This is a genomic window from Mycobacterium sp. 4D054 (assembly GCF_052245755.1).
Taxonomy (GTDB): Bacteria; Actinomycetota; Actinomycetes; order Mycobacteriales; family Mycobacteriaceae; genus Mycobacterium.
The window spans coordinates 1-52,490 of the sequence record NZ_JBQQCF010000038.1; the positions used below are offsets into that span (position 1 = coordinate 1).

At 66.6% G+C, this 52,490-nt stretch carries 43 protein-coding genes and 1 tRNA gene; 31 read left to right on the top strand and 13 right to left on the bottom strand.

From position 1 onward, the window contains the following. Positions 1-146: 146 nt before the first annotated feature. Positions 147-848 (bottom strand): SDR family NAD(P)-dependent oxidoreductase, encoded by a 702-nt coding sequence (locus ACTWP6_RS22630; protein ID WP_443188833.1) that lies wholly within the window; start codon positions 846-848, stop codon positions 147-149. A 282-nt stretch (positions 849-1,130) separates the two neighbouring features. Here ACTWP6_RS22630 and ACTWP6_RS22635 point away from each other — a divergent pair, with 282 nt between their 5' ends. From ACTWP6_RS22635 to ACTWP6_RS22690, 12 genes are read left to right on the top strand one after another with little or no spacing between them, the layout of a single operon-like run. Then, positions 1,131-2,633 (top strand): aldehyde dehydrogenase family protein, encoded by a 1,503-nt coding sequence (locus tag ACTWP6_RS22635; RefSeq protein ID WP_443188834.1) that lies wholly within the window; start codon positions 1,131-1,133, stop codon positions 2,631-2,633. A gap of 28 nt (positions 2,634-2,661) precedes the next feature. Continuing rightward, positions 2,662-3,870 carry a CaiB/BaiF CoA transferase family protein gene (locus ACTWP6_RS22640; protein ID WP_443188835.1) on the top strand — a complete coding sequence of 403 codons (1,209 nt, stop codon included), beginning with the start codon at positions 2,662-2,664 and terminating at the stop codon, positions 3,868-3,870. 33 nt (positions 3,871-3,903) lie between these two features. Then, complete coding sequence (locus ACTWP6_RS22645) at positions 3,904-5,097, top strand: OB-fold domain-containing protein (protein WP_443188836.1); 1,194 nt, start codon at positions 3,904-3,906, stop codon at positions 5,095-5,097. Continuing rightward, positions 5,094-6,257: a thiolase C-terminal domain-containing protein gene (locus ACTWP6_RS22650; RefSeq protein ID WP_443188837.1), complete on the top strand. Its 1,164-nt coding sequence runs from the start codon at positions 5,094-5,096 to the stop codon at positions 6,255-6,257. The genes ACTWP6_RS22645 and ACTWP6_RS22650 overlap by 4 nt, the downstream gene beginning before the upstream one ends. Then, positions 6,247-7,056 (top strand): MlaE family ABC transporter permease, encoded by an 810-nt coding sequence (locus tag ACTWP6_RS22655; RefSeq protein WP_443188838.1) that lies wholly within the window; start codon positions 6,247-6,249, stop codon positions 7,054-7,056. The genes ACTWP6_RS22650 and ACTWP6_RS22655 overlap by 11 nt, the downstream gene beginning before the upstream one ends. Before the next feature lie 5 nt (positions 7,057-7,061). Beyond that, positions 7,062-7,919 carry an MlaE family ABC transporter permease gene (locus tag ACTWP6_RS22660; RefSeq protein WP_443188839.1) on the top strand — a complete coding sequence of 286 codons (858 nt, stop codon included), beginning with the start codon at positions 7,062-7,064 and terminating at the stop codon, positions 7,917-7,919. Positions 7,920-7,928: 9 nt separating this feature from the next. Beyond that, the gene (locus ACTWP6_RS22665) at positions 7,929-9,122 is read left to right on the top strand and encodes an MCE family protein (RefSeq protein WP_443188840.1); all 1,194 of its coding nucleotides are present in this window, start codon (positions 7,929-7,931) and stop codon (positions 9,120-9,122) included. Further along, complete coding sequence (locus ACTWP6_RS22670; RefSeq protein ID WP_443188841.1) at positions 9,119-10,144, top strand: MCE family protein; 1,026 nt, start codon at positions 9,119-9,121, stop codon at positions 10,142-10,144. Before ACTWP6_RS22665 ends, ACTWP6_RS22670 begins: the two co-directional genes overlap by 4 nt. Next, on the top strand, positions 10,144-11,247 hold the full coding sequence (locus ACTWP6_RS22675; protein ID WP_443188857.1) for an MCE family protein: 1,104 nt from the start codon (positions 10,144-10,146) through the stop codon (positions 11,245-11,247). Before ACTWP6_RS22670 ends, ACTWP6_RS22675 begins: the two co-directional genes overlap by 1 nt. Continuing rightward, a complete protein-coding gene (locus ACTWP6_RS22680) occupies positions 11,231-12,718 on the top strand; it encodes an MCE family protein (protein WP_443188842.1) in 1,488 nt (495 codons plus the stop codon). Before ACTWP6_RS22675 ends, ACTWP6_RS22680 begins: the two co-directional genes overlap by 17 nt. Further along, entirely contained in the window at positions 12,715-14,055 is a 1,341-nt protein-coding gene (locus ACTWP6_RS22685) for an MCE family protein (RefSeq protein ID WP_443188843.1), read from the top strand. The genes ACTWP6_RS22680 and ACTWP6_RS22685 overlap by 4 nt, the downstream gene beginning before the upstream one ends. After that, on the top strand, positions 14,055-15,725 hold the full coding sequence (locus ACTWP6_RS22690) for an MCE family protein (RefSeq protein WP_443188844.1): 1,671 nt from the start codon (positions 14,055-14,057) through the stop codon (positions 15,723-15,725). Before ACTWP6_RS22685 ends, ACTWP6_RS22690 begins: the two co-directional genes overlap by 1 nt. A gap of 24 nt (positions 15,726-15,749) precedes the next feature. Here the strand turns inward: ACTWP6_RS22690 and ACTWP6_RS22695 are convergent, their stop codons facing one another. Next, on the bottom strand, positions 15,750-16,274 hold the full coding sequence (locus ACTWP6_RS22695; RefSeq protein WP_443188845.1) for a hypothetical protein: 525 nt from the start codon (positions 16,272-16,274) through the stop codon (positions 15,750-15,752). A 78-nt stretch (positions 16,275-16,352) separates the two neighbouring features. Here ACTWP6_RS22695 and ACTWP6_RS22700 point away from each other — a divergent pair, with 78 nt between their 5' ends. Continuing rightward, a complete protein-coding gene (locus ACTWP6_RS22700) occupies positions 16,353-16,781 on the top strand; it encodes a hypothetical protein (protein ID WP_260754434.1) in 429 nt (142 codons plus the stop codon). A gap of 14 nt (positions 16,782-16,795) precedes the next feature. Here ACTWP6_RS22700 and ACTWP6_RS22705 read toward each other — a convergent pair whose 3' ends face one another. After that, positions 16,796-17,236 (bottom strand): hypothetical protein, encoded by a 441-nt coding sequence (locus ACTWP6_RS22705; protein ID WP_260754433.1) that lies wholly within the window; start codon positions 17,234-17,236, stop codon positions 16,796-16,798. A gap of 52 nt (positions 17,237-17,288) precedes the next feature. Next, positions 17,289-18,569, bottom strand: coding sequence for a cytochrome P450 (locus ACTWP6_RS22710; RefSeq protein ID WP_260754432.1), 1,281 nt, complete (start codon positions 18,567-18,569; stop codon positions 17,289-17,291). A 184-nt stretch (positions 18,570-18,753) separates the two neighbouring features. Between ACTWP6_RS22710 and ACTWP6_RS22715 the strand changes: the two genes are divergently transcribed. Then, on the top strand, positions 18,754-19,380 hold the full coding sequence (locus tag ACTWP6_RS22715; RefSeq protein WP_260754431.1) for a TetR/AcrR family transcriptional regulator: 627 nt from the start codon (positions 18,754-18,756) through the stop codon (positions 19,378-19,380). 70 nt (positions 19,381-19,450) lie between these two features. On the opposite strand, the gene ACTWP6_RS22720 is transcribed toward ACTWP6_RS22715, so the two are convergent. The 3 genes from ACTWP6_RS22720 to ACTWP6_RS22730 form a co-directional block, all read right to left on the bottom strand. Beyond that, positions 19,451-20,614, bottom strand: a complete 1,164-nt coding sequence (locus ACTWP6_RS22720; protein WP_260754430.1) for a thiolase family protein — start codon at positions 20,612-20,614, stop codon at positions 19,451-19,453. Between the two features lie 13 nt (positions 20,615-20,627). Next, positions 20,628-21,101, bottom strand: a complete 474-nt coding sequence (locus ACTWP6_RS22725; RefSeq protein ID WP_260754428.1) for a Zn-ribbon domain-containing OB-fold protein — start codon at positions 21,099-21,101, stop codon at positions 20,628-20,630. Between the two features lie 61 nt (positions 21,102-21,162). Next, a complete protein-coding gene (locus ACTWP6_RS22730) occupies positions 21,163-21,879 on the bottom strand; it encodes an enoyl-CoA hydratase/isomerase family protein (RefSeq protein ID WP_260754425.1) in 717 nt (238 codons plus the stop codon). 92 nt (positions 21,880-21,971) lie between these two features. Between ACTWP6_RS22730 and ACTWP6_RS22735 the strand changes: the two genes are divergently transcribed. From ACTWP6_RS22735 to ACTWP6_RS22760, 6 genes are all read left to right on the top strand, one after another. Beyond that, on the top strand, positions 21,972-23,570 hold the full coding sequence (locus ACTWP6_RS22735) for an AMP-binding protein (protein ID WP_260754424.1): 1,599 nt from the start codon (positions 21,972-21,974) through the stop codon (positions 23,568-23,570). A 35-nt stretch (positions 23,571-23,605) separates the two neighbouring features. Beyond that, positions 23,606-24,796, top strand: coding sequence for an amidohydrolase family protein (locus tag ACTWP6_RS22740; protein WP_260754422.1), 1,191 nt, complete (start codon positions 23,606-23,608; stop codon positions 24,794-24,796). Positions 24,797-24,828: 32 nt separating this feature from the next. Then, on the top strand, positions 24,829-26,268 hold the full coding sequence (locus tag ACTWP6_RS22745) for a FadD3 family acyl-CoA ligase (protein WP_443188858.1): 1,440 nt from the start codon (positions 24,829-24,831) through the stop codon (positions 26,266-26,268). 152 nt (positions 26,269-26,420) lie between these two features. Beyond that, the gene (locus ACTWP6_RS22750) at positions 26,421-27,296 is read left to right on the top strand and encodes a hypothetical protein (RefSeq protein ID WP_443188846.1); all 876 of its coding nucleotides are present in this window, start codon (positions 26,421-26,423) and stop codon (positions 27,294-27,296) included. Then, entirely contained in the window at positions 27,293-27,976 is a 684-nt protein-coding gene (locus ACTWP6_RS22755) for a hypothetical protein (RefSeq protein WP_443188847.1), read from the top strand. The genes ACTWP6_RS22750 and ACTWP6_RS22755 overlap by 4 nt, the downstream gene beginning before the upstream one ends. A gap of 20 nt (positions 27,977-27,996) precedes the next feature. Beyond that, positions 27,997-28,662, top strand: coding sequence for an IspD/TarI family cytidylyltransferase (locus ACTWP6_RS22760; protein ID WP_260754415.1), 666 nt, complete (start codon positions 27,997-27,999; stop codon positions 28,660-28,662). Here the strand turns inward: ACTWP6_RS22760 and ACTWP6_RS22765 are convergent. Then, on the bottom strand, positions 28,631-29,347 hold the full coding sequence (locus ACTWP6_RS22765; protein ID WP_260754414.1) for an IspD/TarI family cytidylyltransferase: 717 nt from the start codon (positions 29,345-29,347) through the stop codon (positions 28,631-28,633). The two genes, ACTWP6_RS22760 and ACTWP6_RS22765, sit on opposite strands and share 32 nt — an antisense overlap. A gap of 121 nt (positions 29,348-29,468) precedes the next feature. Between ACTWP6_RS22765 and ACTWP6_RS22770 the strand changes: the two genes are divergently transcribed. Next, positions 29,469-30,665, top strand: coding sequence for a low temperature requirement protein A (locus ACTWP6_RS22770; protein WP_443188859.1), 1,197 nt, complete (start codon positions 29,469-29,471; stop codon positions 30,663-30,665). Here the strand turns inward: ACTWP6_RS22770 and ACTWP6_RS22775 are convergent. Then, positions 30,662-31,918: an MFS transporter gene (locus tag ACTWP6_RS22775; protein WP_443188848.1), complete on the bottom strand. Its 1,257-nt coding sequence runs from the start codon at positions 31,916-31,918 to the stop codon at positions 30,662-30,664. The genes ACTWP6_RS22770 and ACTWP6_RS22775 overlap by 4 nt on opposite strands. A 329-nt stretch (positions 31,919-32,247) precedes the next feature. Between ACTWP6_RS22775 and ACTWP6_RS22780 the strand changes: the two genes are divergently transcribed. The 5 genes from ACTWP6_RS22780 to ACTWP6_RS22800 all read left to right on the top strand — a co-directional run bounded on the left by ACTWP6_RS22780 (position 32,248) and on the right by ACTWP6_RS22800 (position 45,554). After that, positions 32,248-32,988, top strand: a complete 741-nt coding sequence (locus ACTWP6_RS22780) for a MerR family transcriptional regulator (protein WP_260754409.1) — start codon at positions 32,248-32,250, stop codon at positions 32,986-32,988. A gap of 651 nt (positions 32,989-33,639) precedes the next feature. Next, positions 33,640-42,852 (top strand): fatty acid synthase subunit beta domain-containing protein, encoded by a 9,213-nt coding sequence (locus ACTWP6_RS22785; protein WP_443188860.1) that lies wholly within the window; start codon positions 33,640-33,642, stop codon positions 42,850-42,852. 22 nt (positions 42,853-42,874) lie between these two features. After that, positions 42,875-43,267 (top strand): holo-ACP synthase AcpS, encoded by a 393-nt coding sequence (acpS, locus tag ACTWP6_RS22790; protein ID WP_260754407.1) that lies wholly within the window; start codon positions 42,875-42,877, stop codon positions 43,265-43,267. A gap of 104 nt (positions 43,268-43,371) precedes the next feature. After that, positions 43,372-44,190: a formate/nitrite transporter family protein gene (locus ACTWP6_RS22795; RefSeq protein WP_260754404.1), complete on the top strand. Its 819-nt coding sequence runs from the start codon at positions 43,372-43,374 to the stop codon at positions 44,188-44,190. A gap of 26 nt (positions 44,191-44,216) precedes the next feature. After that, positions 44,217-45,554 carry a dipeptidase gene (locus tag ACTWP6_RS22800; RefSeq protein ID WP_443188849.1) on the top strand — a complete coding sequence of 446 codons (1,338 nt, stop codon included), beginning with the start codon at positions 44,217-44,219 and terminating at the stop codon, positions 45,552-45,554. Positions 45,555-45,657: 103 nt separating this feature from the next. Here the strand turns inward: ACTWP6_RS22800 and bcp are convergent, their stop codons facing one another. Then, on the bottom strand, positions 45,658-46,131 hold the full coding sequence (gene bcp, locus ACTWP6_RS22805) for a thioredoxin-dependent thiol peroxidase (protein ID WP_443188850.1): 474 nt from the start codon (positions 46,129-46,131) through the stop codon (positions 45,658-45,660). Between the two features lie 145 nt (positions 46,132-46,276). On the opposite strand from bcp, the gene ACTWP6_RS22810 reads away from it, so the two are divergent. Next, a complete protein-coding gene (locus ACTWP6_RS22810; RefSeq protein WP_443188861.1) occupies positions 46,277-46,498 on the top strand; it encodes a DUF3618 domain-containing protein in 222 nt (73 codons plus the stop codon). Between the two features lie 529 nt (positions 46,499-47,027). Next, entirely contained in the window at positions 47,028-47,399 is a 372-nt protein-coding gene (locus ACTWP6_RS22815) for a hypothetical protein (RefSeq protein WP_443188851.1), read from the top strand. 117 nt (positions 47,400-47,516) lie between these two features. Here ACTWP6_RS22815 and ACTWP6_RS22820 read toward each other — a convergent pair. Further along, a tRNA-Lys gene (locus ACTWP6_RS22820) sits at positions 47,517-47,592 on the bottom strand. Positions 47,593-47,752: 160 nt separating this feature from the next. Between ACTWP6_RS22820 and ACTWP6_RS22825 the strand changes: the two genes are divergently transcribed. The 3 genes from ACTWP6_RS22825 to ACTWP6_RS22835 all read left to right on the top strand — a co-directional run bounded on the left by ACTWP6_RS22825 (position 47,753) and on the right by ACTWP6_RS22835 (position 51,038). Continuing rightward, positions 47,753-48,973 carry a L,D-transpeptidase gene (locus tag ACTWP6_RS22825; RefSeq protein ID WP_443188852.1) on the top strand — a complete coding sequence of 407 codons (1,221 nt, stop codon included), beginning with the start codon at positions 47,753-47,755 and terminating at the stop codon, positions 48,971-48,973. 362 nt (positions 48,974-49,335) lie between these two features. Beyond that, the gene (locus ACTWP6_RS22830) at positions 49,336-50,412 is read left to right on the top strand and encodes a site-specific integrase (protein ID WP_443188853.1); all 1,077 of its coding nucleotides are present in this window, start codon (positions 49,336-49,338) and stop codon (positions 50,410-50,412) included. A 143-nt stretch (positions 50,413-50,555) separates the two neighbouring features. Continuing rightward, positions 50,556-51,038: a WhiB family transcriptional regulator gene (locus tag ACTWP6_RS22835; RefSeq protein ID WP_443188854.1), complete on the top strand. Its 483-nt coding sequence runs from the start codon at positions 50,556-50,558 to the stop codon at positions 51,036-51,038. Positions 51,039-51,425: 387 nt separating this feature from the next. Here ACTWP6_RS22835 and ACTWP6_RS22840 read toward each other — a convergent pair whose 3' ends face one another. Both ACTWP6_RS22840 and ACTWP6_RS22845 read right to left on the bottom strand, forming a co-directional pair. Next, positions 51,426-51,779: a hypothetical protein gene (locus tag ACTWP6_RS22840; protein WP_443188855.1), complete on the bottom strand. Its 354-nt coding sequence runs from the start codon at positions 51,777-51,779 to the stop codon at positions 51,426-51,428. A gap of 310 nt (positions 51,780-52,089) precedes the next feature. Continuing rightward, positions 52,090-52,362, bottom strand: a complete 273-nt coding sequence (locus tag ACTWP6_RS22845; protein WP_443188856.1) for a phage major capsid protein — start codon at positions 52,360-52,362, stop codon at positions 52,090-52,092. Between the last annotated feature and the right edge of the window lie 128 nt (positions 52,363-52,490).

Below are 52,490 nucleotides of genomic sequence, written 5' to 3' on the forward strand. Positions count from 1 at the left end.
GCCACCATCTGCCTGGCGCGACGGCGCACCAACGTTCTCTACGCCCTCATCCGTGACAACCGGACCTGGCAACCTGATTCACCCCCGGTCACCGCCGCGGCTTGACTTCTTCATTGAGAGTCCTTTCGCTGAAATGTGCTGGCTTGTCAGGTGTTCCGGCCGCCGTTGACGCCCAGGATCTGACCGGTGATGTAGCCGGCCTCCTCGGAGATGAAGAAGGCGCAGGCGGCGGCGATGTCCTCCGGGCGACCCATCCGGCGCACCGGCGTCTGCTCGATCTGTTTCTGGGTGTCGCCGAGGAAGCCGCGCTGCTCGGCCTTGCGCAGCATCGGGGTGTCGATGAAACCCGGCGGGACCGCGTTGACGGTGATGCCGGCGGGTCCGTACTCCAACGCCAGCGACTTGGTAAGCCCGTTGACCGCCGACTTGGCCGCGACGTACGGCGACATAAACGGCTGGCCGGAATGCGTGCTCGACGACGAGATGTTCACGATGCGGCCCCAGCCGGCCTCGATCATGTCCGGCAGCACCGCCTGAACGCAGTGGAAGACGCCGTTGAGGTTGACGTCGACGACCTTCTGCCATTCGTCGAACGTCAGGTCCAGGAACTTCTTGAACCGGTCCAGCCCCGCAGCGTTCACCAGTACCGTGACCGGCCCCAGTTCCGCGCGGATCTCGGCCAGTGCGGCGTCGACGGCGGCCCGGTCCGTCACGTCGGCGGCGTAGGAGAACTTCTCCTCGCCCGGGTTCAGATCGATCGTGGCCACGCGCATGCCGTCCGCGCGCAGCCGCTCCGCCACGGCGGCGCCGATACCCGATGCGCCTCCGGTCACCACAGCGTTTCTCACGCGCCGGCTCCATCCATCGCTTCAGCCTTCAAGAATCATCCTTCCGATTATGAGAACCGTACTCTCGCACCATGCACGATCGCAAGACAATTGCGGCGGTGTGTTCACACTGGTGAGACGTTCGATGCCGGATTGTCGCACCGCTTATCCCAGGCAGTGGCCGTCCCGCGCATTTCCTTGAGTTCTCATCCAGCGAATGTATGATTCGCCGGTGATGAGAATGCAGTTTCCATCACATAACCCCACATCGCACCTGTGACGTCACAGCTGTTGAGGAGGATGATGCAGGAAACAGCCACGATCGCGGACGGAAACCGGGGGCCGAGCGCAGGGGCCGGGCGCGCCGCGCGACGCCTGTTGATCGGGGGGCAGCTCCTCGAAACCGAGCGGACGTTTCCTTCTGTCAATCCGGCGACCGGCGAGGTGCTGGGGCACGCCCCCAACGCGACGGTCGCCGACGCGGAGGCCGCCGTGGCCGCCGCCCGGCAGGCCTTCGACGCCGGTGACTGGGCCACCGATGTCCAGTTGCGGATCCGGTGCCTGGAGCAGTTCCACGCCGCCCTCGTCGAACACCGCGACGAGCTGGCCGCATTGACGATCGCTGAGGTCGGTGCCACTCCGGCGCTGTGCCAGGGCGCGCAGTTGGATCAGCCGATCGAGATCGTCCGCTACTACACCGAACTGTTGACGAGCTACCCGTTCACCGAGGACCTCGGCGACATCGAGAGCCGGGGTATGCAGCATCACCGCTGGGTCGAGAAAGAAGCTGCCGGCGTCGTCGCGGCGATCATCGCCTACAACTACCCCAACCAGCTGGCCCTGGCGAAACTCGCTCCGGCGCTGGCCGCGGGCTGCACGGTGGTGTTGAAGTCCGCACCGGACACGCCGCTGATCACGCTCGCGCTCGGCGAGCTGATCGCCGAGCACACCGACATCCCGGCCGGGGTCGTGAACGTGCTGTCCGGCGCGGACCCGGCCGTCGGCGCCGCGCTGACCGCCAGCCCCGACGTCGACATGGTCACCTTCACCGGGTCGACCCCCACCGGGCGCGCCATCATGGCCGCCGCGAGCGCCACCCTCAAGAAGGTGTTCCTCGAGCTCGGTGGGAAGTCGGCGGCAATCGTCCTCGACGACGCCGACTTCAACACCGCCGCGCTGTTCTCGGCGTTCAGCATGGTCACCCACGCCGGTCAGGGGTGCGCGCTGACCTCGCGGCTGCTCGTGCCCGAGCAGCACAAGGACGAGATCGTCGAGCTGGTGAAGGCCAACTTCGGGCATGTGCGTTACGGGGATCCGGCCGACCCGTCGACGTACATGGGGCCGCTGATCAGTGAGAAGCAGCGCGACAAGGTCGACGGGATGGTCAAGCGCGCGGTCGAGGCCGGCGCCACCCTGGTCACGGGGGGCGAGAAGGTCGATCCCGGCTACTTCTACACCCCGACCCTGCTGGCCGACGTCGATCCCGACAGCGAGATCGCCCAGGAGGAGGTGTTCGGTCCGGTGCTGGCCGTTATCACCTATACCGACGACGACGACGCGGTGCGCATCGCGAACAATTCGATCTACGGACTGTCCGGTGCCGTCTTCGGCAGCCAGGACCGCGCGCTGGCGGTGGCCCGCCGGATCCGCACGGGCACGTTCTCCATCAACGGCGGTAATTACTTCAGCCCCGACAGCCCGTTCGGCGGGTTCAAGCAGTCGGGCATCGGACGCGAGATGGGCCGGGCCGGCCTCGAGGAGTTCCTGGAATCGAAGACGTTCGCGACGGTGGTGGGTCAGCCGTGAGCGCTCCCATGAGAAGGAGAGGGCACCGATGAGCAAGCCCCTGGACGGGATCCGCGTCCTCGAGGTGGCGATGTACGGCTTCGTCCCGTCGGCGGGCGCCGTGCTCGCGGAGTGGGGCGCCGACGTGATCAAGGTCGAGCACGCCGTCACCGGCGACCCGCAGCGCGGGCTGCGCCAGACCGGCTTGTTGCGGGTGGAGGGAGATCCGAACCCGAACATCGAGCACGCCAACCGGCTCAAGCGCAGCATCGGGCTGGACATGTCGGTCCCGGAAGGCAAGGAGGTGCTGCTGGAGCTGGCCCGCCGCGCGGACGTATTCCTGACCAGCTTCCTGCCGGGCCACCGCCAGAAGTTCGGCATCGACGTCGACGACATCCGCGCGGTCAACCCGAAGATCGTGTACGCCCGCGGCAGCGCGCTGGGTCCCCGCGGTGAGGAGTCGGTCAAGGGTGGTTACGACATGACCGCGTTCTGGTGCCGGGCCGGCACCGCGGCCACCATCACCCCGCCGGGAACCCCCGGCATGGTCGGTCCGCCGGGACCGGCCTACGGGGACACGATCTCGGGCACCAACCTGGCCGGCGGTATCGCCGCGGCGCTGCTGAAGCGGGAGCGCACCGGAGAGCCGTCCGTCGTCGACGTGTCGCTGCTGGGTAGCGGGCTGTGGGCCCTGGGACACACGGTGGCGCTGACCAACCACCTCCACCAGCGGATGGAGGCCTTCCCACCCGGTGTGCACGGTTCGCCGATCAATCCGCTGGTCGGTCTGTACCCGACCGCCGACGATCGCTACATCTCGTTCGTGATGATGCAGCCGACCAAGTTCTGGGCGGACGTGTGCAAGCACATGGAGCTCGGCGAGCTGGCCGACGATCCGCGGTTCGCCACCGCCGAGTCGTTCGCCGAGAACACCGCGGAGGCGGCCGAGATCCTCAAGGAGACGATGAGCAAGCGTCCGCTGGCCGAGTGGAGCGAGCGCTTCGCAACGCTGGCCGGGCCCTGGGCGCCGGTGCAGGACACCCTGCAGGCCGCCGAAGACGCCCAGATCCGTGCCAACGAATACCTGGTCCAGGCAGGTGAACTGGAGCTCGTGGCCAACCCTGTGCAGTTCGACGTGGTCGCGCCGACCTCGGGACCGGCTCCCGGTTTCGCCCAACAGACCGACGACATCCTCGTCGAACTGGGTCTCGATTGGGACCGCATCATCGAGCTCAAGACCGCCGGCGCCGTCACCTGACTCTTCGCCGTCCTTACCCGGAAGTTCCCCCAAATGCCTTACGTCACGTCCGTCGGCACCTACCTGCCGTGCTGGGGTACCCCCCTGCGCCGGGTCGCCGGTGATGACGAGGACGCCGTCACCATGGCCGTGGAGGCCGGGCGGGCGGCGCTGACCGCAGGCGATGCGGTCGAACGGGTGGTGTTCGTCAGCCGCGATCTGCCGCTGCTGGAGAGCAGTAACGCGGCGGTACTGCTGGCCGGGCTCGGACTGGATCCGGAGCTGGAGGTCGACGAACGTCTGGGCGGTGCACCGGCCACCGTCGACGCCGTCAGCTCGGCGCGGCCGCGCACCCTGATCATCGGGGCGGACCTGGCACCCGCCGGGGCCGCGGCCATCGTCACGGGCGAGCACGGTCTGCAGGTGCGCACCGCCGCCCGCGTCGCGCGCAGCCTGCCGGTGCGCACCCGCAAGGCCACCGGGGACGTCCACGACTACGGAGATCCGCGACTTCTTCACGAGCGCGGACTGATCGCGTCATTGGCGGCAGCCTGGCTGGACACTCCCGTCGCGGTGGCCGGGGTCGATCATGATCGGGCAACCGCTCTCTGCCTCGGCGACCCGCCCGCGCTCCCCACGTCGGGCGCGAGCGCGAGCCTGTTCGCGCTTGCCGCGCTCGCCGAATCGGGCCGGACGGGCCCACTGGTCGCCGTGGAGCAGGCGATCCTGTCCGGCATCAGTGTCAGCGGCGGCAGCGCCCAGACCTACCGCAGGGAACCCCAGCCTCGTCCGGTGCCCGATGGCGTCTTCGCCGCCGACGCGGAAATTCCGATCTCGCTGGCCGCCTACGAGCGAGCTTTCGAAGCCAAGGTGCGTTGGGAGGCAGGACAATTCGGGACATCTGGGGAGCTCGACTTTCCTCCGCGCTACCGAGTCGCCGACAACGGAGCGCTGGCCACCGACTACGAGCTGGTTCCGTTGCCCAGGACCGGCAGGGTCTACACGGAGACGACGGTGCACATCCCCGTCCCGGGTCTGCGCACGCCGTACTCGCTGGTCATCGTCGAGCTCGACGGTGTCGGGGTGCGCGCTCTGGTCAAGGTGACCGGAGCTGAGCCCGGCACCGTCGACATCGGCCATCACGGGCGCCTGGTGCTGCGGCGCGTGGCGGTCCGGTCCGGTGTGCCGGACTACGGCTACGCTTTCGAACCCCACCCGGCGCAGTCCGGGGTCAGGGGGGCTGCATGAGGAGGGTGGCGATCGTCGGCGCCGGCATGACGCCGTTCGGGGAGCATTTCGCGCTGGGGATGAAAGACCTGCTGCCCATGGCGTTCTCCGCGTGTGCCCGCACCGTGGACAAGGGCTTGTCGAAGGCGGACCTTCAGGCTGCGTGGTTCGGCGCGATGGGCACCGCCGACGGCTTTCCATCCGGTATCCTCGCCGACACGCTCGGCCTGCCCGACCTACCGGTAACCCGCGTCGAGAATTCCTGCGCGACGGGCCATGACGCGATCCGCAATGCGTTGTTCGCGGTCGCCTCGGGCGCCTTCGACGTGGCACTGGTGATGGGTGCGGACAAGTTGCGCGACACCACGAGTGCCGAGATGTTGTGGGAGTGGGAGGCGATGGCGCGCGACATGGCCTGGGATTACCCGCTCGGTCTGGTGGCTCCGGCAGGATTTGCCTTACACGTTCGTCGATATCTCCACGAATCTCCGGCAACTGAAGAACACTTAGCCATGGTGGCGGTCAAGAACCACCGCCATGGAGTCAACAACCCGAAGGCGCGGTTGCGCTTTGAGATCACGATGGAGCAGGCCCTGAACGCACCAACGGTGGTGACCCCGTTCCGGCTGTACGACTGCGCGCCGCAGAGCGACGGTGCCGCGGCGCTGGTGATCGCCGCGGACGATGTCGTCGACCGGTTCACCGACCGGCCTGTTTGGATCAGCGGCGTCGGAATCGGTCTGGATTCGGTGATGCACCAGCACAAGTTGGACCTGACGACGTTCCCGGCGACGACCAGAGCAGCCAAGCAGGCCTACGCCATGGCAGGCAGGACCCCGACCGATGTCGACGTCGCTGAGGTGTACGACTTCCTGACCGGTATCGAGCTGATGAGTTACGAGGACCTCGGCTTCGCCGAAAGGATGGGTGGCTACAAGCTTCTCGAAGCCGAGGTGACCAGCGTGGGCGGCGCGCTTCCGGTGAATCCCAGCGGTGGGCTCAAGGCCAAGGGGCACCCGCCCGGCGCCACCGGTGTGGCGCAATGTGTCGAGTTGTTCGCCCAGCTGCGAGGCGAGGCGGTCAACCAGGTCGACGGCGCCCGAATCGGGTTGGCGCACACAGTCGGCGGCCCGACGGCCGTAGCGGCGGTCACGATCTTGGAGGGGCCTGATGGCGGTTAAGGGACCGGAGCGCTGGTCGACCGGGATTTCGTTGCCGAATGGTTTGTCGGGTGCGATGCAGGCTGTTGGCGGGTTTTTCTCGATGGCGTTGGATGCGGTGCGTTATGTGTTTGTGCGGCCGTTTCAGTGGCGGGAGTTTTTGGAGCAGTCGTGGTTTGTTGCGCGGGTGTCGATGGCGCCGACGTTGTTGGTGGCGATTCCGTTCACGGTGTTGGTGTCGTTCACGTTGAACATCTTGCTGCGTGAGTTGGGTGCTGCTGATTTGTCTGGGGCGGGTGCGGCGTTCGGTGCGGTGACGCAGGTGGGTCCGCTGGTCACGGTGTTGATTGTGGCCGGGGCGGGGGCCACGGCGATGTGTGCTGATCTGGGGTCGCGCACTATCCGTGAGGAGATCGACGCGATGGAGGTGCTGGGTATCAATCCGGTGCAGCGGCTGGTCACGCCGCGGATGCTGGCTTCGGGTTTGGTGGCGCTGCTGCTCAACAGCCTGGTGGTGATCATCGGGATCCTGGGTGGTTATTTCTTCTCGATTTTCGTCCAGGACGTGAACCCTGGTGCGTTCGCGGCGGGGATCACGCTGCTGACCGGGGTGCCCGAGGTGATCATCTCGTGTGTCAAGGCGGCGTTGTTCGGGTTGATCGCCGGGTTGGTGGCGTGCTATCGCGGGTTGACCATCAGTGGCGGTGGTGCCAAGGCGGTGGGTAATGCGGTCAACGAGACGGTGGTGTATGCGTTCATGGCGTTGTTCGTGATCAATGTGGTGGTCACGGCCATCGGTATCCGGATGACGACGGGATAGCGGCGATGGGTACTTCGACGATTCTGCGGTCGCGGTTTCCGCGGCTGAGCAATTACGCCGGGCGGCCGGTGGATGTGCTTTCGCGTATCGGTGATCACACGCTGTTCTATGGTCGGGCCCTGGCCGGGGTGCCGCATGCGGCGGTGCATTTCCGCAAGGAGATCATCCGGCTGATCGCTGAGATCTCGATGGGTGCGGGGACGTTGGCGATGATCGGTGGCACTGTGGTGATCGTCGGGTTTTTGACGTTGGCCGCCGGCGGGACGCTGGCGATTCAGGGTTATTCGTCGTTGGGCAATATCGGTATCGAGGCGCTCACCGGGTTTTTGGCGGCGTTCATCAACGTGCGTATCGCCGCGCCGGTGGTGGCTGGTATCGGGTTGGCCGCGACGTTCGGTGCCGGGGTGACTGCGCAGCTGGGTGCGATGCGGATCAACGAGGAGATCGACGCGTTGGAGTCGATGGGGATCCGGCCGGTGGAGTATCTCGTCTCGACAAGGATCGTGGCCGGGATGGTGGCGATCGCGCCGTTGTACTCGATCGCGGTGATCTTGTCGTTTTTGGCGTCTCAGTTCACCACCGTGGTGTTGTTCGGCCAGTCCGGTGGGCTCTATGACCACTATTTCGACACCTTCCTCAACCCGATCGACCTGCTCTGGTCGTTCTTGCAGGCGGTGCTGATGGCGATCGCGATCTTGTTGGTGCACACCTACTTCGGCTATTTCGCCTCCGGCGGCCCGTCGGGTGTGGGTGCGGCGGTCGGCAACGCCGTGCGCACCTCCCTGGTCGTGGTGGTCTCGGTGACCCTTCTGGTGTCGCTGTCGATCTACGGTTCCAACGGCAACTTCAACCTGTCGGGCTAGGGAGACGCGTTGAATCGAAATCTTGCCCGGCCCTTGGCCGGCCTCGCTTTGGTTGTCGCACTGCTCGTGGTGCTTGCGGTCTCGATCGGTCTGTTCGCCGGGAAGTTCACCGAAACCGTTCCCGTCACCGTGGTCTCGAACCGTGCCGGTCTCGTGATGAACCCCGACGCCAAGGTCAAGATGCGTGGCGTGCAGGTCGGCAGCGTCCGCTCGATCGACTACCGGCCGGACGGCACCGCCGCGCTGCAGCTGGACATGGACCCCTCCCAGTTACACCTGATCCCGTCCAACGTTCAGGTCGACATCGCGTCGTCGACGGTGTTCGGCGCCAAGTTCGTCCAACTCGAAGCCCCGAAGAACCCGAGCGGTGCGCTGCAGAAGGGACAGGTGCTCACAGGTGACCATGTCACCGTCGAGATCAACACCGTCTTCCAGCGCCTCGTTCAGGTGCTCGACAGCGTCGAGCCCACCAAGCTCAACGAAACCCTCGGGGCGATCTCGCAGGCATTCAGCGGCCGCGGGGAGAAGTTCGGTGAGACGCTTACTGATTTCAACGCGCTGCTGGCCAAGATCGAACCCAGCCTGCCGAACCTTTCCCGCGACATCGAAGCCTCGGTGCCCGCATTGGAGGCCTACGCCGACGCCGGGTCCGATCTGGTCGCGACGGTCGAGAACACCACGACGCTGAGCAACTCCATCGTCGACGAGCAGGACAACCTGGACCAATTCCTGGTCAGCTCAATCGGTTTGGCCGACCTCGGCAACGAGGTCGTCGGGGGTAACCGCGAAGCGCTGACCGACGTGCTCCACAAGCTCGAACCCACCACCGGTCTGCTGAACCTGTACAAGAAGTCGTTGTGGTGCGGCATCGGCGGTCTGGTTCCGTTCGCCAAGTCCCCACCGCAGTTCTCCGGCATCTTCGTCTCCGCCGGTCTGACGCTGGGTGTCGAGCGCTACCGTTACCCGCGCGACCTCCCGAAGGTGGCGGCCAAGAGTGGTGGCCGCGACTACTGCGCGGAACTGGGCCTGCCCGAGATGCCGGCCGAGTTCGTCCCTCCGCTCATTGTCGGCGACGTCGGGTCCAACCCCGCGCAGTACGGCAACGCGGGCATCCTTCTGAACTCAGAGGGGTTGAAGAACTGGCTGTTCGGACCTCTTGACGGGCCACCGCGCAACACCGCACAGATCGGAATGCCCGGATGACGCGCTCCACCGGCACCCTCATCAAGTTCACCATCTTCGGCCTCGTCATGGCCATGTTGACCGCCTTCCTGTTTCTGGTGTTCAGCGACACCAGAACTGGTGCGGCCAACGAATACACCGCGGTCTTCAAGGACGCGTCCCGACTGAAATCCGGAGATACCGTGCGGATCGCCGGTATTCGGGTCGGCACGGTCAAAGGCGTCGAACTGCAGGACGACCGCAGTGTTCTGGTGACCTTCGACGCCGACCGCAACACCGTGCTGACGACTGGAACCAACGCCGCGATCCGCTATCTGAACCTGGTCGGGGACCGCTATCTGGAACTGGTTGACACACCCGACTCCAACCAGATCGTCGCTGCAGGAGGACAGATCCCCGAGGACCGGACCGCTCCGGCCCTCGATCTTGACGTCTTGCTCGGCGGGCTCAAACCGGTGATCCAGGGTCTCAATCCCGAAGACGTCAACGGGCTGACATCGTCGCTGATCCAGATCCTCCAGGGCCAGGGCGGAACATTGGACTCCCTGTTCTCCAGAACATCGTCGTTCAGCAACTCGCTGGCCGACAACAACCAGGTCATCGAGGAGTTGATCGTCGACCTGCGCACAGTCCTCGACACGCTTGCCAAGGACGGCGACGAATTCTCCGGTGCGATAGACAAGCTTGAACAGCTGGTCAGCGGACTGTCGGCCGACCGTGATCCGATCGGGACCGCCATCACGGCTTTGGACAACGGCACCGCATCGATCGCGGACCTGCTCGGCAGGGGCCGGGCACCGCTGGCCAACACCGTCGACGAGCTGAACAGGCTTGCGCCGCTGGTGGACAACGATCTCGATCGACTCGACGCGACGCTTCAGCGTCTGCCCGAGATCTACCGCAAGCTCGCTCGTGTCGGGTCGTACGGTGCGTGGTTCCCGTACTACATCTGCGGTATCACCTTCCGCGCCAGTGATCTGGAGGGACGCACGGTGGTCTTCCCCTGGATCAAGCAAGAAGAGGGAAGGTGCGTGGACGAGTAATGCTCAAATACCGCGGTTCTCAACTCGCCAAGGCAGGCTTCATCGGCGTCGTCTTGATCATCCTGGTCATCGCCGTCGGCCTGCAGCCGGAACGACTGCTGTCCTGGGCGACCGCAGTGCGTTACCAGGCACTGTTCACCGAAGCCGGCGGACTCACCGTCGGCAACGACGTCACCGTGTCCGGCATCAAGGTCGGCTCCGTGTCGTCGATCCAGCTCGAAAACGGCGACGCGCTGGTCGGGTTCACCATCGGCGGCAAGTACGCCCTCGGCTCCGATACCACGGCCCATATCCGCACCGGAACGCTACTGGGTGAGCGTGTCCTCGCGCTCGACTCCCAGGGAAGCGGCACCCTCGATCCGCAGCACGTGATTCCGACGAGTCGGACATCGTCGCCGTACTCTTTGACGGATGCCGTGAGTGAGCTGACCGAAAACACCGCCGACACCGACACCGGTGCGCTGAACCAGTCACTGGACACCCTGTCTGAGACGCTGGACCAGATTGCGCCGCAACTGGGCCCGACCTTCGATGGCCTGTCGCGGCTGTCCCAGTCCCTCAACAGCCGCAACGAAAGCCTCGCCGAACTACTCCGGACCGCCGGAGAGGTGACCGGGATCTTCTCCGAGCGCAGCAGGCAGGTCAACGCGCTGATCCTCAACTCCAACGACCTACTGGCAGTGCTCAATGACCGTCGCTACGCGATCACGAGCCTGCTCGCCAACATCTCGACGGTGTCGCAGCAGTTGTCGGGTTTGGTCGCCGACAACGAAGCAGAACTCGCGCCGGCGCTGGAACGGCTCAACAACGTGACGCGCATGTTGGAGAGGAACCGCGACAACCTCGCCAAGATGCTCCCGGGTGCGGCGAAGTACTACCTCACGCAGGGTGAGATCGTCTCCAACGGTGCGTATTACAACGCGCTGATTCCGAACATCCAACCCGCACAGCTGTTGCAGCCGTTCCTGGAATACGCCTTCGGATTCCGGCGCGGTGTCGAACAGGGGCAGCCGCCGGACAACGCCGGACCGCGAGCTGAACTCCCGTTCCCTGTCAACAGCCTTCCGCAGCCTGGAGATCTCCCCAATGATGGCAACCCGTAAGCGGCTGGTGGCGGGCACGGCGATCGTGCTGGCCATTCTGCTGATCGCCGGCGCGGCCTTCCTCGTCCGGCAGGTGTTCTTCGGCCCGAAGACCATCACGGCCTACTTCCCGACGGCGACCGCGATCTATCCGGGCGACGAGGTTCGGGTGTCGGGCGTCAAGGTCGGCACGATCGACAAGATCGAGCCGGAGGGCACGCTGACGAAGATGACGCTCAAGGTCGACAGGGGAGTGCCCGTCCCCGCCGACGCGAAGGCCGTCATCGTGGCGCAGAACCTGGTGGCCGCTCGCTATGTCCAGCTCACCCCGGCCTACCGGGACGGCGGCGGGCCGACGATGGACGACGGGGGCGTCATCCCCGAGAACCAGACCGCGGTCCCGGTCGAATGGGATGAAGTCAAAACTCAATTGATGCGCCTCTCAGAGGAATTGGGCCCACAGACCGGAGTGAACGGAACATCGATCTCGCGCTTCGTCGACAGCGCCGCCAATGCGATGGAAGGCAACGGCGAGAAACTGCGCGAAACGCTGCGGCAACTCTCCGGTGTGGCGCGGATCTTCGCCGAGGGCAGCGGCAACATCGTCGACATCATCAAGAACCTGCAGATGTTCGTGTCCGCGCTGCGCGACAGCAAGGACCAGATTGTGCTGTTTCAGAACCGTCTGGCCACACTGACCAGCGTTGTCAACGACAGCCGGTCGGACCTCGACGCCGCCCTGACCGACCTGTCCTTCGCCATCGGTGAGGTACAGCGGTTCGTGGTCGGCAGCAGGGACCAGACCACCGAACAGATCCGCAGCCTCGGTCAGGTCATGCAGGTGCTTGCCGACAACAAGTTGGCGCTCGAGAACGTCCTCCACATCACGCCCAACGCGATCGCGAACTTCGAGAACATCTATTATCCGAACGGCGGGTCGGTGACCGGCGCTTTCTCGGTATCCAACTTCTCGAACCCGGTGTGGTTCGTGTGCGGTCTCATCGGTGCTGTCGCCAACACGACCGCGCCCGAGACCGCCAAGCTCTGCTCGCAGTACCTCGGGCCCGCCTTGCGCTCGATACCCATTCACAATCTGCCGTTCCCGATCAACGCGTACTTGCGGCCGGCGGTGAGTCCTGAGCGGATGATCTACACCGATCCCAAGCTCGCGCCAGGTGGAGCCGGGCCGGGCGATCCGGCCGAGATACCGCCGACCGTGTCCGCATACACGGGTTCCGGCGACATCCCGCCGCCGCCGGGGTGGGGCGCACCGCCCGGACCGCCAGGGATCTACCAGCCGGATCCCGATGCCCCGGCGACACCGTCACCGGCGTTGTTCCCCGGTGCACCGATTCCGGGGCCGCCCAACATCCAGTCGAACATCCCGGCACAGACAGTCGACGGGCTGCTGCTGCCCTCCACGCCCGCTCCGGCGGCGCCGGTGCCACCCACAGCGCCCCTATTGCCTGCGGAAGGGATGCCGCCATCATGAGAAGCGGTGTGAAGCAGTTGACAGTCGTCGGTTGTGCTGTCGCACTGTCCCTTTCCGGCTGTGCGTTCCAGGGGGTGAACTCTCTGCCCCTACCGGGGGCGGTGGGGCGGGGTCCCGACGCGATCACCTACCACGTTCAGGTGCCGAACGTCGCGACGCTGGAGTCGAATTCGCCGGTCATGATCGACGACGTCGTCGTCGGCAGCGTCGGCAAGATGACCGTGCAGAATTGGCACGCCGCGGTAGAGATCTCGGTGAAACCCGATGTGGTGATTCCTGCCAACGCCGTGGCGACCGTGGGGCAGACCAGCCTACTGGGGTCGATGCATCTTGCGCTGAATCCACCGCTGGGGGACAAGCCGTCCGGACGGCTCGAACCGGGATCCACACTCCCGCTGAACTCGTCGTCGACCTATCCGACCACCGAGCAGACCCTGTCGTCGCTCTCCACCGTCGTCAACGGCGGCGGCCTCGGCCAGATCGGCGACATCATCCACAACATGAACACCGCGCTGTCGGGGCGTGAGCCCGAAATCCGCGAACTGCTCACCAGGTTGGACAATTTCGTCGGTGTCCTCGCTGAGCAGCGCGAGAACATCATCGCGTCGATCCAGCAGTTGCGCCGGGTGGCAGGCACTTTCGCCAATCAGCGCGAAGTGATCGATCGGGCGCTCAAGGAGATCCCACCGGCCATCGACGTGCTGATCAGGGAGCGGCCGACCTTCACCACCGCGCTCGATCGGCTCGGCACCTTCAGCGACACCGCGACGCGACTTGTCAACGACGCGGGCGACGATCTAGTCCAGAACCTGGAGAACCTCGGTCCCGTCCTCGGTGCGCTCGCGGACATCGGACCCGACCTGAATGAGGCGGTGCTGTGGGCCAGCGCGTTCCCGTACGGGCCGACGTTCGCCGACCGCATCACCAAAGGCGACTTCATCAACCTGTACGCGGTCTTCGACATCACCTATCCACGCCTGAAGAAGACGCTTCTCCTAGGGACGCGGTGGGGTGACGAGAACGCCAAACTGATTCCCGCGCCCGGTGATCCCTACTACTTGAACTATGCCTACAATCCCTTGAATTTCGGCGTCGCGCCTCCGCCGCAAGAGGCTGCGCCGCCGCCGGCTGAAGGCACTGCGCCCGCGCCGACGGTTGTCATCCCGGCCGAGCCGATCCTGCCGGTGCTGCCCCCGCCACCGGCCGCGCCGTGGCTGCCGCAGGCGCAACCACTGCGCGGTGACCAGATCTTCGCCGGCCCGTACGCGGGGCAGACGCCGCCACCACCCCATGCGCCGCCCGTACCTGCGGTGCCGACACCTGGAGGAGGTGGCTGATGCTCACCCGCTTCGTCCGAAATCAGCTGATCATTTTCACCATTGCGTCGATAGTGGGCGTGGCGGTGATGCTGTTCACCTACATGCAGGTGCCCACGCTGCTGGGAGTCGGCCGGCTCGCCGTGACTCTGGAATTGCCCGAGTCGGGCGGTCTCTACCGGTTCAGCAACGTGACATACCGCGGCGTCCAGGTCGGCAAGGTCACCAGCGTGGCGCTGACCGAGAGAGGTGCTGAAGCCACACTGTCCCTTGATACTTCGCCCAAGATCCCCGCGAATCTGCGGGCCGAGGTGCGCAGTGTGTCCGCGGTCGGTGAGCAGTACGTAGATCTGCGACCGGCAACCGATGACGGGCCTTTCCTGGAGGACGGGTCGCGAATCCCGGTGACTGCGACGTCAGTGCCGCAGCAGGTCGGCCCGATGCTCGATCAGTTGAGCGCGTTGGTCGACAGCCTCCCGAAGGACCGGATTCCCGACCTGCTTGACGAAACCTTCAAGGCGTTCAACGGTGCGGGACCCGACTTCGGATCGCTGCTCGACTCGGCTGCACAGGTGACCGACGACGTCAACGGCGTCTCCGACCAGATGCGCTCCCTGATCGACGACAGTCGACCGCTCATCGATTCACAGGCCGAGACCACCGATGCGATCCGGACTTGGGCAGCCAGTTTGAACGGTGTTTCGGCGCAGGTCGTCCAGAACGACCCACAGGTCCGGGCGCTCCTGCAGAACGGCCCCGGATTCGCGCAAGAGGTCAGCACGTTACTCAATCAGGTGAAGCCGACGCTGCCGATCCTGTTGGCTAATCTGAGCACCGTGGGGCAGACCTTGCTCACCTACAATCCCGCGATCGAACAGCTTCTCGTGCTGTTCCCGGGCATCATCGCCGCCCAGCAGTCCTTCGGCCTGCCGCAGAACAGCCCGACAGGTCTGCCGATGGGCGATTTCGCGCTGACGATCAGCGACCCGAACCCGTGCACCGTCGGGTTCCTGCCGTCGACGCAGTGGCGATCGCCGGAGGACGAAACCACGATCGACACCCCGGACGGCCTGTATTGCAAACTGCCGCAGGATTCGCCGATGAATGTTCGTGGTGCACGGAACTACCCGTGCATTGAGCACCCTGGCAAACGCGCTCCCACCGTGGAACTCTGCAACGATCCCAGGGGATTCGTTCCCACCGCGATCCGCAACCACATCACCGGGCCGTACCCGTTCGACCCGAACCTTGTGTCTCAAGGCGTCCCGATCGATTCGTTCGTCGAGGGACCGGACCGGATCTACACCCCGGTCGAAGGAACACCGCTGCCTCCGGGAGCGGTGCGGGCGGGCACGCCACCGGTGTCGGAGCCCGGCACACCGCCGTTCCCCGTCGGTGCGCCCGCCCCGGTGGTTCCGGGGGCGCCGCCGCCTGCGCAGCCGCCGATCCTTCCTTCGGCACCGCTGCCGCCGGGGCAGGCCGTCCCCGTGGCACCGGCGCCGCCTCCCGGCGCGGTCCCCGCCGCACCAAGCGCCTTCGGGGGCAACGATGCCGGCGTGCCGACTGTGGGGACTGCGCAATACAACCCGCAGACGGGGGAGTACCTGGCGCCGGACGGATCGATGCATCAGGTCACGAATGTGACGACGGGCTCTGCGCCGAAGTCGTGGCAGGACCTGCTGCCGATGTGACGGATCGCCGAGAGCCGGCGCGGTCTAGGAGATTCGGTCCAACCGCACCGGCAACTCGATCACCTTCGACAGATTGACCCCGCAGGCGCCACTGTCGCTCTTGGTGATGTTGCGGCCCGCGATCGTGGTCATGTTCCTCTTGATCCGATGTTGCGTGCCGGGATCAACTCCCCAAAGCAGGAACTTCTGATAGCCGGTGGCGAAAGTCCCATTGGGACAAGGCATCCAGTTCGGGACAACGTGCTCGACGAAGTAGAAGTCGTCGAGCCTGATCGGCCCGGTCCACCCGAGCGAGCTCTTGACCTCACCCGTGCATTCGATCGGGCTGACACAGGTCATGTTGATCGTCCACGTCTCGAGGACGGACTGCTGCTTGATCTTCACCTGGTTGGTGCGTGCCCAGTCACCGTCGGAGTAGACGCGCCACGTTCCGCTGAGGTTGACGCCCCACTCCGGGTCGTCCGCGTGCGCGGCGGGAGTGAAGTTCAGGCTTCCCAGTACGGCGAGGGCCGTCGCGGCGAATCCACTGACCAAACGTGTAGCGCGCATGGGTTCTAGCCTAATGGTGCTCAGAGTAGAGCTCTCCAAAAGCGAGAATTTCGTTCTGGGGCATGGGAAAATGTCAGGATGCGATCTCTCGTCGCAGCGCTCGCTGCCGTAGCGGCCCCCGCCGTGCTGATCTCCGCTCCACCCGCCGCGGCTCAGCCGCCCCCACCACCGCCCGGCGAAGCGTGCAACTATCCGAACTGCACACCTGGGATCATGCCCAATGTGGTTCTTGGGTCCTATTGCGCCAACACCACTTATTACGCGTTCGGAGTGACGGACTGGGGTCGGCTGGTGTTCTGCGGGTCGCCACGGCGCTACGAGCCGCGCTGGTTCCGCTCACCGGAAATGCACGGGATCAAGAACGAAGGCGACTTGTGCCCGGCGCTCGACGGTCAGGTGGCGCAGGCGCCGGACGGGCTGTTCCTGACATGCATCGCCAAAAACAATCGCTCCTACTGGGCGCGCGGCGATGTCTCGGTCGGCGGTGGCAATCCACCTCCTCAGTGATTGGGCGAGGTGGCCTACCAGGGGCGCTGCGAGCAGAGCGCGCCCCTAAGGCCTGAATCCGTCGCGACGACGACGCCGTCGACCTGCAGTTCGCATACGAACCCGGGATCGGCCAATGCGGGCGTCTGCGCCGTCGGCAGGCCCACCACAACGAGGGACCACTGCGCCGGGTCCGCCAGCCAGGTCTCGAACACCCAGGGCTTGTTCGGGCCGAGGGTAGCTTCCTGATTGGGCGTGTACAGGTACGGGTTGTGGCTGTACTCGCCCCAGTTCGGCGGATCCTTCTCGCGGTAGTAGATCTCCGCGTTGACGATGTCCTGGCTCGCGCCGACCGTGTACTTGACGTGATGCAGTGGGGGTTGCGCGCCGGCCGTGCCACCCGTGATGACGACTCCGGCCGTGACCAGTCCGGTCACGGACGCAGCGACGATCGGAACCGCTTTGCAGAACACCATTTTCGAATTTTAGAACGAGGCTTCGGTGCGCGTGCCGGAATCGCGGCTCCCGCTAACGAACCGGGTTGAAGGTGATGTTCAGTTCGGTGAGCCCGCGCAGGATGAACGTCGGCTCATAGTTGTAGCGACGCGCACCCGGAGGGCCGTGCAGCTCCTCGTCGATCGCGATGTCCGACATCCGGTCCAGGATCCGTTCGATGGACACGCGACCCTCCACGCGTGCCAGCGGGCCGCCCGGGCACGAGTGCACACCGCGGCCGAACGCGATGTGCTCACGCACATTCTTGCGGTCGAGGTCGAATTCGTGCGGATGCTCGAACCGACCGGGATCGCGGTTCACCGCCCCCGGGCACACCATCAGCGTGGTGCCCGCCGGAACGTCCACGTCACCGACCGTGGTGTTCTTCTTGGCCAACCGGAACTGGCTCTTGACCGGAGCGTCCATCCGCAACGCCTCCTCGATGAACACCGGGATGCGGCTGCGGTCGCGGCGCAGACGCTCCTGGACCTCGGGATGGTCACCGAGCACGCGCAGGGAGGCGGTGAGCAATTTGGTGGTGGTCTCCTGGCCGGCGGCGAACAGGAAGGTGGCCGACCGGACCACTTCGATCACCGGGGGTGTCGAGCCGTCCGGGTACTTGGCCGTGGCCAACGCCGTGAGCACGTCGTCGCGCGGATTTTCCCGGCGGTCCTCCAGATAGCCGATGAACTTCTCGTCGAGCCACTCCAGCGGGTTGGTGCCGACCAAGTCGCTGTGATCGAGCGAGCCGACGTTGGCGCCCGGACGGGGCGCGCCCAGCACGGTGCGGAACTCCTCGTGGTCAGCCTCGGGGACTCCCAGCATGTCGGCAATGACCAGGAGTGAGAACGGTTTTGCGTAGGCGGTCAGAAACTCGCAGCGGCCCGCGGCGATGAAGTCGTCGAGAACCTCGTCGGCCAGCCGCCACATGAAGTCCTCGTTCTCCTTGAGCCGGCTGGGCGTCAGGAGTCGGTTCAGCAGAGAGCGGGCGTTGGTGTGGTCGGGCGGGTCCATCGTGACCATGTGCTCGAACATCGGCATCTGCGGCCGGTGCGCGGTGATCTGGTCGGTGATGTCGTCACCTTCGGGGGTGAACGGCAGCGGCGGGAACGGTCCGGCGACGGCGATACACGACGAGAAGGTGTCGGCGTCCTTAAGCACGACGGCGGCCTCCTCGTAGCCGGTGACCGCGAGCACGCCATAGTTCGGCTCCTGTGTCACCGGGCACTTGCTGCGCAGATGATCGAAGTACGGGTGGGGGTCAGGCACCAGGGAGGGGTCGGTGAAGTAGTCGATGGTGTCGAAATCGGTCATGTCCGAGGCCTCCCGAGGCTGGCGGAGTTGATCGTGCTTGCGAAAATTGCTGAGCACCTGCTTAGCATGGTGTGAGAGTTAGGGTCAAGATCGGCTCGGCGGTCGTGATGTCACGATCTGCATGCCGGTGCGGTCCGGTGGTGTCACGCTGTGGGGGCACCGAACGACAGAGGTGGGAGTAGGCATGGCATCGCCGCGACGTATCGGGGCGCCCGACGCGAAGAATCGAGTGGTTCTCCTCGACGCGGCCGAACAGCTGCTCATCGAGGAAGGGTATGCGGCGGTGACCTCTCGCCGGGTTGCCGACAAGGCCGAGCTGAAACCTCAGTTGGTGCACTACTACTTCCGCACGATGGAGGATCTGTTCCTGGCCGTGTTCCACCGCCGAGCCGAGGAAGGGCTGGCGGTGTTGTCGACGGCGCTGCAGTCGCCGCAACCGCTGTGGGCGCTGTGGCGTTTCAGCACGGCCCCGGAAGCGACCAGGCTGACGATGGAGTTCATGGGCCTGGCCAACCATCGCAAGGCGTTGCGGGCCGAGATCGTCTATTACGCCGAGCGTTTCCGGCAGGAGCAGAACCGTGCGATCTCCGATGCCCTGCAGCGCTACGGCATGGAGTCGGACGAGGTGCCGCCCGTGGTGTGGACGGTGTTCGCGACGAGCGTGTCGCAGGCCCTGGTGATGGAACGGGCGCTCGGCATGGACACCGGCCACGCCGAGACGTTCGCGTTCTGCGAGGCGTGGATCCGGCGCCTTGAAGGCGACCCGCTGCCGGGTCTTTTCGACACGCCGGACCCCGCTCACCAGAGATAGCCCGCCGGCCGCACGTCGGTGGCTTGTGTTCCGGGTTCCGGTGTCGGCATGGCTGCGGTGTGTCCGGTCTCTACAGCGACAGGATCGTCGCGGAGGCCGTCCCGGGTGCGCCGTAAACCTGGGCGAGCCCGACGCGCGGCGTTCCGGGCACCTGCCGGTCGCCGGCCTCGCCGCGCAGCTGCCGGACCAGTTCGTGCACCTGGCGCAGGCCGGACGCGCCGATCGGCTCGCCGTTGGCGATCAGGCCGCCGTCGGTGTTGACCGGGATGCTGCCACCGATCTCGGTGGCACCGTCGGCCAGCAGCTTCTCCTGCTCGCCGTCGGCGCACAGGCCCGTTTCGGCCATGTGGATGACCTCGGCGCCGGCGTCGGTGTCCTGCAGCTGGGCGATGTCGACGTCCTCGGGGCCGATGCCGGCGGCCTCGTACGCGGCCTTGGCGGCGTACACCGTGGGGGAGGGATCCTCGTCCAACGGCGCGGAGGTCGCGTGCACCTCGTAGGCGCCGTAGGTTCGGGTCCGAATCTCACTGGCGCGCACATACACCGGCTTGTCGGTGTACTTGTGCGCGAGATCGGCGCGGCACATGATCACCGCGGCGGCGCCCTCGTCGGGAGCGCAGAACATGTATTGCCGCAGCGGGTAGTTCAGCACCGGCGAGGCCATGATCTCCTCGACGCTGATCTCCTTGCGGCGGAATGCATTCGGGTTCAGCACGCCGTTACGGAAATTCTTGTTGGCCACCCGCGCCAGCGTCTCCTCGGAGATGTTGTGCTTGTGGATGTAGTGGTTGGCCTTCATGCCGAAGAACTTGGTGGTCACGAACTGGCCGTTGTTGGCATACCACTGCGGCAGTGCGAGCTTGGCCGGGTCGTCGGTGAACGCGCCACGAGGGTGCTTGTCCAGTCCGATCGCGATTCCGATGTCGTACTTGCCGAGACGGATGGTGTCGGCGGTCTGCTGGATGGCCGACGCCGCGGTGGCGCAGGCGTTGAACACGTTGGTGAACGTGATGCCGGTCAAGCCGACCAGTCGGGTGACAGCGTCGGGGTTGGACACCTCGTAGCTGCCGCCGAACCCGAACTGGATGTCCTTCCAGTCGAGGCCTGCGTCGGTCAGCGCGGACTGGATCGCCTCGGCGCCCATTTCCATCGCGGTCTTGTCGAAGCGGCCGAACGGATGCAGGCCGACCCCGATGATCGCCACTTCACCGGCGGCGTTGGCGGACGTGCTCATCGTCGCAGTCCTCTCAGTTGTCAATCGGGCGGAACGCGAACGTGATGAGCTCGGCGCCGTCGTCGTCGGTGGTGAACGGGATCATGGTGAGCTCGACCTCCTGGCCGAACTGCAGCTTCGCCGGATCGTTCTCCGTGAGTCGGCCCTCGACCCGGATCACCTCATCGAGCTGGACGAGGCCGACGCCGAACGGCACGAAGTCCTTGCCGGTAGGGCCCTTGTACGGTGCGCCGGGCGGGAAACCCTGCGTGGTCCAGGCGATCAGAGTGCCCCGCCGCGGCAGCAGAACCTCGGACATCTCGCCGCCGCTGCACTTCGGGCAGCGCTGCTGCACCGGGAACGTGGTGGACCCGCAGGTGCCGCAGGTGCTGCCGATCAGCTGCGGATCGTCATTCGGCCAGGTGGAGATTTCGGGCGCGAGCGCGCGCTGTGTGGTGGACACAGGTTGACCATAATCGGAAATGACGTTCTCGTCTAGAGAGAACATGTCGGGTGGACCGGCCCCGGAAGCGGGGCCCTCCTTGCTACCGTGCGCGGCGTCTAGTGGGTTATTTGCCCTTCTTCATGACCTTGTCGGCGGCGGCCCAGTGCTCGTCGGAGACCCACAGGCGGGCGAATGCCGCGACCGCCTCGGTGGTGGGCACACCGCGCATGACCCGCTTCACCTCGCCGGCAGGGGCGGAGGCCAGGGAGCGGGCGATCAGCCGCCACTGCTCGTCGAATGAGGCACGGGGGATCACCTGGTCGATCAGACCGATGCGTTCGGCCTCCGCGGACGACATGATCCGCCCGGTGCCGGCGATCAGCAGGGCCCTGCTGTAGCCGACCAGGTTCACCAGCCGCTCGGCCCCGCCCCACGCGGGCATGATGGCCAACGCCACCTGATTGAAGCCGATCTTGATGTCGTCGGCGGCCACGCGGATGTCGGCGGCCACCGCGAACTCCGCACCGCCGCCGAGGGCATGGCCGTTGAGGGCGGCCAGCACCGGGCCCGGGAAGCCGGCGATGCGGTCACAGATCGACCGCATCCGGAACGACATCGCCGCGGCTTGCTCTTCGGTGCGCAGGGCGCTCAGCTCTTTGAGATCGCCGCCCGAGACGAATGCCTTGTCGCCGGCGCCGGTCAACGCCAGCGCGGCGGCTCCCTCGGCGCCGTCGAGCGCCTTGTCGAGCTGCTCCATGGTCTCCAGCGAGATCGCGTTGCGCGCATGGGGCCGGTCGATGGTGATGACCGCCAGACCGTCGGTGATTTCGAGGTCGACCATCGAGCATTCTCCGTTCGCGGTATTGGCATTCTCGCAGGAGGAGAATAGCATCGCGTGGCATCTCCTTGCGGATAGGAAGGTGGCGCACAGCCATGCGAAGGATTCCTCCTGAGCTCGTCAGACGCTACGAGCAGGAGGGCTACTGGACGCCGGAAACCCTGGGCGACCTGTTGGCCCGAGGGCTCGCGAACAGTCCCGAGACCGGCTTCTACGTGCACTCGTCGATTCGGCCCTACCAGGGGACGTTCGGCGACGTCGAGCGTGACGCCCGGCGGTTGGCCGCGGGTCTGCGTGAGCGCGGGGTGGGTCCCGCTGATGTGGTGGCGATGCAACTGCCTAACTGGCGCGAGGCCGCGGTCGTGTTCTGGGCCGCGGCCTTCCTCGGGGCGGTGATCGTGCCGATCGTGCACTTCTACGGTCGCAAAGAGCTGGCCCACATCCTGGCCACCGCCAAGCCGCGGGTGTTCGTGACCACCGAGGAATTCGGGCGGATGCGGTATCAGTCCGACCTGTGCGCCGATGTGCCGGTCGTCGGGCTGGTCGCCGGAGACGGGTCGGGGGCGGCCAACGAGCACGCGTTCGAGGCGCTGCTCGCCGACGAGCCGCTGGTCGGCACGGTGGCCGCCGACCCCGCCGGACCGGCGCTGATCGCGTTCACCTCCGGCACCACCCGTGATCCGAAGGGCGTGATCCACAGCCACCAGACGCTGAGCTTCGAGACGCGCCAGTTGCTGGCGAACTACCCGGCCGACCGCGGGCGGCAACTGACCGCGACCCCGGTCGGCCACTTCATCGGCATGATCGGCGCGTTCCTGATCCCGGTGCTCGAAGGCGCGCCGATCGACCTGTGCGATGTCTGGGACCCCGGGCGGGTGCTCCAGCTCATCGAGAGCGACGGCCTCTCGATCGGAGGGGGGCCGCCCTACTTCGTGACCAGTCTGCTCGACCACCCCGATTGCCGACCCGAGCACCTGCGCTCCTTCAAGACCGTCGGCCTCGGCGGGTCGACGGTGCCGGCGGCGGTCACCCAGCGTCTCACCGATCTGGGCATGTTCGTGTTCCGCTCGTACGGCAGCACCGAACATCCGTCGATCACCGGTTCCCGGCCCACCGCCCCGGCGGAGAAGCGGCTGTTCACCGACGGTGACGTGCGTCCGGGGGTGGAGATCCGGCTCGGTCCGGACGGCGAGATCTACAGCCGCGGCCCCGATCTGTGTATGGGTTACACCGATGACGAACTGACCGCGCGGGCGTTCGACGACGAGGGCTGGTATCGCACCGGCGACATCGGGGTGCTCGACGAGGACGGTTACCTGACGATCACCGACCGCAAGGCTGACGTGATCATCCGCGGCGGGGAGAACATCAGTGCCCTGGAAGTGGAGGAGGTGCTGCTGGCGATGCCCGCCGTCGCCGAGGCGGTCGTGGTCGCCGCACCCGACCCGCGGCTGGGCGAGCATGCCGCGGCGGTCCTGAGGATCCGTGACGGTCACGCCATGCCGACGCTCGACGAGGTGCAGGAGCACTTCGCCGCGGCCGGTGTCGCCACCCAGAAATGGCCAGAGGAGTTGCACCGGGTGCCCGAGGGTCGGGATTTCCCGCGCACCGCAAGCGGGAAGGTGCAGAAGTACGTGATCCGGCAGCAGGTCGCCGCCGGCGACGGGTTGGTCGTTGCGGCCTCCCGCAAATGAGAATACGATTCTCCCGATAGGAAAAGGAGTCTTTCATGGGACAACTGTCGCACCGGGTGGACATCCCGTTCCCGCTGTTCGATGCGGACAACCACCTGTACGAACCGCCAGAGGCGATGACGAAGTATCTGCCCAAGGAGTACAAGGACGTCGTCCAGTACGTCGAGGTCAACGGGCGCACCAAGATCGCGCTCAAGGGCCAGATCAGCAACTACATCCCGAACCCCACCTTCTCGGTCGTCGCCAAGCCCGGCGCCTGGGAGGAGTACTTCAAGTACGGCAACCCGGACGGCAAGAGCAAGCGTGAACTGTTCGGTGAGCCGATGAAGGCCATCCCGGCTTTCTTCGAGCCGGAGCCGCGCATCAAGGTGATGGACGAGCTCGGCGTCGACCGCAGCCTGATGTTCCCGACGCTGGCCAGCCTGATCGAGGAGCGGCTCTCCGACGACCCGGTCGCGATCCACGTGCTCATCCACTCGCTCAACCAGTGGCTGGACGAGGTGTGGGGCTTCAACTACCAGAACCGGATCTTCACCACCCCGGTGATCACTCTGCCCATCGTCGAGAAGGCGATCGAGGAGCTGGAGTGGTGCGTCAAGCGCGGCGCCCGCGCCATCCTGATCCGGCCCGCTCCGGTGCCTGGCTTCCGCGGCCCGCGGTCGTTCGCGCTGCCCGAATTCGACCCGTTCTGGGAGCGCGTCGTCCACCACGACATCTTCGTCGGCATGCACTCCAGCGACAGCGGCTACTCGCGCTACACCTCGGAGTGGGACGGCGCCGCACAGGAGATGTTGCCGTTCCAGACCAACGCGATGTCGATCCTCAACGAGTGGCGCCCGATCCAGGATGCGGTGGCCTCGTGGGTGATTCACGGTGCGCTGTTCCGCCATCCCAAGCTCAAGGTCGGCATCGTCGAGGCCGGTTCGAAGTGGATGTTCCCGCTGCTCGACTCGATGGCCGAGGTGTACAAGAAGGCTCCGGAGGCCTTCCTGGGCAACCCGATCGAGGAGATCAAGAACCGCATCTACGTCAGCCCGTTCTACGAGGAGGGCATCGACGACCTGATCAACCTCATCGGTGTGGACCAGGTGCTCTACGGCTCCGACTGGCCGCACCCAGAGGGTCTGGCCGAGCCGACGCACTACGTCACCGCGCTGGAGCATCTTTCGGTCGAGGATCAGGCCAAGATCATGGGCGGCAACCTGGGACGTCTCGTCACGACGTGACGTATCAAGCCCGATGGGCGACCATCCCGGAGATGGTCGCCAGCGCGGCGGACCGATTCGGCGACGCGGAAGCGGTCGTCGACGGTCCGCTGCGCCTGTCCTTCACAGAGCTCGTCGAGCGGATCCAGCGCGCCGCAGGTGCTTTTGCCGATCTCGGGATCGCCAAGGGGGAGCGGGCCGCGATCTGGGCACCCAACAGCGCCGAGTGGATCATCGCCGCGTTCGGACTGCTCACCGCCGGCGGGGTGCTGGTGCCCGTCAACACCCGCTTCAAGGCCGATGAGGCAGCCGACATCATCAGCCGCAGCGGCGCGAAAGCTGTTCTGGTGCAACAGGGATTCCTCGGCGTCGACTATGCGCTACCTTCTTCGTGGCCCGGCAGGCGACCGCCGGTGTTCGACCTGAAATCGGACTTCCTGGGCAGCGGTTCGCCGTTCAGCCGTCCCGTCGACGGCGACGACGTCTCCGACATCATCTTCACCTCCGGCACCACGGGGCGTCCCAAAGGTGTGATGATGAATCACCGGCAGAACCTGCGGCTGTACGAGGAATGGTGCGAGCTGGCCGATCTGCGGCCCGGTGACCGCTACCTGATGGTCAATCCGTACTTTCACACCTTCGGTTACAAGGCCGGACTCATCGCCTCTTTCATCCGCGGCGCCACCATGCTGCCCGTCGCGGTTTTCGACGTCGAGCGCGTCGTCGAACTCGTTGCCGCAGAACGCGTCACGATGCTCCCGGGGCCGCCCACGCTGTACCACTCACTGCTCGGCGTCAAGGACAAGAGCAAGCTGGCCACGCTGCGCGCCGGGGTGACCGGCGCTGCCGACATCCCCGTCGAGTTGGTCCGCCGGGTGCACGAGGAGCTCCCGTTCCAGACATTGGCGACCGGGTACGGCCTGACCGAGGCCGGCACCGCAACGCTGTCGCGGCCGGGGGACTCGTTCGAGGACATCGCGACCACCGCCGGCGTGGCCTGCGACGGTGTCGAGTTGCGCATCGCCGACGACGGTGAGGTGCTGATCCGCGGCTACACGGTGATGCAGGGCTATCTCGACGATCCCGCCGCGACCGCCGAGACGATCGATCCAGAAGGCTGGCTGCACACCGGGGACCTCGGCACGCTTGACGACGCGGGACGTCTGCGGATTGTCGGCCGCAAGAAGGACATGTTCATCGTCGGGGGCTTCAACGCATACCCGGCTGAAATCGAGGGTTTCCTGCTTGAGCACCCCGCGGTGGCGCAGGCCGCGGTGATCGGGGTCCCCGACGAGCGCCTGGGTCAGGTCGGCAAAGCTTTCGTCGTCGCCGACCCGGCGCACGACCAACTCAGCGCCGACCGGTTGATCGCATGGTGTCGTGACCGAATGGCGGGTTTCAAGGTGCCGCGGTATGTAGAGTTCCTCGACGAGTTGCCGTTGAATGCCACCGGCAAGGTGATGAAGGACAGGTTGCAGAACCATCAACGCTGAGCGGCTGCACAGCCGAGAACCAGCATTTCTGCACTCAGGACCTTTGTCTAGCTCGGCGTGACCGAGGTATCGTCAATGCGATACTCAAAAAAGAAGAATGACATTCTCGTAGCGATTATCGTTCAAACGACCCTGCAGACAAGGAGGTCGGTGTGCCGTCTTTCAGGCGCCGCGACTCGGTGATCGACGCCGATCGCGTCGAGGAATCGACCGCGGAACCTGGCACCGCCGCGGACCCAGAGGAGGCGCGCGCGCTCGTCGAGGAAGCCGAAGCCGAGGCCGCCGAGGCGGAGGCGCTGGCCGCTGCCGCCCGGGCCCGCGCCCGCGCCGCCCGGTTGCGACGGCAGGCACTCGCCGCCGAGACCGATGCCGACAGCCAAGCCGGTGTCGACGACGAAGCCGGTGTCGACGAAGCCGGTGTCGACGACGACGGTGACGCCCTGGGGTCAGAGCCGGTCGCCGTCGAGGCGGTGGACGGCAGCGATCCGGTGCCCGACCCCGCCGACTCCGCCCCGAAGGTCACACGGAAGCGGCGCCTACCGCGCCCGCGCTGGACGGCCGTCGTCGCAGGCGTCGTGGTGCTCTGCACGGTGGCGCTGCTGGGCGCCAGCGGATACATGATGTGGAGTCATCGGGCGGCCGAGAAGGTGCGCCAGCAGAACGCCGAGTACGTCGCCGCGGCCCGGCAGAGTGTGGTCACGCTGATGTCGCTGGACTTCAACAAAGCCGAGGAGGATGTACAGCGCATCATTGACAACTCCACCGGCCAGTTCAAGTCGGACTTCGAGACCCAGGCGGCGGATTTCGTCAAGGTCGCGCAGGATTCCAAGGTCGTCACCGAAGTGACGGTCAACTCCACTGCTGTGGAATCGATGTCCGACGACTCCGCCCAGGTGCTGGTCGCCGCATCGTCGCGGGTCACCAACACCGCAGGCGCCGACCAGGAGCCGCGCACGTGGCGGCTCAGCGTCAGCCTGGAGCGTGAGGACGGGCAGATCAAGATGTCGAAAGTCGAGTTTGTGCCGTGAGCGACGACCAACGCACCGAGGACGACGTGGAGGCCGACGAGAACGCCGCCGTGACTGCCGATGCGAACGCTGACGAGGCCGTCGACGCGGACGGCGGTGACATCGATCCGGACGGCGATGACGCCTCGGCGGCCGGGCAACGGTCAGGCGGCGACGCCGGCGATGAAGCGGCCGCGAAAGCTCCGCGCCGTTCGAGGCGGGGCCTGGTCAGCGCGATCCTGTTGGCCGTCGCGCTGCTGGCCTCGGCCGGCATCGCCGGCTGGCTGTATGTCAACGACTATCGGCCGGATCAGCAGACCGACCCCGCGGCGGCACAGGTGGCTCTCGATGCCGCCAAGACCGGAACGGTCGCGCTGTTGTCGTATTCACCCGAATCCCTGGATCAGGACTTCACGAACGCCAAGGCCAAGCTGACCGGCGATTTCCTGTCCTATTACACGCAGTTCACCGAGCAGATCGTCACGCCCGCGGCCAAGGAGAAGTCGGTGAAGACAGCGGCCTCGGTGGTGCGTGCGGCCGTGTCGGATATCCAACCGGACTCCGCCGAGGTGCTGGTGTTCATCAACCAGACCACCACCAGCAAGGAGAACCCGGACGGGGCGTTCGCCGCGAGCAGCGTCAAGGTCGGTCTGAAGAAGATCGACGGCAACTGGCTGATCGAGTCGTTCGACCCGGTCTGATCGGTATAGCCTCGGACGCCGTGACCGTGACGGCGATTTTGCCCCTGCCCGAGGACGGTGAGCAGCACCGCGACGCGGTGTTCACCCCGGTGTGCGGCAAGTCCCCGCTGCTCCGGATCGTCGGCGCGCTTACCCGGACCTGCGACGTCGTGATCGCCGCGGCCCCCCGCCATTCCGACGTCGTGCGCGAGGCCCTTGCCGCGACGGAGTTCTCGGCGGTCCGCGTCGTCGCCGCCGACACGCCGGGCACCCGCGCGCAGTGCATCGCGGCGGGCCTGTCGGCCGCGGCCGACGGACCGGTGCTGCTGCACGATCCGGCCTGGCCGCTGATCGCCGACATGATGCTCGACGCGGTGGTCTCGGCGGTGCGCGGCGGTGCGGCCATGGCGCTGCCGATCCGTCCGGTGACCGACAGCGTGAAAGCCGTCGACGCGCACGGCACGGTCACCGCGACGATCGACCGGTCCCTGTTGCGCACCGTCCAGTACCCGCGCGGATTCGACCACGCGGTGTTGCTCAGGTTGCTCAGCACCGGCGAGCCTTTCGACGAACTGTCGGCCGCACTGGCCGCAGACGTGGCGCTGACGCTTGTCGACGGCGACACCGACGCCATGAGATTCGAGCTGCCCGCAGAGGCGGCTTTCCTGGCCGCGCTCATCGAGGGTCGGCAGGACTCCCCGCGTTGATCAGAAGGTGGTGCGCCACCGCGACGTCACGGGCGTAGGTGACCTTGAGATTGTCTGTGCGGCCCCGGAACGTCCGGACCTCGACCCGGGTGTAGCGCTCGACGCACGACGACGTGTCGGTGCCTTCGAAATCGTCGCGCGAGGCGCTGCGGTAGGCGTGCAGCAGGTCGCGTGCGCGGAAAGCCTGGGGGGTCTGGACCCGGACGAGCAACGCGTCGTCGGCCACGCGTTTCAGGCCGTCGCCGCCCGCCCGCGCCACATCCCGGATCGGCAGCGCCGGCAGCGCGCCACCGAACTGCCGGGCCAACGTGATCGCCTCGACGAACATGCCGGGCCCGGCCAGCGGGCGCGCGGCGTCGTGAATGACGACGACGTCCACGGCCCCGGCCTCGATGTCGTCGGCCAGATACCGCACCACGTTGGTCTCCGACGCGTGCCTGCTGTCCCCACCCTCAACGAATTCAACTGTGGTGCAGTCGATCTCGTGCTTCAGGGTGTCACGTGCGAGCTCGAACTCGCCGCGGCGGTGGACAAGTACCGTGCGGGCGATGTCGGGGAGGTTGATCAGCGTGTCCAACGACCAGGCCAACATGCTGCGGCCCGCCAACGGAAGGTAGGCCTTGTTGCCGTCGGCGCCGACCCGGGTGCCCAGGCCCGCGGCCAACACCACTCCGACCGCGTTCATGGCCGAACCTTATCGTGGCACGCCGGCAGGCGCCGCTACGCTCTGCCCCACGTTCAAAAGGAGAGAGCCCGTGAGCGAGCACGTGCACGTATCCACCGGTCGAGCGCACCGAACCCGGCCGATGTCCGGGCGGGACACACACGAGCCGGGGCGGACCGCCACGCCGCTGGAGCTGCTGTTCGATCTGACGTTCGTGATCGCTTTCGGGATCGCGGCCTCGGAGTTCGCCCATCTGCTCGCCGCAGGGCACGTCGTGCCGGGCCTGGCCGGATTCTTCTTCGCGATGTTCGCGGTGTGCTGGGCGTGGATCAACTTCAGCTGGTTCGCATCGGCGTACCACACCGACGACTGGCCCTACCGGCTGACGACGATGCTGCAGATGGTCGGCGTCATCGTCCTGGCGCTCGGATTGCCCCAGATGTACTCGTCGATCGAACACGGTGGGCACGTCGACAACACGGTGGTCGTCGCCGGATATGTCGTGATGCGGGTCGCGATGGTCGCCCAGTGGCTGCGTGCCGCCGGGCAGGACCCGCTGCGCCGCCGAGCCTGCTTGACCTACGCGCTGTGGATCATGATCGCCCAGATCGGGTGGGTGCTGGCGATTTTCGTCCATACCTCGGTGCCGGTGACCGCCGCGATCGTGGTGTCGCTGGTTCTCGTGGAGGTGACGGGGCCGGTGGTCGCCGAATGGCGTCAGGGTGGAACACCCTGGCACGCCCATCACATCGTCGAGAGGTACGGGCTGTTCACCATCATCGCACTTGGAGAAGGGGTCGTCGGCACGGTGGCGTCCTTGACGGCGGTCGTCGGTGCGCAGGGATGGTCGGTCGAGGCCGTGTTCGTCGCCGTTGCGGGAACGGGATTGACGTTCGGAATGTGGTGGATCTACTACATGTTCCCCCACGCCGAGATCCTGCACCTACGGCGAGAACGCTCCTTCTGGTTCGGCTACGTGCACATTGTGGTGTTCGCCTCGATCGTGGGCACCGGCGCGGGATTGCACGCGGCGGCCTACTACATCGAGCACCACTCGGCGCTGTCTTCGGTCGCCACCGTGCTTGCGGTGGCCGTACCCGTGGGTGTCTTCATCGCGACGGTCTATGTCCTGTACGCGGCCATGACGCGGACCGTGGACCTGTTTCACGTCGTCATGGTCGTGCTGACCGCCGCCGTACTCGCCGTGGCGGTGATGCTGGCCGACCGCGGGATCTCGATGGCCAACTGTCTGCTGGTGGTGACACTGGCCCCGGTGGTTTCGGTCGTCGGTCACGAACTGGTCGGGCACCGGCGCGTCGCGGCGGCGGTCGAACCCTAGGCTTCGATCCCCTCTAGCAGCATCCGGTCGTCTTGGGCGCGCAGCAACCGCCGTGCCTTGCGCCGCGTGATCAAGATGCCGATGACGGCGAGCGCCCATACGACGTACTGAAGCGTCCAGGCGGTGCGGAACGAGTCGAACGAGATTCCGCCCGCGGCCTCCATCGCCAGGCCCATCGACTGCATCAGCAACAACGACGCGATGAACCCGCCCATGTTGACCATGCCTTGCGCGGTGCCCAGCGTCGCGCCCGAATTGAAGGTCCTCGCGAAGTCGAAGCCGACCATCGAGCCGGGACCGCCCACCGAGATCACCATGACCAGCGCCACCAGCAACCACAGCGGCGCCGCGTCCGGCAAGGCGAGCACCACCGACCACGCGATCGCGTTGCTGGCGATGATGATCAGCACCATGCGTGATCGGCGGTGCGGGTAGCGCCCGGTCAGGAACCCGATCAGCACTCCCGCGCCGATGGCGGTGACCACCGACAGGCTCAGCAGGCCGCCGGCCAGACCCGGCGACAACCCCTGCGTTTCGGTCAGATAGGGCAGTCCCCACATCAGCGCGAACACGGTGATCGAGAACTGGGTCCCCATGTGGGTGAAGAATCCCAGTCGGGTGCCCGGGCGCAGCCACACCGTCTTCACGCTGCGCAGCGTCTCGCGGACCGTCATCGCCTCCGAGGTGCTCTTCGAACCGTCCGGGGTGTTCCTGACGACGGCCAGCGTCAACACGAGCGACAGCACACCCACCGCCGCAGCGGAGACATAGGCCACCGACCATCCCGAGGCGGACAGCAGCGCCAGGAACGGAACCGCGGACAGCACCTGGCCCAGCTGTCCGCAGATGCCGGTCAGCTGCGTGACCACCGGGATCTGCCGTGGGGGAAACCAGTGCGGGACCAGGCGCAGCACGGAGATGAACGTCACCGCGTCGCCGAGCCCGACCACGGCGCGGGCGGCGATCGCCGTCGGCAGGGATTCGGTGAACGCGAGCGCCATCTGCCCCGCCGCCATCAGGGCCGCCCCGGAGGCGATCAGCGCTCGCGACCCGAACCGGTCGAGGAGCAGGCCGGCGGGCACCTGAGCCCCCGCGTACACGACGACCTGGAGCACCACGAACGTCGACAGCAGACTGGGACCCGCGGAGAATCGGTCGGCCGCGGCCAGGCCCGACACCCCGAGCGTGGTGCGAGCCAGCACTGCGACGATGTACGCGAACAGCCCGGTGGCCCACACGATCCACGGACGCACGCCCACACCTCCCGCCGTGCTTTGTCTTAATGTCCTGCTCTGGCTGCGAACAGCTCATCCTCCCGTACCCCGCCCCGTCAGTGCCAATCGAATTCCGGCCGGAGCCGGCTTGCGGTGGCGTCAGAGTTGGCTGAATCTGCAGTTGTCGGCATAGAAATTTCACACGGTGCAGTATTTGCGCTGATAGTCGTATCGTCGACGACCTACACTGCTCGAAAAGCCGGTGTGCATTTACTTCGCTCGTAGCGTCGATCCGCGGGTAAAGTGGTGCAATGCACGATCGCGGCCGTGGATCAGCCCGCCGCTTCGGATGTGGGGGGCGGTGACGCGTGGCTGAGTACCGGCTGGAAGATCTGGCGCGGGAATCCGGCATCAGCGCCAGGAATATCAGGGCCTACCGGGAGCGAGGTCTGCTGGACCCCCCGCGGCGGGTCGGACGTTCAGCGCTGTACGACGACTATCACCTGTCCCAGCTCAACACCATCAGTCAGCTACTCCGGAAGGGCTACAACTCGGCTCACATCGCCGAGTTCTTCGCCAGCATGCGCCAGGGCACCGATCTGGCCGACATCCTGGGGCTGCAGCAGGCTGTGCTCGGCGAAGGGACACCGGAGCCCGAGTCCGCCCCGGCAGCCGTCGCGATCGACGCCGACAGCGAGGAGGCTCGCAAGCTGGCCGGCTACGGACTGGCCGAGATCGAGAACGGCCGGGTCGTGATGACCGACGGTGCTGCTGCCGACATCTTGGCCCATTCGCCGGATCCCGCGCTGTATGTCCGGGCGCTCCTGAGGTTTGTCGAAGCCGCCGAGGATTCGGTCGACGACCTGGCCGAGGCTTTCGTGACGAGTCTCGAAGAGCTCTACCGGACCCGGATCGGCGCCGACTACCTCCCGCGGCCGGACGAGATGGACGAGATCCGCCGGGCGGTTCAGGACTATCGCGCGCTGGGGGAGCAGGTGATGGTCACGCGGTTCGACCAGGCCACCCGCCGCTGCATGGTCGCTTCGGCCTCCGAATACACCGCCGGGATCCTGCTCAGCGGCGCCTGGGAACCTCGTCGAGGCGCCTGAGGGGCCCGGCGAATCGGCCCGCAGTCCGGGCGCTGTGGACGGAACGGCTGCATCCTTACCCGTCGGTAGGGTATTCCAGCAAACATGTATCCGCCGAGCGAAAACAGGACCACACACTTTCGACGATCTTGTCGTCTGTGTGTGCCGACGGGCGACGCGACGTGCGAACGAAAAATATCAGATAACGATTGTGTAACAATGCTGCTTTGAACTGCACTTCTATCCTACTCAACCGTAACCACCCGCATGCAGGACGTTTGTCATGGATAACCCGCGGGCGGTTCGGAGCCCCCGTTATGTAGCGCACTGTTACCGGTGCGTAGAACTCGCCAGTAACCATTTAGGGCGGGAAACTGGGGCAGTCTCTTATGACACTCTTAGTACGGCTGAAGTGTCCGATGTGCGGGCCCCTTAGAGAGGAAGGGCGACTGTGCCCTCCAGGGACCGCCGCCGACACCAGCAGGATTCGACGCCGAATCGCAGTGGCCGCACGGGCAGTGCGGACCATCCACGACGAGCCCACCAGCCCGAGACGACCGTGAACACGCGATCGCAGCGCGATTGAAGGACCTGAGGAGAACACAAGACGTGACGATCAACGACCAGCACCGTGCGGCCACCAGCTCTGACGGCCAGACAGACTTCGAGCCCTTGTCGGGTACGCACGCTCTCGTCGATCGGCTGCACTCCGGCGAGCCCTACGCGGTGGCGTTCGGCGGCCAGGGCGGTCCGTGGCTGGAGAACCTCGAAGAGCTCGTCAACTCCGCCGGAATCGAATCCGAGATCAGCCAGCTGGTGGCCGAGGCCGAGCTGCTGCTCGAGCCGTTGGCTCGCGAGCTGGTGGTGGTCCGGCCGATCGGCTTCGAGCCGATGAAGTGGATCCGCGCGCTGGCTGCCGACGAGCCGCTGCCCGCCGCCAAGGACCTCACCACCGCGGCGATCTCGGGGCCCGGCATCCTGCTCACCCAGATGGCGGCCCAGCGCGCGCTCAAGCGTCAGGGCCTCGACCTCGACGCGCACCCGCCGGTGGCCATCGCAGGTCACTCCCAGGGCGTCACCGCCGTGGAGTCACTGAAGGCCGGAGGCGCCCGCGATGTCGAACTGCTGGCCATCGGTCAGCTGATCGGTGCGGCCGGCTCCCTGGTGTCCCGGCGCTGTGGCATGGTCGGCCGCGGCGACAAGTCGCCGATGGTGTCGGTCCTCAACGTCGACCCCGCCCGCATCGCCGAGCTCCTCGACGAGTTCGCCCAGGATGTCCGTACGGTGCTGCCGCCGGCGCTGTCCATCCGCAACGGCCGGCGCTCCGTGGTGATCACCGGGACCCCCGAACAGCTCGCCCGCTTCGAGCTGTACTGCGAGAAGATCACCGAGAAGGAAGAGGCCGAGCGCAAGAACAAGGTCCGTGGCGGCGCGATCTTCCGCCCGATCTTCAACCAGCTCAACGTCGAGGTCGGCTTCCACACGCCGCGCCTGGCCGGCGGCATCGACCTCGTCAACGAGTGGGCGTCGCGCACCGGCCTGGACCGCGAGCTCACCCGCGAGCTCACCGAGGCGATCTTCGTCAACCCCGTGGACTGGGTCAGCGAGGTCGAGGGCCTGGCCGCCGCCGGCGCCAAGTGGATCGTCGACCTGGGGCCCAGCGACACCGTCACCCGCCTGACCGCGCCTGTGATTCGCGGTTTGGGCATCGGCATCGTCGCGGCCGCCACCCGCGCCGGCCAGCGCAGCCTGTTCACCGTGGGCGCCGCACCCGCGGTCGCACCGGCCTGGTCGAGCTACGCACCCAAGCCGGTCGCGCTGCCCGACGGTTCGGTGAAGGCGTCGACCAAGTTCACCCGGCTGACCGGACGCTCGCCGATCCTGCTCGCCGGCATGACGCCGACCACCGTGGACGCCAAGATCGTCGCCGCCGCCGCCAATGCCGGCCACTGGGCCGAGCTGGCCGGTGGTGGTCAGGTCACCGAAGAGATCTTCGACGCCCGCATCGAGGAGCTGACCCAGCTGCTGGAGCCGGGCCGGGCGATCCAGTTCAACTCGCTGTTCCTCGACCCGTACCTGTGGAAGCTGCAGGTCGGCGGCAAGCGGCTGGTCCAGAAGGCCCGTCAGTCGGGCGCCCCGATCGACGGCGTGGTCGTCACCGCGGGCATCCCGGACCTCGAAGAGGCCGTCGACCTGATCGAAGAGCTCCACACCGTCGGCATCAGCAACGTGGTGTTCAAGCCGGGCACGGTCGACCAGATCAAGTCCGTGATCAAGATCGCCGCCGAGGTGCCCGGCCGTGACGTCATCGTCCACATCGAGGGCGGTCGCGCCGGCGGCCACCATTCGTGGGAGGACCTCGACGACCTGCTCCTGAGCACCTACGGCGATCTGCGCAAGCACGCGAACATCACGATCTGCGTCGGCGGCGGCATCGGCACCCCGGAGCGGGCCGCCGAATACCTGTCCGGCGAATGGGCCAAGCCCTACGGGTTCCCGGAGATGCCGGTCGACGGCATCCTGGTCGGCACCGCCGCGATGGCCACCCTGGAGGCCACCACGTCGCCGGCGGTCAAGCAGCTGCTCGTCGACACCAACGGCACCGAGACCTGGGTCGGGGCGGGTAAGGCGATCAACGGCATGGCCAGCGGCCGCAGCCAGCTCGGCGCCGACATCCACGAGATCGACAACACCGCGTCCCGGTGCGGCCGCCTGCTCGACGAGGTCGCCGGCGACGCCGACGCCGTCGCCGAGCGTCGCGACGAGCTGATCGCCGCCATGGCCGCCACCGCCAAGCCGTACTTCGGCGACGTCGGCGACATGACCTACCTCCAGTGGCTGCAGCGTTACATCGAGCTGGCGATCGGAGACGGCGACAGCACCGCCGACACCGCCGGGGTGGGCAGCCCGTGGCTGGCCGATACCTGGCGGGACCGCTTCGAGGAGATGCTCAAGCGCGCCGAGGCCCGTCTGCATGAAAAGGACTCAGGCCCCATCGAGTCGCTCTTCGTCGGCGCCGAAGGCCAGGCGCTGTTGGACAACCCGGACACCGCGGTCGCCGCGCTGCTGGCCCGTTACCCGGACGCCGAGGCGGTCCGGCTGCACCCGGCCGACGTGCCGTTCTTCGTGACCCTGTGCAAGACCCCGGGTAAGCCGGTGAACTTCGTGCCGGTCATCGACAAGGACGTCCGCCGCTGGTGGCGCAGCGACTCGCTGTGGCAGGCTCACGACGCCCGCTACACCGCGGACCAGGTCTGCATCATCCCCGGCACCCAGGCCGTCGCGGGCATCACCCGGGTCGACGAGCCGGTCGGAGAGCTGCTCGACCGCTTCGAGCAGGAGATCGTGGACCGCATCCTCGCTTCCGGTGCCGAGCCGGTTCCGGTGGTGTCGCGCCGTCAGGCCCGGGCCGATGTCAGCGGTCCGCTCGCGGTGGTGCTCGACTCGCCCGACGTGCTGTGGGCCGGACGCACCGCGATCAACCCGGTGCACCGAATCGGGGCCCCGGCCGAGTGGCAGGTCAACGACGTGCCCGGAAAGCCCAGTGCGACGCACCCCAACACCGGTGCCCGGCTGGAGCAGAGCGTTGACGGCTCCGGAAATGTGTCGGTGACGCTGAGCGTGCCGCTGTCCGACATTTGGATCGACATCCGCTTCACTCTGCCGGCGGCCACCGTCGACGGCGGCGCCCCGATCGTCACCGTCGAGGACGCCTCGACGGCCATGCGCGCGGTGCTGGCCATCGCCGCGGGTGTGGACGGGCCGGAAGCCCTTCCGGCAGTTGAAGACGGGACCGCGACCGTGTCGGTCGAGTGGGATCCGGAGAAGGTCGCCGACCACACCGGTGTCACCGCCACCTTCGGTGCCCCGCTGGCGCCCGGTCTGACGCTGGTGCCCGACGCGCTGGTCGGTCTGTGCTGGCCGGCGGTGTTCGCCGCGATCGGTTCGGCGGTCACCGACCACGACTTCCCTGTCGTCGAGGGGCTGTTGAGCCTGGTGCATCTCGACCACGCGGCCCACCTGCTGCAGAAGATGCCCGCGACGAAGTCCGAATTGACCGTCACCGCAACGGCTTCGGCCGCCACCGACACCGAGGTGGGCCGCGTCGTCCCGGTGGAGGTGACGATCGCCGACGCCGAGGGCACCGTCCTGGCCACGCTGGGTGAGCGGTTCGCGATCCGCGGCCGCACCGGGGCGGCCGAGTTGGCCGACCCGCCGCGCGCGGGTGGGGCCATCACCGACAACGCAACCGACACCCCGCGCCGCAGGCGGCGCGACGTGGTGGTCAACGCGCCGGTCGACATGAGCGCCTTCGCGGTGGTCTCGGGTGATCACAACCCGATCCATACCGACCGGGCCGCCGCACTGCTCGCCGGCCTCGACTCGAACATCGTGCACGGCATGTGGCTGTCGGCCGCCGCGCAGCACGCGGTCACCGCGACCGACGGCCGCGCCACCCCGCCGGCCCGTCTGGTGGGCTGGACCTCCCGCTTCCTCGGGATGGTGCTGCCCGGCGACGAGATCGAGTTTCGGGTCGACCGTGTAGGTATCGACCGCGGCGCCGAGATCATCGAGGTGGCGGCCAAGGTCGGCGGCGAACTGGTGATGTCGGCTACCGCGCAGCTGGCGGCGCCGAAGACCGTCTACGCGTTCCCCGGCCAGGGCATCCAGTCCAAGGGCATGGGGATGGACGTGCGGGCCCGGTCCAAGGCCGCGCGCAAGGTCTGGGACACCGCGGACAAGTTCACCCGCGACACCCTGGGCTTTTCGGTGCTGCACGTGGTGCGGGACAACCCGACCAGCCTGATCGCCTCCGGTGTGCACTACCACCACCCCGAGGGTGTGCTGTACCTGACGCAGTTCACCCAGGTCGCGATGGCCACGGTGGCCGCCGCCCAGGTCGCGGAGATGCGCGAGCAGGGTGCGTTCGTCGAGGGTGCGATCGCCTGTGGTCACTCCGTCGGCGAGTACACCGCGCTGGCTTGCGTGTCCGGTGTCTACGAACTCGAAGCGCTGCTGGAGGTCGTGTTCCACCGCGGCTCCAAGATGCACGACATCGTGCCGCGTGACGCCCAGGGCCGGTCCAACTACCGGCTGGCGGCCATCCGCCCGTCGCAGATCGACCTGGACGACGCCGACGTCAAGGGATTCGTCGCCGAGATCTCCGAGCGCACCGGTGAATTCCTGGAGATCGTGAACTTCAACCTGCGCGGTTCGCAGTACGCGATCGCCGGCACCGTCGCCGGTCTGGAAGCCCTCGAAGAAGAGGTCGAGCGGCGCCGCGAGATCTCCGGCGGCAAGCGGTCTTTCATCCTGGTGCCGGGCATCGACGTGCCGTTCCACTCAAGCGTGCTGCGGGTCGGTGTCGCCGACTTCCGCCGGGCGCTCGAACGTGTCATGCCCACGGACGCCGATCCGGAGCTGCTCATCGGGCGCTACATCCCGAACCTGGTGCCGCGGCCCTTCACGCTGGATCGTGACTTCGTCCAGGAGATCCGCGATCTGGTGCCCGCGGAGCCGCTCGACGAGATCCTCGCCGACTACGACACGTGGCGTAACGAGCGGTCGCACGAGCTGTGCCGCAAGCTTGTGATCGAACTGCTGGCCTGGCAGTTCGCCAGCCCGGTGCGCTGGATCGAGACCCAGGACCTGCTGTTCATCGAGGAGGCCGCCGGTGGTCTCGGCGTGGAACGGTTCGTCGAGATCGGCGTGAAGAACGCGCCGACGGTCGCCGGCCTGGCCGCCAACACGTTGAAGTTGCCGGAGTACTCGCACAACACCACCGAGGTGCTCAACGCCGAGCGGGACGCCGCGGTGCTGTTCGCGACCGACACCGACCCGGAACCGGACCTCGAAGACGATGCTGCGGAGACCGCCCCGGCAGCGGAAACCGCACCGGCAGAAGCGGTTTCGGTCGCGGCAGCGCCCGTCGCACCGGCGCCGGCCGCGGCTCCGGCCGGTGGACCGCGCCCCGACGACATCGCCTTCGACGCCGCCGACGCCACCACGGCGCTGATCGCGCTGTCGGCCAAGATCCGCATCGACCAGATCGAACCGCTGGACTCGATCGAGTCGATCACCGACGGTGCGTCCTCGCGGCGTAACCAGATGCTGGTCGACCTCGGGTCGGAGCTGAATCTGGGCGCCATCGACGGCGCCGCCGAGGCGGACCTGGCCGGACTGAAGGGGCAGGTCACCAAGCTGGCCCGTACCTACAAGCCGTTCGGTCCGGTGCTGTCGGACGCGATCAACGATCAGCTGCGCACGGTCTTCGGGCCGTCGGGCAAGCGGCCGGCCTACATCGGCGAGCGGGTCAAGAAGACCTGGGAGCTCGGTGACGGCTGGGTCAAGCACGTGACAGTCGAGCTCGCCCTCGGCACCCGGGAAGGCTCCAGTGTCCGCGGGGGAGCACTGGGTGGTCTGCACGACGGTGCGCTGGCCGACGCCGCCGCGGTGGACAAGGCGATCGACGCTGCGGTGGCCGCTGTCGGCGCCCGCCGCGGTGTGCCGGTGTCGTTGCCCTCCGCTGCCGGTGCCGCCGGCGGGGTGGTGGATTCCGCCGCGCTCGGTGAGTTCGCCGAGAAGGTCACCGGACCGGACGGCGTGCTCGCCTCGGCGGCCCGCACCATCCTCGACCAGTTGGGCCTGGGCGCACCGTTCGTGACGCCCGAGGCTTCGGCTGACGCCGAGCTGATCGACCTGGTGACCGCCGAACTCGGTTCGGATTGGCCCCGCCTGGTGGCGCCCGTCTTCGACGGCCGCAAGGCGGTGCTGCTCGACGACCGGTGGGCCAGCGCCCGTGAGGACCTGGTCCGCATCTGGTTGATGGACGAAGGGGACATCGACACCGACTGGGCACGTCTTTCGGAGCGCTTCGAGGGCGCGGGCCACGTGGTCGGCACCCAGGCCACCTATTGGCAGGGCAAGGCACTGGCCGCGGGCCGCAACGTGCATGCGTCGCTGTACGCCCGCGCCGCCGCCGGTGCGGAGAACCCGGGCAAGGGCCGCTACCACGACGAGGTCGCCGTGGTGACGGGCGCGTCGAAGGGTTCGATCGCCGCATCGGTGGTCGCGCAGCTGCTCGACGGAGGCGCCACGGTGGTGGCCACAACGTCGCGGCTCGACGACTCCCGGCTGGCTTTCTACCGGCAGCTCTACCGCGACAACGCGCGCTTCGGAGCCAAGCTGTGGGTGCTGCCGGCGAACATGGCCTCCTACAGCGACATCGACGCGCTGGTCGAGTGGGTGGGCACCGAGCAGACCGAGAGCCTCGGGCCCAAGTCCATCCACATCAAGGATGCGCTGACCCCGACATTGCTGTTCCCGTTTGCCGCGCCGCGGGTCGGTGGCGATCTGTCGGAGGCGGGCGCGCGCGCCGAGATGGAGATGAAGGTGCTGTTGTGGGCCGTGCAGCGGCTCATCGGCGGCCTGTCGCAGATCAGCTCCGACCGCGACATCGCGGCCCGGCTGCACGTGGTGCTGCCGGGGTCTCCGAACCGAGGGATGTTCGGCGGCGACGGTGCGTACGGTGAGTCGAAGGCGGCGCTGGACGCGGTCGTGTCCCGGTGGAAGGCCGAGACGTCGTGGGCGCAGCGCGTCAGCCTGGCGCATGCGCTGATCGGCTGGACCCGAGGCACCGGCCTGATGGGGCACAACGACGTCATCGTCGACGCGGTCGAGGAAGCGGGCGTCACCACCTACTCGACCGAGCAGATGGCGAGCATGCTGCTCGACCTGTGCGACGTGGAGACCAAGGTGGCCGCCGCCCGGGAGCCCGTGCAGGCGGACCTGACCGGGGGCCTGGCCGAGGTCGAGCTCGATCTGTCGGCGCTGGCAACCAAGGCGCGTGACGAGGCGACGTCGGCCCCGGCCGACGAGGCCGACGAGGACGCGGCCGCCGATCATCTGATCGCCGCGCTGCCGTCCCCGCCTCGCCCGGTCACCCCGGCGCCGGCGCCGGAGTGGGCCGATCTCGATGTCGACCCGGCCGACCTGGTCGTCATCGTCGGCGGCGCCGAGCTGGGCCCGTACGGATCGTCGCGCACGCGTTACGAGATGGAGGCCGACAACGAGCTGTCGGCGGCCGGCGTGCTGGAGCTGGCGTGGACCACCGGCCTGATCAAGTGGGAGGACGATCCCAAGCCCGGTTGGTACGACACCGAATCCGGCGAGCTGGTCGACGAGTCCGAGTTGGTGGAGCGCTATCACGACGAGGTCGTGAGCCGCTGCGGCATCCGCGAATTCGTCGACGACGGCGCGATCGATCCCGATCACGCGTCCCCGCTGCTGGTCAGTGTCTTCCTGGACAAGGACTTCCGGTTCGTGGTGTCCAGCGAGGCCGATGCGCGCGCCTTCGTGCAGTTCGATCCCGAGCACACGGTGGCCCGTCCGATCCCGGATTCCGGCGACTGGGAGGTGATCCGCAAGGCGGGCACCGAAATTCGCGTGCCCCGCAAGACGAAGCTGTCGCGGACGGTGGGCGCGCAGATCCCGACCGGTTTCGACCCGACCGTGTGGGGCATCAGCCCGGACATGGCCACGTCGATCGACCGGGTGGCGCTGTGGAACATCGTCGCGACCGTCGATGCGTTCCTGTCCTCGGGCTTCACGCCGGCAGAGCTGATGCGCTGGGTGCACCCGAGCCTGGTGGCCTCCACACAGGGCACCGGCATGGGTGGTATGACCTCGATGCAGACCATGTATCACGGCAACCTGCTGGGCCGGAGCAAGCCGAACGACATCCTGCAGGAGGTCCTGCCGAACGTCGTTGCCGCACACGTGATGCAGTCCTACGTTGGCGGTTACGGCGCGATGGTGCACCCGGTCGGCGCCTGTGCCACGGCCGCGGTGTCGGTCGAGGAGGGTGTGGACAAGATCCGCCTCGGCAAGGCCGAGCTCGTGGTGGCGGGCGGCTTCGACGACCTGACGCTGGAGGCGATCATCGGCTTCGGTGACATGGCGGCCACCGCCGACACCGAAGTGATGCGGGCCAAGGGAATCAGCGATTCGAAGTTCTCCCGGGCCAACGACCGGCGCAGGCTCGGCTTCCTGGAGGCCGAGGGTGGCGGCACGGTGCTGCTGGCCCGCGGCGACCTGGCGCTGAAGATGGGTCTGCCGGTGCTGGCGGTGGTCGGCTACGCGCAGTCCTTCGCCGATGGTGTGCACACCTCCATCCCTGCCCCCGGGCTCGGCGCGCTGGGCGCCGGGCGCGGCGGAAAGGACTCGGTGCTCGCACGCTCGCTGGCCAAGCTGGGGGTGGGTGCCGACGACATCGCGGTGATCTCCAAGCACGACACCTCGACGCTGGCCAACGATCCCAACGAGACCGAGCTGCACGAGCGGCTCGCGGACTCGCTGGGGCGGTCCGAGGGCGCGCCGCTGTTCATCATCAGCCAGAAGAGCCTGACCGGGCACGCCAAGGGCGGCGCGGCGGTCTTCCAGATGATGGGCCTGTGCCAGGTCCTGCGCGACGGCGTCATCCCGCCCAACCGCAGCCTGGACTGTGTCGACGACGAGCTGGCCACCTCGGCGCACTTCGTGTGGCCGCGGGAGACCCTGCGGCTGGGTGAGAAGTACCCGCTGAAAGCGGGTCTGGTCACCAGCCTGGGCTTCGGTCATGTGTCGGGTCTGATCGCGCTGGTGCACCCGCAGGCCTTCCTGGCGACGCTGGATCCCGAGCAGCGGGCGGACTACAGTGCCCGCGCCCAGGAGCGGCTGCTGGCCGGACAGCGCAGGCTGGCCTCGGCGATCGCGGGCGGCCGTCCGATGTTCGAACGGCCGGCGGACCGGCGCTTCGACGGTGATCTGCCGGAGAAGACCCAGGAAGCCGCAATGCTGCTGGACGCGGCGTCGCGGCTCGGCGAGGACGGCGTGTATCGGCGTTGAACCGTGAGATAGGTTGCAGCCCGTGGGCATCGTCGGGATAGGTATCGACCTCGTTTCGATTCCGGAGTTCGCCGAACAGGTGGATCGGCCCGGGACGGTGTTCGCCGAGACGTTCACCCCGGGCGAGCGGCGCGACGCCGCCGACAAGAGTTCGTCGGCGGCGCGCCACCTCGCCGCGAGGTGGGCGGCCAAAGAGGCGGTGATCAAGGCCTGGTCCGGGTCGCGGTTCTCGAAGCGGCCGGTGCTGCCTGAGGCGATTCACCGCGACATCGAGGTCATCACCGACATGTGGGGCCGGCCCCGGGTGCGGCTGTCCGGCGCGGTGGCCGAACACCTCAAAGAGGTGACGATCCACCTGTCGCTCACCCACGAGAAGGACACGGCCGCGGCGGTCGCCGTCCTCGAGGAGCGCTGAGAAGCGCCGGCCTCACCGGCGAGGGTCGGTGTCAAGCCCTCGTGGGTTGGCGTGCGGGCTTTCGGGTATCCGGGCGGATCACCTAGCCGCACCGGGAGGTCGACGTGTCCGACACAAGCCAGCGCGAACTCGGGGATTCCGACAGCCCCATCGAGGACGAACTCGAATACGCGTTCCGCAGGATGGTCGACGAAGGCACTCAGCGGCTCCACCGCAGCTGGCGTGAGGTGCTGGTCACCGGCTTCTTCGGCGGCACCGACATCGCGGTCGGGGTGTTGGCCTACCTTGCCGTGCTGAATGCCACTCACCAGCCGCTGCTGGCGGCACTGGCGTTCTCCGTCGGCTTCCTCGCGCTGCTGCTCGGCCGCAGCGAGCTGTTCACCGAAGGGTTTCTGATACCTGTCACCACCGTCGCGGCCAAGCGTGCCAGCGTCGCGCAGCTGATCAAGCTGTGGAGCGGCACGCTGGTCGCGAATCTGGTCGGAGGCTGGGTGCTGATGTGGCTGATCATGACGGCGCTGCCGCGCCTGCACGAGCAGACCATCGAGTCGGCCGGACACTACGCGACCGCGCCGCTGTCCGCGGAGACCGTCGCGCTGGCGCTGCTCGGCGGCATGGTCATCACGCTCATGACGCGCATGCAGCACGGCACCGACGCGATGGTCGGCAAGATCGCCGCCGCGGTCGCCGGCGCCTTCCTGCTGGCGGGCACGCAGCTGTTCCACTCGATCCTGGACTCGCTGTTGATCTTCGGGGCGCTCGCCACCGGTCGCGCGCCGTTCGGTTATCTCGACTGGCTCGGGTGGTTCGGCTACACGGTCGTCGGCAATGTCGTCGGCGGGCTGCTGCTGGTCACGCTGCTGCGGCTGCTGCGCAGCAAGGACCGTCTGCAGGAAGAGCGTCACGACGCCGAGACGCCGTAAACACGGGAACGGCTAACCTCGACGCCATGAGCGATCTCGTCCAGCGCGTCCGCGACGTCCTGCCCTCTGTGCGTGCCGATCTGGAAGATCTGGTGCGCATCCCGTCGGTGTGGGCCGATCCGGCGCGGCGTCCCGAGGTGCATCGCTCGGCCGAAGCGGTGTCGAAACTGTTGTCCGAAGCCGGGTTCGGTGATGTCCGGATCGTGGCTGAGGGCGGCGCGCCTGCGGTGATCGCCCGGCACCCGGCACCCGTTGGGGCCCCGACGGTGCTGCTGTACGCCCATCACGACGTCCAGCCCGAAGGCGATGTGTCCGAATGGCACACGCCGCCGTTCGAGCCGACCGAACGCCGGGGCCGGCTCTACGGACGCGGCACTGCCGACGACAAAGCCGGAATAGCAACGCATCTGGCAGCCTTCCGGGCGCACGGAGGCAACCCGCCGGTCGGGGTGACCGTGTTCGTCGAGGGGGAGGAGGAGTCCGGCTCGCCGTCGTTGGGGCGCGTGCTCGCGGCGCACCGCGACGAGCTGGCCGCCGACGTGATCATCATCGCCGACTCGGACAACTGGAGCACTGAGATCCCGTCGCTGACGGTGTCGCTGCGCGGATTGGCCGACTGCGTGGTGGAGGTCGCCACCCTCGACCACGGCCTGCACTCGGGTATGTGGGGCGGTGTGGTCCCTGACGCGCTGTCGGTGCTGGTGCGCTTGTTGGCCAGCCTGCACGACGACGACGGCAACGTCGCGGTCGAAGGCCTGCACGAGGCAGTAACAGCCGATGAGGATTTCCCCGACTACTCGCCGGAGCGCGTGCGCGCCGACACCGGCCTGCTCGACGGCGTGCACGAAATCGGTTCGGGCTCCGTGGCGCAACGGCTTTGGGTAAAACCGGCGATCACCGTCATCGGTATCGACACCACACCGATCGCGCAGGCGTCGAACACACTGGTACCGCGGGCGCGGGCGAAGGTGAGCATGCGCGTCGCACCCGGCGGGGACGCCGCCGAGCACCTCGCCGCGCTGACCCGGCACCTGCAGCGCCACGCCCCGTGGGGCGCGCAGGTGACGGTGACGCCCGGTGATCTCGGCGAGCCCTATGCGATCGAGGCGAGCGGCCCGGTCTACGACGCGGCGCGTACCGCGTTCCGCGAGGCCTGGGGTCACGACGCGGTCGACACCGGTGTCGGCGGGTCCATCCCGTTCATCGCCGAGTTCGCCGCGGCCTTCCCCGACGCCAAGATCCTGGTCACCGGTGTCGAGGACCCGGACACCCAGGCGCACAGCATCAACGAGAGCCTGCATCTCGGGGTGCTGGAACGGGCGGCGACGGCCGAGGCGCTCCTGCTGGCCGGGCTGGCCCCGTAATCGGCCGCCTCGGGTGAATCGGCGTCCCCGCCGGGAAGAACGCCGCGGTCAGGACCGGCCGCAACACTCACCCGCGGCAGCGCCCACGCCGGTCGATCTTGAGTCAGACGGACAGGTCGCGCCGGAGCTTCGCCACGTGCCCGGTCGCGCGGATGTTGTACTGCGCCACCGCGATCTTGCCGTCCTCGTCGACGACGAACGTCGAACGGATCACGCCCTGCACGGTCTTGCCGTACATCTTCTTCTCGCCGTAGGCGCCCCAGGCCTCCAGCACTGTGCGGTCAGGATCTGACAGCAGCGGGAACGTGAGTCCTTCCGTGTCGCGGAACTTGGCGAGCTTCGCGGGTTTATCGGGGGAGATCCCGACGACGTCGAGGCCGGCTTCGCTGAGATCGGCGAGGTTGTCCCGGAAGTCGCACGCCTCCTTGGTGCACCCCGGTGTCGAGGCGGCCGGGTAGAAGTAGACGATGACCTTGCGGCCCTTGTAGTCGGAAAGCGCGACGGTGTTGCCGTCGGCGTCGGGAAGGCTGAACGCGGGCGCTGTGTCGCCGACCTCGAGTCGGGGAGTTTGCGGCATGGCTGGATGTCCCTTCAGACGGCCCGAGCGGGTGTGGTGGTCGTTCAGTCGACCGGGGCACTCACATGCGCCCTGGCTCAACTAGGGTAGTTCGGCAGAAACTGATCGTCGGAATACGGCCGGCGCTGTGGCAATGGAGGCAGAAGTGGCGGACCGGGATCCGGACACCATCAAGGCTGAGATCGATCAGGCGCGCGAGCAGTTGGCGATCACCGTCGACTCGCTCGCCGTGCGGGCCAACCCCCGCCGTCTGGCCGACGACATGAAGGCCGGTGTCATTCGCTTCGTCAAGCAGCCGAAGGTGATCGCGTCGCTGGCCGGAATCGGCATCGTGATCGTCATCGTCGCGGTCCGACGCAGCAGATAGCCGGGACCCGGTCAGCGACTACGGCCGGTCCGGAACCAATCGGAGAAGGAAAAGCCGGGAGGATTGGCCACCCGGCCGATCCTGGTGCAGCTGTGCACGGTTACCGGTCGTTGCGCCGCAGCGCCCCGGGGTGCGTCCTCGCCGTCAACCCCGGCGCTGACCGGTTCGACTGGCCCTGACATCAGCAAATTCCTCGATTCTGATTCCCCGCCTCGGCCCGGCGACTCCCTCTGCCGCGCCAGCTAACTGGAACCCTAACATCCTGTCCACTCTTTGCCCAGCACACAGGCCGTGTAATTCTCTCGGCGCCCATGAAGCCGTTACCGGCAGATCTATTCCGGCGACCAAGCGGATATCACCGATGTGCCACAACTAGCACATAAGGGGCTGAAGTGTGCAGAACTCGCCGAAACTATCGTGATCGTAAAACCGGTTCGTCGGTGATTCGCTGGGGGGCGTGGGCGGCGTCCTGTGCCGCGCCGTCCTCTACGCTGACGCTGATCTTCAGGACGAGCGAAGGAGACGCGGTATGTCGTGGTTTCTGGCCCTGCAAGGCCCGGACCAGCCGAGCCATCAAACATCGGTCTACGAGCTGCAGGACAGCGCCGATGTGGACAAGCTCGCCCAGGAGCTGGCCAGCGCCGTGACACTGGATCGGGTGGTGGCGATCCCGGCGATGCTGCCGCAGAACACCCGCAAGCGGCAGAAGGTGACCCTGTACGTGCGGCCGGCGGCCTGGGGGATGTGGACGTTCTACGAGCTCTCGGAGGAGGACCGCCGTCAGCTGATGAAGGACAACCCACTGGTGCAGGCGATCGCGCAGCATCAGCGGGAGCACACGGGCCAGCCCGGCCAGGTCAACCCGTTGCTGGGCCAGCCCGGCGCTGGTCCGCGGCGCTGACGAAACGGTGACGGATAGGGAGCGGCCCAGCCGCCCCCTCTGCCGCCCGTAACGCCGGGCCGGGCCGTCCCGCAAGCCAAAAATCACAGAAGCCCCGCCGAGGCGGGGCTTCTGTCGTGGTGCGCCGTCAGGGTTTCGAACCCCGGACCCGCTGATTAAGAGTCAGCTGCTCTACCAACTGAGCTAACGGCGCGCGTGTGAGACAATAACAGGCCCGTGGCGCTGGAAGGAAATCCCCAGTTCGTCCGCGGTTCAAGGCGTGACATCGCGGTCGGGCCCTCATGTCGGAAGTGACCGTAGAATTGTCGACGACAATTTGCGGGCAAATCCCTGTAGGCGAGGTGGAGCGGCTTATGTGGCAGGTCAACACGGCGACCCGGGCGCGGCGGCAACGGTCATGGCTGACGGCTGCTGTGCTGATTCCGGCGATCGTGCTCGGCCTCAGCGGCTGCGGCGGAGACGCCGAAGCGCCGCAGGCGCAGGTCATCACTGACAAGGGCACGCCCTTCGGCGATCTTCTGATCCCAAAGCTGACGGCCTCGGTTCAGGACGGTGCTGTCGGCGTCAGCGTCGAATCCCCGGTGACGGTCACCGCCGAGGACGGTGTGCTCGGTTCGGTGACGATGGTCAACGAGAACGGCAAGACCGTCGAGGGGCAGTTGTCCGAGGACGGGCTGACGTGGGAGACCGCGGAGCCGCTCGGCTACAACAAGAGCTACACGATCCGCGCGCAATCCCTCGGTCTGGGCGGCGTCACCAGCCGGGAGATGACTTTCGAGACGCATTCACCGGAGAACCTGACGATGCCCTACGTCGTGCCCAGCGACGGTGAGGTCGTCGGTGTCGGGCAGCCGGTGGCCATCCGGTTCGACGAGAACATCCCGAACCGGCTCGCGGCGCAGCGCGCGATCACCGTCAAGACCGACCCGCCCGTCGAGGGCGCGTTCTACTGGCTCAACAACCGCGAGGTGCGCTGGCGTCCGGCCAAGTACTGGAAGCCGGGGACGACCGTCAAGGTGGAGGTCAACACCTACGGCGTGGACTTGGGCGACGGGCTGTTCGGGCAGGACAACGTCCAGACCAGTTTCAAGATCGGCGACGAGGTCATCACCACCGTCGACGACAACACGAAGACGTTGACCGTCCGGCGTAACGGCGAAGTGGTCAAGACCATGCCGGTGTCGATGGGCAAGAACAGCACCCCGACCAACAACGGGGTGTACATCGTCGGGGACCGGCGCTCGCACATGGTGATGGACTCGTCCACCTACGGCGTGCCCGTCAACTCGGCCAACGGCTACCGCACCGAGGTCGACTGGGCCACCCAGATCTCCTACAGCGGCATTTACGTGCATGCCGCGCCGTGGTCGGTGGGCAGCCAGGGCAGCAGCAACGTGAGCCACGGCTGCATCAACGTGAGCACCAGTAATGGGCGGTGGTTCCATGACAACTCCAAGCGGGGTGACGTGGTCGAGATCGTCAACACCGTCGGCACGACCCTGCCGGGCACCGACGGGCTGGGCGACTGGAACATCCCGTGGGAGCAGTGGAAGGCCGGCAACGCCAACGTCTGACCCCCGGAAACTTCTCGTCGACGCCGCTCTGAGGATCTCAGGGCGGCGTCGATGCGTTCGGGGACCGCCTCCTGGATTCGTCGACGCAAAAGCAGAAGCGCCGCCTACCGGAGTAGACGGCGCTTCCACCTGCGGGGTGGCTGACGGGACTCGAACCCGCGACAGCCAGGATCACAACCTGTAAGTAGAAATGCCTAGTATTGACTGTTCAGAGGGCATTTACTGTAGACCACCCTGCAACCTTAGATCGGACAGAAACCGCAGCTCACAGACATGGGATGACTTAGAAGCGTTGCGATAAGGTTGCAGATATGGCGGCACAGAAGACAGCCAGACGGCGCTCGTGGGGCACTCTACGGACCATGCGTAACGGGCGCGTTCAGGCGTCCTACGTCTACGACGATGGCCATAGGTACTACGCCACGCACACCTATGACAGCAGGATGGACGCCGAGGCGTGGCTGGCCTCCGAGCGAAGGCTGATCGAGCTAGGGGAGTGGACCCCACCGGAAAGCCGGGAAGTGGCGAAGGCTGATGCGGGCACCACCCTGCGGGAGTACGCCAACCGCTGGATGGAGCACCGCGACCTCACCCCGAAGACCCGCGCTCTGTACCGGGATCTCTTGAACAGCCGAATCCTGCCCGGTTTAGGTGACGAGATTGTGCGAGCGGTGACGCCGGCCGATGTGCGGGCATGGTGGGTCGGGCTGGGGAAGGGCACGCCGACGCGCAACACCCACGCCTATCAGCTCCTCAAGGCCATCTTCAACACGGCCCGTGAGGACAAGGTGGTGACCGAGAATCCCTGCCAGATCAAGACGGCGGGAAAGCCTCCGAAGGCGCGGGAGGTCCAGGCGTTGGCTCCCGCCGAGTTGACCAAGGTTGCCGAGTCTGCGCCAGCGCAATACCGGGCGGCGGTCCCGCTGGCTGCATGGTGCGGCCTGCGCTTTGGGGAGCTGATCGAACTTCGCCGCAAGGATGTGGCAGACGTTGACGGACGAATGATCTTGAAGATTCGCCGTGCCGCGACCCGTGTCGATAATCAGTTAGTGGTCGGTCCTCCGAAAACTGACGCGGGCATCCGAGACGTGACGGTTCCTCCGCATGTCGCTGACTTGCTGCGGGCGCACATGAAGACACACACGGGCGCCGGCCCCGAGGCGTTCGTGTTCACCACTACTCGCGGCAAACGGTTGTCTACGACCGCATTCACGAAGTCGGTGAAGGCTGGCTTCGCCTCTGTCGGGAAGCCAGATATGAGGGTCCATGATCTGCGGCATGTGGGAGCGACGTTGGCGGCGCAGGCGGGGGCGACGACTAAAGAACTCATGAAGCGGATTGGACACACAACCCCGGCCATGGCGATGCGTTATCAGATTGCCGCCGCCGAGCGTGACGCCGTGATTGCTGATGCCTTGTCTAAATTGGCTCAGTCTTAGGTCATTTTCTATAGGCACCGCGATGCCTGGATAGGTGTTGCAACACCTAGGATTAGCTGCAGCGCAACAGATTTCACCTCTTGCGCACGTGTTGACAACCGAGTACTTTCACCGTCAACAGGTACGTACAGCGGGAGGGAAACATGTTCAACGCCGTAGAGGATCTGCGTCTCGCCGGTCAGGACGGGACCGCGTGGGGGCTCGTAGCGCCGTGTCAGGCTGTGCCCGATCTGGTGTGGGCCGAAGACGAAGCCTCAATCGAGAAGATGCAGAAGCTCTGCGGAATGTGCCGTATCCAGGCGACGTGCTCAGATCTCCGACATGGGGAACCGGAGGGTGTGTGGGGTGGGGCCACCGAGAAGGACGGGAGATCCCGCAGAGGCCTTCTCGACCCCGGACATATCGACCGCTACGACCAACGTCACGCCAAGGCCAGGAAATGCCGCGCAGCCCTGCTATCGGGAGCGTGGCGAGAGCATCCCCGCTACGAGCACTGGTCGCAGGTGTGCGAGCAGATCGAGCACCACCCCACCGAGAACTGTGCATTACTGGCGGCGAGGATCGGTAAGTCCCGGTCTTGGTTCGAGCAAAGGTTCGCCGAGGTGTGCAACACGCTCGCAGTATGAAGACATGAAGAGACCCCCCTTGCCACTGGAACCCACATGCAAGGGGGGTCTCTCGTCTGCTCCTGGACCATCCCGGTAGCCCATGCGGAGAAGTTTGGAGGGGGCGCCGCCACATCCTCAAGAACGACACCCCCAAGGCGCAGCGACACCGAGGAGAAACCGGGTGCGCGCCGGTTTGGCAGGGAGACCAATCCCTACCCCGCCGCCGAGTAGGTAAGGCTCGACGGCAGTTGCTCTAGCGCCCTCGCCTGTTTCTGCCGGCCTTTGGGTCGAACGCCCCGCGATTTGCTCTGCGAAGGAGTTCCTGAAGTGTCGGCTTCGGGATTCGTCTCGCGCCCTTCGGGTGCCTGATGATGATCGGAATCTTTGGTGCCATAGTGATCTCCGTTAGTTCGTCGTAGCTTGAGTCTTGATCCAGTAATAGCCGAAGTTTGATCCGGTCAGCGAGTGCGGATAGTCCCACTGCCTCTGTCCCACAATGGAATACCGGACATTGTCTATTTCGACGCGGTCGCCGTGTTGGAGTTTGATGCCGTCGCGGGGACAGCCGATCATGCCCTCTGTAGAGGCGACTTCACCTCTGCCGCCTCGGGGAGTCCAGGCACTGCCACCCATAATGACCCGCTCAATGGTCCCCACGTACGCCATGCCAAGCTCCAGCATGTCCACCGGGTTGCCGTCGTCGTCAATGGGGTCGCCGTAACGGTCACGCTTGGGGGCTCTGAACACCTTCCCGTTCATAGTGCCCGTATTCGGTAGCGGTTCAGGGTGTACAGCTCGGACACGGTGAACGAGCCGGGACTTGACCTGTAGCTCATGCTAGCGGGGCCTTCGGTTTCGTCCATCGAGATCTGTCGCGGGTGGGTGAGATACCGCGCCGCTAAGCACATGATGACCGCTGAGAGTTCGTCGTTAGGCTCCCAACTCGGGCCGCCGCGAACATAAGCTTTGACCTGGGCTGTGGCCACCTGGAGGGCCGCCGCACCCTGCTCCGATGTGACGGCCCTCCCGAGGAACGCACCCAACTCAGAAACGGTTGGGGCAGCCATGCTCAAGCCTCGGTCAGCAGCGTGACAGCTTCGGGCTGCAACAGGCCCACGTCATACCGGGTGACGACACGAATACCGATGGAGTCATAGTCACCCCACGTCTGATCAAGGATCTTCACCTCGGCGTCAACATCACGAGCAACCGCAACCTTGCTGAAGTCCACCAGAGCCACACGATTCTTAGTCGACACGGCAGGGATGTTGTCCGTGACGATCACAGGCAGGCCGAACAACTGGAAGGCCGTGCCGTTCTGAATCGTGGACGGATCAAACAAGTGTCGCTTGCCAGGGTGATGGGACCACCTGATTGCCAGGGGGATGGGACCACCGTGGCGCGTTATCGAGGATGCTCGTCGGGTCCCTCTGGGTCAAGCTGACCGGGTCGGGTGCGTTGGCGGTAGGA

Coding starts and splice junctions, on each gene's coding strand:
- ACTWP6_RS22800 (WP_443188849.1), top strand. CDS start 44,217: ATGAGCGATCTCGTCCAGCGCGTCCGCGACGTCCTGCCCTCTGTGCGT.
- ACTWP6_RS22695 (WP_443188845.1), bottom strand. CDS start 16,274: ATGCGCGCTACACGTTTGGTCAGTGGATTCGCCGCGACGGCCCTCGCC.
- ACTWP6_RS22655 (WP_443188838.1), top strand. CDS start 6,247: ATGGCGGTTAAGGGACCGGAGCGCTGGTCGACCGGGATTTCGTTGCCG.
- ACTWP6_RS22675 (WP_443188857.1), top strand. CDS start 10,144: ATGCTCAAATACCGCGGTTCTCAACTCGCCAAGGCAGGCTTCATCGGC.
- ACTWP6_RS22735 (WP_260754424.1), top strand. CDS start 21,972: ATGCGAAGGATTCCTCCTGAGCTCGTCAGACGCTACGAGCAGGAGGGC.
- ACTWP6_RS22670 (WP_443188841.1), top strand. CDS start 9,119: ATGACGCGCTCCACCGGCACCCTCATCAAGTTCACCATCTTCGGCCTC.
- ACTWP6_RS22650 (WP_443188837.1), top strand. CDS start 5,094: ATGAGGAGGGTGGCGATCGTCGGCGCCGGCATGACGCCGTTCGGGGAG.
- ACTWP6_RS22840 (WP_443188855.1), bottom strand. CDS start 51,779: ATGAACGGGAAGGTGTTCAGAGCCCCCAAGCGTGACCGTTACGGCGAC.
- ACTWP6_RS22690 (WP_443188844.1), top strand. CDS start 14,055: ATGCTCACCCGCTTCGTCCGAAATCAGCTGATCATTTTCACCATTGCG.
- ACTWP6_RS22660 (WP_443188839.1), top strand. CDS start 7,062: ATGGGTACTTCGACGATTCTGCGGTCGCGGTTTCCGCGGCTGAGCAAT.
- ACTWP6_RS22835 (WP_443188854.1), top strand. CDS start 50,556: ATGTTCAACGCCGTAGAGGATCTGCGTCTCGCCGGTCAGGACGGGACC.
- ACTWP6_RS22745 (WP_443188858.1), top strand. CDS start 24,829: ATGGTCGCCAGCGCGGCGGACCGATTCGGCGACGCGGAAGCGGTCGTC.
- ACTWP6_RS22725 (WP_260754428.1), bottom strand. CDS start 21,101: ATGTTCTCTCTAGACGAGAACGTCATTTCCGATTATGGTCAACCTGTG.
- ACTWP6_RS22815 (WP_443188851.1), top strand. CDS start 47,028: ATGTCGTGGTTTCTGGCCCTGCAAGGCCCGGACCAGCCGAGCCATCAA.
- ACTWP6_RS22700 (WP_260754434.1), top strand. CDS start 16,353: ATGCGATCTCTCGTCGCAGCGCTCGCTGCCGTAGCGGCCCCCGCCGTG.
- ACTWP6_RS22765 (WP_260754414.1), bottom strand. CDS start 29,347: ATGAACGCGGTCGGAGTGGTGTTGGCCGCGGGCCTGGGCACCCGGGTC.
- ACTWP6_RS22685 (WP_443188843.1), top strand. CDS start 12,715: ATGAGAAGCGGTGTGAAGCAGTTGACAGTCGTCGGTTGTGCTGTCGCA.
- ACTWP6_RS22640 (WP_443188835.1), top strand. CDS start 2,662: ATGAGCAAGCCCCTGGACGGGATCCGCGTCCTCGAGGTGGCGATGTAC.
- ACTWP6_RS22715 (WP_260754431.1), top strand. CDS start 18,754: ATGGCATCGCCGCGACGTATCGGGGCGCCCGACGCGAAGAATCGAGTG.
- ACTWP6_RS22770 (WP_443188859.1), top strand. CDS start 29,469: ATGTCCGGGCGGGACACACACGAGCCGGGGCGGACCGCCACGCCGCTG.
- ACTWP6_RS22730 (WP_260754425.1), bottom strand. CDS start 21,879: ATGGTCGACCTCGAAATCACCGACGGTCTGGCGGTCATCACCATCGAC.
- ACTWP6_RS22645 (WP_443188836.1), top strand. CDS start 3,904: ATGCCTTACGTCACGTCCGTCGGCACCTACCTGCCGTGCTGGGGTACC.
- ACTWP6_RS22635 (WP_443188834.1), top strand. CDS start 1,131: ATGCAGGAAACAGCCACGATCGCGGACGGAAACCGGGGGCCGAGCGCA.
- ACTWP6_RS22825 (WP_443188852.1), top strand. CDS start 47,753: ATGTGGCAGGTCAACACGGCGACCCGGGCGCGGCGGCAACGGTCATGG.
- ACTWP6_RS22740 (WP_260754422.1), top strand. CDS start 23,606: ATGGGACAACTGTCGCACCGGGTGGACATCCCGTTCCCGCTGTTCGAT.
- ACTWP6_RS22710 (WP_260754432.1), bottom strand. CDS start 18,569: ATGACCGATTTCGACACCATCGACTACTTCACCGACCCCTCCCTGGTG.
- ACTWP6_RS22680 (WP_443188842.1), top strand. CDS start 11,231: ATGATGGCAACCCGTAAGCGGCTGGTGGCGGGCACGGCGATCGTGCTG.
- bcp (WP_443188850.1), bottom strand. CDS start 46,131: ATGCCGCAAACTCCCCGACTCGAGGTCGGCGACACAGCGCCCGCGTTC.
- ACTWP6_RS22705 (WP_260754433.1), bottom strand. CDS start 17,236: ATGGTGTTCTGCAAAGCGGTTCCGATCGTCGCTGCGTCCGTGACCGGA.
- ACTWP6_RS22830 (WP_443188853.1), top strand. CDS start 49,336: ATGCGTAACGGGCGCGTTCAGGCGTCCTACGTCTACGACGATGGCCAT.
- ACTWP6_RS22720 (WP_260754430.1), bottom strand. CDS start 20,614: ATGAGCACGTCCGCCAACGCCGCCGGTGAAGTGGCGATCATCGGGGTC.